56 protein-coding genes, 1 tRNA gene and 2 pseudogenes (1 of these 59 only partly in view) are annotated in these 53,487 nt (G+C 62.5%); 29 read left to right on the top strand and 30 right to left on the bottom strand.

Features of this window, described 5'->3' with window-relative positions; translation table 11 throughout:
• Window positions 1–70 precede the first annotated feature (70 nt).
• The gene (locus tag AC58X1_RS08750) at window positions 71–394 is read left to right on the top strand and encodes a ComEA family DNA-binding protein (RefSeq protein WP_482126558.1); all 324 of its coding nucleotides are present in this window, start codon (window positions 71–73) and stop codon (window positions 392–394) included.
• A 40-nt stretch (window positions 395–434) separates the two neighbouring features.
• On the opposite strand, the gene AC58X1_RS08745 is transcribed toward AC58X1_RS08750, so the two are convergent.
• Window positions 435–602, bottom strand: a complete 168-nt coding sequence (locus tag AC58X1_RS08745; RefSeq protein WP_430327709.1) for a DUF2897 family protein — start codon at window positions 600–602, stop codon at window positions 435–437.
• Window positions 603–782: 180 nt separating this feature from the next.
• Between AC58X1_RS08745 and pyrF the strand changes: the two genes are divergently transcribed.
• The 3 genes from pyrF to AC58X1_RS08730 all read left to right on the top strand — a co-directional run bounded on the left by pyrF (window position 783) and on the right by AC58X1_RS08730 (window position 3,802).
• Complete coding sequence (gene pyrF / locus AC58X1_RS08740) at window positions 783–1,484, top strand: orotidine-5'-phosphate decarboxylase (protein WP_497428692.1); 702 nt, start codon at window positions 783–785, stop codon at window positions 1,482–1,484.
• Between the two features lie 127 nt (window positions 1,485–1,611).
• Window positions 1,612–2,472, top strand: coding sequence for a WaaZ-like lipopolysaccharide core biosynthesis protein (locus tag AC58X1_RS08735; RefSeq protein WP_497428691.1), 861 nt, complete (start codon window positions 1,612–1,614; stop codon window positions 2,470–2,472).
• 436 nt (window positions 2,473–2,908) lie between these two features.
• Entirely contained in the window at window positions 2,909–3,802 is an 894-nt protein-coding gene (locus AC58X1_RS08730) for a WaaS/CpsH family glycosyltransferase (RefSeq protein ID WP_497428690.1), read from the top strand.
• Window positions 3,803–3,860: 58 nt separating this feature from the next.
• On the opposite strand, the gene AC58X1_RS08725 is transcribed toward AC58X1_RS08730, so the two are convergent.
• The 3 genes from AC58X1_RS08725 to AC58X1_RS08715 form a co-directional block, all read right to left on the bottom strand.
• Entirely contained in the window at window positions 3,861–4,862 is a 1,002-nt protein-coding gene (locus tag AC58X1_RS08725; protein WP_497428689.1) for an NADP-dependent oxidoreductase, read from the bottom strand.
• Window positions 4,863–5,026: 164 nt separating this feature from the next.
• On the bottom strand, window positions 5,027–5,875 hold the full coding sequence (locus AC58X1_RS08720; protein ID WP_497428688.1) for a lipopolysaccharide kinase InaA family protein: 849 nt from the start codon (window positions 5,873–5,875) through the stop codon (window positions 5,027–5,029).
• A gap of 48 nt (window positions 5,876–5,923) precedes the next feature.
• Window positions 5,924–7,117: an MFS transporter gene (locus AC58X1_RS08715; RefSeq protein ID WP_497428687.1), complete on the bottom strand. Its 1,194-nt coding sequence runs from the start codon at window positions 7,115–7,117 to the stop codon at window positions 5,924–5,926.
• A 124-nt stretch (window positions 7,118–7,241) separates the two neighbouring features.
• Between AC58X1_RS08715 and AC58X1_RS08710 the strand changes: the two genes are divergently transcribed.
• The 3 genes and pseudogenes from AC58X1_RS08710 to AC58X1_RS08700 all read left to right on the top strand — a co-directional run bounded on the left by AC58X1_RS08710 (window position 7,242) and on the right by AC58X1_RS08700 (window position 10,689).
• Window positions 7,242–8,666, top strand: a complete 1,425-nt coding sequence (locus AC58X1_RS08710; protein ID WP_497428686.1) for an aminotransferase-like domain-containing protein — start codon at window positions 7,242–7,244, stop codon at window positions 8,664–8,666.
• Between the two features lie 85 nt (window positions 8,667–8,751).
• Window positions 8,752–9,828, top strand: a pseudogene (locus AC58X1_RS08705) (HAMP domain-containing protein); the annotation flags it as partial.
• Window positions 9,817–10,689, top strand: coding sequence for a methyl-accepting chemotaxis protein (locus AC58X1_RS08700; RefSeq protein ID WP_497428782.1), 873 nt, complete (start codon window positions 9,817–9,819; stop codon window positions 10,687–10,689). The pseudogene AC58X1_RS08705 and the gene AC58X1_RS08700, both read left to right, overlap by 12 nt.
• Before the next feature lie 186 nt (window positions 10,690–10,875).
• Here the strand turns inward: AC58X1_RS08700 and AC58X1_RS08695 are convergent, their stop codons facing one another.
• On the bottom strand, window positions 10,876–12,066 hold the full coding sequence (locus AC58X1_RS08695) for a benzoate/H(+) symporter BenE family transporter (protein WP_497428685.1): 1,191 nt from the start codon (window positions 12,064–12,066) through the stop codon (window positions 10,876–10,878).
• 142 nt (window positions 12,067–12,208) lie between these two features.
• On the opposite strand from AC58X1_RS08695, the gene AC58X1_RS08690 reads away from it, so the two are divergent.
• On the top strand, window positions 12,209–12,811 hold the full coding sequence (locus AC58X1_RS08690) for a glutathione S-transferase family protein (RefSeq protein WP_497428684.1): 603 nt from the start codon (window positions 12,209–12,211) through the stop codon (window positions 12,809–12,811).
• Between the two features lie 40 nt (window positions 12,812–12,851).
• Here the strand turns inward: AC58X1_RS08690 and AC58X1_RS08685 are convergent, their stop codons facing one another.
• From AC58X1_RS08685 to AC58X1_RS08665, 5 genes are all read right to left on the bottom strand, one after another.
• Complete coding sequence (locus tag AC58X1_RS08685) at window positions 12,852–13,223, bottom strand: glutaredoxin family protein (protein ID WP_150571373.1); 372 nt, start codon at window positions 13,221–13,223, stop codon at window positions 12,852–12,854.
• A gap of 61 nt (window positions 13,224–13,284) precedes the next feature.
• A complete protein-coding gene (gene folE / locus AC58X1_RS08680; RefSeq protein ID WP_101321602.1) occupies window positions 13,285–13,830 on the bottom strand; it encodes a GTP cyclohydrolase I FolE in 546 nt (181 codons plus the stop codon).
• Window positions 13,831–13,900: 70 nt separating this feature from the next.
• A complete protein-coding gene (locus tag AC58X1_RS08675; RefSeq protein ID WP_101321601.1) occupies window positions 13,901–14,461 on the bottom strand; it encodes a Smr/MutS family protein in 561 nt (186 codons plus the stop codon).
• Window positions 14,462–14,649: 188 nt separating this feature from the next.
• Window positions 14,650–14,970 (bottom strand): hypothetical protein, encoded by a 321-nt coding sequence (locus AC58X1_RS08670; RefSeq protein ID WP_101321600.1) that lies wholly within the window; start codon window positions 14,968–14,970, stop codon window positions 14,650–14,652.
• 82 nt (window positions 14,971–15,052) lie between these two features.
• Window positions 15,053–15,643: a cysteine hydrolase family protein gene (locus tag AC58X1_RS08665; RefSeq protein ID WP_101321599.1), complete on the bottom strand. Its 591-nt coding sequence runs from the start codon at window positions 15,641–15,643 to the stop codon at window positions 15,053–15,055.
• A gap of 178 nt (window positions 15,644–15,821) precedes the next feature.
• On the opposite strand from AC58X1_RS08665, the gene prmB reads away from it, so the two are divergent.
• Window positions 15,822–16,730 (top strand): 50S ribosomal protein L3 N(5)-glutamine methyltransferase, encoded by a 909-nt coding sequence (gene prmB / locus AC58X1_RS08660; RefSeq protein WP_101321598.1) that lies wholly within the window; start codon window positions 15,822–15,824, stop codon window positions 16,728–16,730.
• A 134-nt stretch (window positions 16,731–16,864) separates the two neighbouring features.
• On the opposite strand, the gene AC58X1_RS08655 is transcribed toward prmB, so the two are convergent.
• Window positions 16,865–17,650, bottom strand: coding sequence for a hypothetical protein (locus tag AC58X1_RS08655; protein WP_101321597.1), 786 nt, complete (start codon window positions 17,648–17,650; stop codon window positions 16,865–16,867).
• A gap of 90 nt (window positions 17,651–17,740) precedes the next feature.
• On the bottom strand, window positions 17,741–18,700 hold the full coding sequence (locus AC58X1_RS08650; protein ID WP_497428683.1) for an alpha/beta hydrolase: 960 nt from the start codon (window positions 18,698–18,700) through the stop codon (window positions 17,741–17,743).
• Between the two features lie 157 nt (window positions 18,701–18,857).
• Between AC58X1_RS08650 and aroC the strand changes: the two genes are divergently transcribed.
• The 3 genes from aroC (at window position 18,858) to AC58X1_RS08635 (ending at window position 21,703) form a co-directional block, all read left to right on the top strand.
• Complete coding sequence (aroC, locus tag AC58X1_RS08645; RefSeq protein ID WP_101321595.1) at window positions 18,858–19,949, top strand: chorismate synthase; 1,092 nt, start codon at window positions 18,858–18,860, stop codon at window positions 19,947–19,949.
• A gap of 63 nt (window positions 19,950–20,012) precedes the next feature.
• Window positions 20,013–21,167: an MFS transporter gene (locus AC58X1_RS08640; protein WP_497428682.1), complete on the top strand. Its 1,155-nt coding sequence runs from the start codon at window positions 20,013–20,015 to the stop codon at window positions 21,165–21,167.
• Complete coding sequence (locus AC58X1_RS08635; RefSeq protein ID WP_497428681.1) at window positions 21,167–21,703, top strand: oxidase; 537 nt, start codon at window positions 21,167–21,169, stop codon at window positions 21,701–21,703. Before AC58X1_RS08640 ends, AC58X1_RS08635 begins: the two co-directional genes overlap by 1 nt.
• 103 nt (window positions 21,704–21,806) lie before the next feature.
• Here the strand turns inward: AC58X1_RS08635 and AC58X1_RS08630 are convergent, their stop codons facing one another.
• Entirely contained in the window at window positions 21,807–22,079 is a 273-nt protein-coding gene (locus tag AC58X1_RS08630) for a DUF3509 domain-containing protein (RefSeq protein WP_101321592.1), read from the bottom strand.
• 270 nt (window positions 22,080–22,349) lie between these two features.
• Here AC58X1_RS08630 and AC58X1_RS08625 point away from each other — a divergent pair, with 270 nt between their 5' ends.
• Together AC58X1_RS08625 and AC58X1_RS08620 are read left to right on the top strand one after the other, a co-directional pair.
• Window positions 22,350–22,871, top strand: coding sequence for an ankyrin repeat domain-containing protein (locus tag AC58X1_RS08625; protein ID WP_101321591.1), 522 nt, complete (start codon window positions 22,350–22,352; stop codon window positions 22,869–22,871).
• Between the two features lie 59 nt (window positions 22,872–22,930).
• Complete coding sequence (locus AC58X1_RS08620; protein ID WP_101321590.1) at window positions 22,931–23,461, top strand: hypothetical protein; 531 nt, start codon at window positions 22,931–22,933, stop codon at window positions 23,459–23,461.
• A gap of 21 nt (window positions 23,462–23,482) precedes the next feature.
• On the opposite strand, the gene AC58X1_RS08615 is transcribed toward AC58X1_RS08620, so the two are convergent.
• Window positions 23,483–24,433: a ZIP family metal transporter gene (locus tag AC58X1_RS08615; protein WP_101321589.1), complete on the bottom strand. Its 951-nt coding sequence runs from the start codon at window positions 24,431–24,433 to the stop codon at window positions 23,483–23,485.
• Between the two features lie 124 nt (window positions 24,434–24,557).
• Here AC58X1_RS08615 and AC58X1_RS08610 point away from each other — a divergent pair, with 124 nt between their 5' ends.
• From AC58X1_RS08610 to AC58X1_RS08595, 4 genes are all read left to right on the top strand, one after another.
• A complete protein-coding gene (locus tag AC58X1_RS08610; protein WP_101321588.1) occupies window positions 24,558–24,749 on the top strand; it encodes a PLDc N-terminal domain-containing protein in 192 nt (63 codons plus the stop codon).
• Window positions 24,750–24,937: 188 nt separating this feature from the next.
• On the top strand, window positions 24,938–27,013 hold the full coding sequence (locus AC58X1_RS08605) for an LTA synthase family protein (protein ID WP_497428680.1): 2,076 nt from the start codon (window positions 24,938–24,940) through the stop codon (window positions 27,011–27,013).
• Between the two features lie 147 nt (window positions 27,014–27,160).
• Window positions 27,161–27,397: a hypothetical protein gene (locus AC58X1_RS08600; protein WP_101321586.1), complete on the top strand. Its 237-nt coding sequence runs from the start codon at window positions 27,161–27,163 to the stop codon at window positions 27,395–27,397.
• Window positions 27,398–27,590: 193 nt separating this feature from the next.
• Window positions 27,591–27,923, top strand: coding sequence for a ribonuclease E inhibitor RraB (locus AC58X1_RS08595; protein WP_101321585.1), 333 nt, complete (start codon window positions 27,591–27,593; stop codon window positions 27,921–27,923).
• 48 nt (window positions 27,924–27,971) lie between these two features.
• Here AC58X1_RS08595 and AC58X1_RS08590 read toward each other — a convergent pair whose 3' ends face one another.
• Window positions 27,972–28,772, bottom strand: coding sequence for a c-type cytochrome (locus AC58X1_RS08590; protein WP_259072284.1), 801 nt, complete (start codon window positions 28,770–28,772; stop codon window positions 27,972–27,974).
• A gap of 527 nt (window positions 28,773–29,299) precedes the next feature.
• Between AC58X1_RS08590 and AC58X1_RS08585 the strand changes: the two genes are divergently transcribed.
• On the top strand, window positions 29,300–30,037 hold the full coding sequence (locus AC58X1_RS08585) for an amidotransferase (protein WP_401182117.1): 738 nt from the start codon (window positions 29,300–29,302) through the stop codon (window positions 30,035–30,037).
• A gap of 42 nt (window positions 30,038–30,079) precedes the next feature.
• Here the strand turns inward: AC58X1_RS08585 and AC58X1_RS08580 are convergent, their stop codons facing one another.
• Window positions 30,080–31,051, bottom strand: a complete 972-nt coding sequence (locus AC58X1_RS08580; RefSeq protein WP_101321582.1) for a magnesium and cobalt transport protein CorA — start codon at window positions 31,049–31,051, stop codon at window positions 30,080–30,082.
• A 75-nt stretch (window positions 31,052–31,126) separates the two neighbouring features.
• Window positions 31,127–31,816, bottom strand: a complete 690-nt coding sequence (locus AC58X1_RS08575) for a crotonase/enoyl-CoA hydratase family protein (protein WP_150570110.1) — start codon at window positions 31,814–31,816, stop codon at window positions 31,127–31,129.
• Between the two features lie 288 nt (window positions 31,817–32,104).
• On the opposite strand from AC58X1_RS08575, the gene AC58X1_RS08570 reads away from it, so the two are divergent.
• A tRNA-Ser gene (locus AC58X1_RS08570) sits at window positions 32,105–32,194 on the top strand.
• A 116-nt stretch (window positions 32,195–32,310) separates the two neighbouring features.
• On the opposite strand, the gene AC58X1_RS08565 is transcribed toward AC58X1_RS08570, so the two are convergent.
• From AC58X1_RS08565 to AC58X1_RS08555, 3 genes are all read right to left on the bottom strand, one after another.
• The gene (locus tag AC58X1_RS08565) at window positions 32,311–34,437 is read right to left on the bottom strand and encodes a TonB-dependent siderophore receptor (protein WP_497428679.1); all 2,127 of its coding nucleotides are present in this window, start codon (window positions 34,435–34,437) and stop codon (window positions 32,311–32,313) included.
• A 194-nt stretch (window positions 34,438–34,631) separates the two neighbouring features.
• Complete coding sequence (locus AC58X1_RS08560) at window positions 34,632–35,834, bottom strand: MFS transporter (RefSeq protein WP_497428678.1); 1,203 nt, start codon at window positions 35,832–35,834, stop codon at window positions 34,632–34,634.
• Between the two features lie 132 nt (window positions 35,835–35,966).
• On the bottom strand, window positions 35,967–36,716 hold the full coding sequence (locus tag AC58X1_RS08555) for a 3-oxoacyl-ACP reductase family protein (RefSeq protein ID WP_497428677.1): 750 nt from the start codon (window positions 36,714–36,716) through the stop codon (window positions 35,967–35,969).
• 120 nt (window positions 36,717–36,836) lie between these two features.
• Between AC58X1_RS08555 and AC58X1_RS08550 the strand changes: the two genes are divergently transcribed.
• Window positions 36,837–37,775 carry a LysR family transcriptional regulator gene (locus AC58X1_RS08550; protein WP_497428676.1) on the top strand — a complete coding sequence of 313 codons (939 nt, stop codon included), beginning with the start codon at window positions 36,837–36,839 and terminating at the stop codon, window positions 37,773–37,775.
• Here AC58X1_RS08550 and AC58X1_RS08545 read toward each other — a convergent pair.
• Both AC58X1_RS08545 and AC58X1_RS08540 read right to left on the bottom strand, forming a co-directional pair.
• Window positions 37,772–38,257, bottom strand: a complete 486-nt coding sequence (locus AC58X1_RS08545) for a GreA/GreB family elongation factor (RefSeq protein WP_371918883.1) — start codon at window positions 38,255–38,257, stop codon at window positions 37,772–37,774. The genes AC58X1_RS08550 and AC58X1_RS08545 overlap by 4 nt on opposite strands.
• Window positions 38,257–38,643 carry a hypothetical protein gene (locus tag AC58X1_RS08540; RefSeq protein ID WP_150570115.1) on the bottom strand — a complete coding sequence of 129 codons (387 nt, stop codon included), beginning with the start codon at window positions 38,641–38,643 and terminating at the stop codon, window positions 38,257–38,259. The genes AC58X1_RS08545 and AC58X1_RS08540 overlap by 1 nt, the downstream gene beginning before the upstream one ends.
• 130 nt (window positions 38,644–38,773) lie before the next feature.
• On the opposite strand from AC58X1_RS08540, the gene earP reads away from it, so the two are divergent.
• Both earP and efp read left to right on the top strand, forming a co-directional pair.
• Entirely contained in the window at window positions 38,774–39,907 is a 1,134-nt protein-coding gene (gene earP / locus AC58X1_RS08535) for an elongation factor P maturation arginine rhamnosyltransferase EarP (RefSeq protein ID WP_497428675.1), read from the top strand.
• A gap of 48 nt (window positions 39,908–39,955) precedes the next feature.
• Window positions 39,956–40,525, top strand: a complete 570-nt coding sequence (gene efp, locus AC58X1_RS08530; RefSeq protein WP_101321573.1) for an elongation factor P — start codon at window positions 39,956–39,958, stop codon at window positions 40,523–40,525.
• Between the two features lie 63 nt (window positions 40,526–40,588).
• Here efp and AC58X1_RS08525 read toward each other — a convergent pair whose 3' ends face one another.
• The 3 genes from AC58X1_RS08525 to AC58X1_RS08515 all read right to left on the bottom strand — a co-directional run bounded on the left by AC58X1_RS08525 (window position 40,589) and on the right by AC58X1_RS08515 (window position 42,612).
• Window positions 40,589–41,017: an organic hydroperoxide resistance protein gene (locus AC58X1_RS08525; protein WP_150570117.1), complete on the bottom strand. Its 429-nt coding sequence runs from the start codon at window positions 41,015–41,017 to the stop codon at window positions 40,589–40,591.
• Window positions 41,018–41,145: 128 nt separating this feature from the next.
• Complete coding sequence (locus AC58X1_RS08520) at window positions 41,146–41,601, bottom strand: MarR family winged helix-turn-helix transcriptional regulator (RefSeq protein WP_101321569.1); 456 nt, start codon at window positions 41,599–41,601, stop codon at window positions 41,146–41,148.
• Between the two features lie 57 nt (window positions 41,602–41,658).
• A complete protein-coding gene (locus tag AC58X1_RS08515) occupies window positions 41,659–42,612 on the bottom strand; it encodes a LysR family transcriptional regulator (RefSeq protein WP_181106973.1) in 954 nt (317 codons plus the stop codon).
• 112 nt (window positions 42,613–42,724) lie between these two features.
• Here AC58X1_RS08515 and AC58X1_RS08510 point away from each other — a divergent pair, with 112 nt between their 5' ends.
• Window positions 42,725–43,474: a sulfite exporter TauE/SafE family protein gene (locus AC58X1_RS08510; protein ID WP_497428674.1), complete on the top strand. Its 750-nt coding sequence runs from the start codon at window positions 42,725–42,727 to the stop codon at window positions 43,472–43,474.
• Between the two features lie 44 nt (window positions 43,475–43,518).
• On the opposite strand, the gene AC58X1_RS08505 is transcribed toward AC58X1_RS08510, so the two are convergent.
• Window positions 43,519–44,865, bottom strand: a complete 1,347-nt coding sequence (locus AC58X1_RS08505) for a class II 3-deoxy-7-phosphoheptulonate synthase (RefSeq protein ID WP_101321563.1) — start codon at window positions 44,863–44,865, stop codon at window positions 43,519–43,521.
• 119 nt (window positions 44,866–44,984) lie between these two features.
• On the opposite strand from AC58X1_RS08505, the gene AC58X1_RS08500 reads away from it, so the two are divergent.
• Both AC58X1_RS08500 and AC58X1_RS08495 read left to right on the top strand, forming a co-directional pair.
• On the top strand, window positions 44,985–45,740 hold the full coding sequence (locus tag AC58X1_RS08500) for a spermidine synthase (RefSeq protein ID WP_101321561.1): 756 nt from the start codon (window positions 44,985–44,987) through the stop codon (window positions 45,738–45,740).
• Window positions 45,741–46,117: 377 nt separating this feature from the next.
• Complete coding sequence (locus AC58X1_RS08495; RefSeq protein WP_101321559.1) at window positions 46,118–47,812, top strand: DEAD/DEAH box helicase; 1,695 nt, start codon at window positions 46,118–46,120, stop codon at window positions 47,810–47,812.
• A 66-nt stretch (window positions 47,813–47,878) separates the two neighbouring features.
• Here the strand turns inward: AC58X1_RS08495 and AC58X1_RS08490 are convergent, their stop codons facing one another.
• Window positions 47,879–48,646 carry a DODA-type extradiol aromatic ring-opening family dioxygenase gene (locus AC58X1_RS08490; RefSeq protein ID WP_181088669.1) on the bottom strand — a complete coding sequence of 256 codons (768 nt, stop codon included), beginning with the start codon at window positions 48,644–48,646 and terminating at the stop codon, window positions 47,879–47,881.
• Between the two features lie 102 nt (window positions 48,647–48,748).
• Here AC58X1_RS08490 and AC58X1_RS08485 point away from each other — a divergent pair, with 102 nt between their 5' ends.
• Window positions 48,749–49,399, top strand: coding sequence for a thiopurine S-methyltransferase (locus tag AC58X1_RS08485; RefSeq protein ID WP_497428673.1), 651 nt, complete (start codon window positions 48,749–48,751; stop codon window positions 49,397–49,399).
• A gap of 57 nt (window positions 49,400–49,456) precedes the next feature.
• Here AC58X1_RS08485 and htpX read toward each other — a convergent pair whose 3' ends face one another.
• Both htpX and AC58X1_RS08475 read right to left on the bottom strand, forming a co-directional pair.
• Window positions 49,457–50,344, bottom strand: coding sequence for a protease HtpX (gene htpX / locus AC58X1_RS08480; RefSeq protein WP_101321555.1), 888 nt, complete (start codon window positions 50,342–50,344; stop codon window positions 49,457–49,459).
• A 218-nt stretch (window positions 50,345–50,562) separates the two neighbouring features.
• The gene (locus tag AC58X1_RS08475; protein WP_101321553.1) at window positions 50,563–51,774 is read right to left on the bottom strand and encodes a pyridoxal phosphate-dependent aminotransferase; all 1,212 of its coding nucleotides are present in this window, start codon (window positions 51,772–51,774) and stop codon (window positions 50,563–50,565) included.
• A 169-nt stretch (window positions 51,775–51,943) separates the two neighbouring features.
• Here AC58X1_RS08475 and msrB point away from each other — a divergent pair, with 169 nt between their 5' ends.
• On the top strand, window positions 51,944–52,339 hold the full coding sequence (gene msrB, locus AC58X1_RS08470; RefSeq protein ID WP_101321551.1) for a peptide-methionine (R)-S-oxide reductase MsrB: 396 nt from the start codon (window positions 51,944–51,946) through the stop codon (window positions 52,337–52,339).
• A gap of 13 nt (window positions 52,340–52,352) precedes the next feature.
• Window positions 52,353–52,841 (top strand): glutathione peroxidase, encoded by a 489-nt coding sequence (locus tag AC58X1_RS08465; RefSeq protein ID WP_101321549.1) that lies wholly within the window; start codon window positions 52,353–52,355, stop codon window positions 52,839–52,841.
• On the opposite strand, the pseudogene AC58X1_RS08460 reads toward AC58X1_RS08465, so the two are convergent.
• A pseudogene (locus AC58X1_RS08460) lies at window positions 52,831–53,487 on the bottom strand (response regulator); it runs 1,700 nt beyond the window's last position. The gene AC58X1_RS08465 and the pseudogene AC58X1_RS08460 overlap by 11 nt on opposite strands.

Genomic DNA, 53,487 nt, shown 5'->3' with positions numbered 1-53,487 from the left:
CTGTTGATTATCGTTGGTGAGCAGCCAAGGAACGCTGCTAAAAACGCCCAACTCGACAGGAGTGTCCACTATGCGCAATACCCTAATTTCCTATCTTCTGCTCCCGCTGTTCGCAGGTCTCTCATTTTCAGTAACCGCTGCTCTAGAGGATCAGGTTGAACCTGCCCCAATCGTCGCCCCTGCTGCCGGACAGCCCGTTCAGACCAATATCAACACCGCCGACGCTTTGACGCTGCAGCGGGAATTAAACGGTATAGGTCAAGCCAAGGCGCAAGCAATCATCGCTTATCGCGATGCCCACGGGCCGTTTCAATCGGTAGATGAGATTCTGGAAATCAAGGGCATTGGCAGCGCCTTGCTGGAGCGCAACCGCGAAAAACTCACACTGGAATAAAGCGTCATCGATGGCCGGCGTGAAGCCGGCCATCAATCGCTCATAGATCCTTTGACTCCTTGGCATCCATCTCGGCGTTACGCGCATGCACTTTGCGCAGTTGCTCTTCAGTCAATGGCAGCTTCTTCGCGGTATCGCGCAGCATCATCAACCCGCCAACGATCGAGCCAATGGCTACGACCAATATCAACCAGGCATACCAAGGCATCTTGTTCTCCTACGGGCAGTTAAAAGCTTCGCTGGTACCCATTACGAGCTGACCCCACGGCCATTGGTTCCATTGTAGCTCGCCATACGCTGGCCTGGTTCTGCTGATCTGCGGCCTGCAAAGCGCGCCTGACTTGGTTTACAATGCGCGCCGTTCAAGACCTGCCATGAGACCCTGCCAATGCCCGCTTGCCAGACGCCCCTGATCGTCGCCCTGGATTTTCCTACCCGTGAAGCTGCTTTGCAGTTGGCCGACCAACTGGACCCTGCACTGTGCCGGGTAAAAGTAGGCAAGGAGCTGTTCACCAGTAGTGCCTCGGGCATTGTCGAGACGTTGTGCGCGAAGGGTTTCGAGGTCTTTCTTGATCTCAAGTTTCATGACATTCCCAACACCACGGCTATGGCAGTCAAGGCAGCAGCCGAAATGGGTGTGTGGATGGTAAATGTGCACTGCTCGGGCGGCCTGCGCATGATGGCAGCCTGTCGTGAAGTGCTGGACAAGCGCAGCGGAGCGCAACCTCTGTTGATTGGTGTAACCGTGCTGACCAGCATGGAGCGCGAAGACCTTGCAGGCATTGGCTTGGATATCGAGCCGCAGGAGCAGGTCCTGCGACTGGCAGGGTTGGCCGAAAAAGCCGGCATGGATGGCTTGGTCTGCTCGGCGCTGGAGGCCACTGCGCTCAAAGCTGCACATCCGTCGCTGCAATTGGTCACCCCCGGTATTCGTCCAGCCGGTAGCGCACTGGATGATCAACGGCGCATTCTTACTCCACGTCAAGCATTGGATGCGGGGTCGGATTATCTGGTCGTCGGGCGTCCGATCAGTCAGGCTGCCGATCCAGCCCAGGCGCTGGCTGCCGTTGTCGCCGAGATCCGCAGCTGAGTACCTGCCCACTCCGCCCGAGATGTGAGAATAATTTCATGATCTCGAGGGAACTACCAGCGAAGCCTGAACTCAACGCCGATTTTTTTGTCAGAATAGGCTGAAGAACCATATTGAGGCATAAACATTGGCGGTCAGTTCAGACATTACCCAACCTTTGCAGCCAGTCATTGGTAGTTTTGCCGATGTACGCAACATTGCCCAGGGCTCGGTCATAATCATGGCCTCGGGCAGCTCCGCTAAGGACTTTCCGGTAGCGCGTTTTGCTGGTGTGCCGGTGATCACCATGAACGGCGCGATCTCGATGTTTGCCGATACGCCGATCAAGCCTTTTTTCTACATCTGCACTGATACCAGCTTCCCCAAACAGCAGCCTGAGCTTTTCGCCCGGGCGCTGAAAGGCTGCCAACATGTTGCTTTGTGGTCGGAGCAGGTTGCCGAGGTTGCTGGGACCTGCGCTGCAAGGCTGTATCCGCTGAAAAAAGCCCCTGGTTTTTCGGTGATACAGTCCATGGTGCGGGTCCAGTCGGCGTGCGTCCGCCCTCGTTTTGCATTGAGTGCTCGTGCCCGCTCAATCGGTTTCAGCAAAGACCTTGGCGAGGGCTTTTTTGATGCGCGTACCGTGGCGTATGCAGCGCTGCAGCTCGCTTATCATTTGGGCTTCAGCAAAGTGTTTCTTGTGGGTGTTGACTTGAATCAGTCCGCTGGACGCTTCTACGAAACAGCAACAGCCGGGTCTGCCAAGTCTCCATGCGGGCTTGATCAGCACTATGAAGGGCGTGTATTGCCATCGCTCAAGCTGATGGCTAAGCGAGTAGTGGGCGAGCGCTTTGCCGTTTTCAACCTGTCTGCCGCGTCACGCATCCCGGCTTCAGTGATCCCCAAGATCACCGCCGAGCAAGCGCTCTCCATGATTTTGCGCAAGGCTGATGCTAATTCGAGGTCACTCGCAGATGAGCATGCACATCGACAGCTGATGACGGGCTAGCGTCTGGAGGTGCTTCGCTCTCCACTGTACTCGCCGATTGAACAGACCTTGACCGCCAACTCCCCGCGGAATTTACCGGGGATCATGTTGAGCGGGGTTTCTGGTGGCGCTCGATTCGCTTAATCAGCAATGCGTTTTTGTGAAAACAGTATTCGCCGCTTTACTTCCGAGTGTTCGACTTCCGTAGCCAGCGGCGGGCCTGCTGTTTTGAGATGATGGCCAAGGGAGTGGTTTGGGACCGGTTACAGGTCTACAATCTCTCGTTAGCTTCGCCGGAGGCGACCGATCACCCACCAAGCATAGCGGTGGAGGGAGCAGCTGCTTGGATTCACTTGTAATCCAATTACACCAGTACTACCGCCAGCCGTAGCTGCATGAAAAGGAAGTCTGTTTGAGCGTCTATTTTTTGGGTTGGAAGGCCCACTACGAAATTCTCATGATCGAGAACCTAGCGCGCAACAATGATGTGCGTGTGGTGAAGGTCCCTGCTTACGCCAAGAAGATCGTGCGCGCCGTGCGCTCCATCAGCAAGCGTAGCGGCGTGAATCTGCCATTGGACTGGCTGGCCCGCCGGATATGGTCAGGTTGCGCAGCGAAGGCCGATGATCTGCTGGTGTGCAACGAGGGACAGGCTAGGCGCGGCCTCAACCCGCGGGTTATCGCCAACTTTCCCGGCACGCGGGTGCTGTTGGTGCGGGACTTGGTGGACGCTGCGTTCATCGATAACGTGCGCCCTCTGTTTGACCGTATCTATAGTTACGACCCTGTACAGTGCGAGCAGCTGGACATGGCTTTTCTCGATCAGTTTTTCCCCTTCAATGTCGAAACCGCTAGACAGGGCGCTGAGGAACACATCGGCGAGAAGCCGCTGTGCTTTTTCCTCGGCCGAGACAAAGGCCGCGCAGCGCGCCTCAGTGCGGTGGCTGATCAATTGATTGCCGACGGTTGCGATATCGATTTCAGTATTGTCAGAGATCACACCTCCACTCATCCTTGCCGGTATCACACCGACGCGGTGCTGCCTTATGAGCAAAATCTGGCGAAGGCACTCAGCGCGCAAGTGTTGGTGGAAATCAATCAGCCAGGCCAGAGCGGGCTGACCCTGCGCCCACTGGAGGCTGCATTTTTTGACAAAAAGCTGATTACAGACAATCAGCGGGTAAAGACCCTGGAGTTTTATCACCCTGACCGGTTCTACGTACTGGGTGATGAGCAGCGCGACCTCAAGCAGTTCCTCACCAGTCAGGCGCCTCCGGTGCCCGCCGCGGCGCTGCGTAAACACAGCCCCCAGGGGTTGATCGATCGGTTGCTCTGCGAAGCCTGCACCTGATTCGGGCGATGGCCGGGCGCTGCTTCTGCAGCCCTGGCCTGGGTACTAACTGACTGGGTCAGACTTTCAATACGAGCTTGCCGAAGTTCTCGCCGTTGAACAGCTTGAGCAGGGTTTCCGGGAAGGTCTCCAGCCCCTCGACCACATGCTCTTTGCTCTTGAGCTTGCCGCTGGCCATCCAGCCGGCGATTTCTTGTGCGGCCTTGCCATACTCCTTGGCGTGGTCCATCACCACGAAGCCTTCCATCCGCGCACGGTTGACCAGCAACGACAGGTAGTTCGCCGGGCCTTTGACCGCTTCCTTGTTGTTGTACTGGCTGATAGCGCCACAGATGACCACGCGGGCCTTGAAGTTGAGGCGGCTGAGCACGGCATCGAGGATGTCGCCGCCGACGTTGTCGAAGTAAACGTCGACACCTTTTGGACATTCACGCTTGAGACCGGCCAGCACGTCTTCGGCCTTGTAGTCGATGACTCCGTCAAAACCGAGTTCATCCTGCAGGTATTGGCACTTGTCCTTGCCACCGGCGATGCCGACTACACGGCAGCCTTTGAGCTTAGCGATCTGCCCGGCGATGCTGCCAACCGCGCCGGCAGCGCCGGAGATGACTACAGTTTCGCCTTCTTTCGGTTGGCCGACGTCGAGCAGGGCGAAATAGGCGGTCATGCCGGTCATGCCCAGTGCCGACAGGTAACGGGGCAGGGGGGCAAGATTGGGGTCGATCTTGTGCAGGCCCTGCGGCTCGCCGGTGAAGTAGTCCTGGATGCCAAGGGCGCCGCTGACGTGGTCGCCGGGCTTGAAGTCAGGGTGTTTGGAGGCAGTTACCTCGCCGATGCCGAGGGCGCGCATGACCTGGCCAAGGCCCACCGGCGGGATGTAGGACTTGCCTTCGTTCATCCAGCCGCGCATGGCCGGGTCGAGCGAGAGGTACAGGTTGCGAACCTGGATCTGACCCTCGGCAGGCTCGGCGGCAGGCCCTTGCTCAAAGCTGAAGTCTTCGCGGGTGACGGCGCCGACAGGGCGTTTGGCGAGCAGGAAACGGCGGTTGGTCTGGGTCATGGGAGCTCTCACTGAAAAAAGGACACTGCCTTTGATAGAGGTACGGGGAGCTGCTGGCAAGGCTTGTGCGCGGGGCGAATGGCCGGTGATCCACCAGGGTGATGGCCGTCAGTCGCCCTAGTTACGGATAGAAGGTTGGCACAAGCGTGCGGGCTGTCAGCCTTTTAGCAGCCGGCTACTTTCCCCTTAAGGAAGATCTCGCGACGATCCAGGCGCCCGATGTGCTCATGCTTGGCGTATTCATAAACCCGGCGGAAGGCGGCCTTATCAATCTCCGGGGCAAAGTTGCTCAGCGCAATGTCCACCCACGCGTCGTACTTGGCTTCGGTAATGTAACGGTAGATTTCGCGCAGGTAGAGAAAGCCAAACTGGAAGCCGAGGGTTTCACTGGCGAATGCAGTGGGTACGAAGAAGCTGTTTTCCAGGTCGATGGCTACGGGTGCACCTTCCTGGCGGTCGCAGAGCATGACGTTACCGGCCCATAGGTCCATATGGGTGATGCCTTGCTTGTGCAGACTGAACATCAGTTCGGTCGAGGCATCGAGCACGCGGTAGACGCTGCTGGGGTCTTGCTGCAGCACGCTGAGGCCATCGCTGTAGCCCTGCAACAGTCGGGTGATGACGAACAGGTCCTGCACCAGCCCAAGCCGGGAGCGGGTGTAGCCAAAGCCCACCAGCTCGGGCACCGGGGCGCCGCGTTGATGGGCTTTGTAGGTATTGATGATTTCTTCGACGGCCCAGTCATAGGTGCCATCACTGCGCGCCGCGCCGCGCTGCACGCGCCACTTTTTCTTCAGGCTGTCGAGCTGCTCGCGCTTGGCGAACAGCTGGCTGCGCTCACAGTCCAGCGGTGCACTGATGCGCTTGGCGCCGGGCACGCGGGCGCGCTCGACCAGGCGTTCAAGGGCCGTACGGGTGTGCTCTGCCAGTGGCGTCTGGAAGTGCAGCGTGGTCCGGCGATGCTTGAAGGTGTAGGGGTACTCTTTTGGCCAGGTACTTGGGTCCGGTGACACACTGCATCCTTGCTGAATAGATCGGTTTTACAAACATTCACACTATTTTCACATTTCTTTCAGATTTGTCCTATAGGCACTGTGCTCTTTTTTGGATCCAAGACGTTGGCTGTGTTGCCGAGCCAGCGCGACGGCGATAGCGACACTGCCCGCCAGCAATGCCATGCCGAACAGCATCAACGCCATGCGCATGCCCAGCCAGTCGCCGATCAAGCCGGTAACGATCACCGGCAAACTGAAGCCGACATAGGCCAACAAAAAGAACCCAGCAGTGGCGCGGGTCTTTTCTTCGCTGGCCAGTTCATTCACCGCCGCCAGCCCGCCCAGGTAGATAAAGCCGTAACAGGCGCTGCTGGCGGCGACGGCGCCGAGCAGCACCGCCAGCAGCGCGCCGCGTTCTGCGCCCCAGGCCAGCAGCGCATAGCTGCAGGGCAGGATGGCCAGCCCGAGCAGCACCGCCGTGGCACTTGGCAGGCGCTTGGCCAAGGGCTGAAACAGCACACCGCAGCTGATCACGCAGAACGTGGAAAACCCTGACCAGGCGCTCAAATCATGCTGACGCAGTACTGCCGGCAGCAGTCCGGTGACCAGCCCGACGCAGGCCCAGGCGAGCAGAATGGCGCAGCCATACACCAGGCTGCCGGGCGGGTAGCAAGGCAGGCGCAGCATGGCCGCGCGTGCTGCCTGGCGTGGCTCCGGCAGGCGCCAGACCAGTATCAGCGCGAGCGCGGCCAGCAGCAGGTGCAGATAAAAGCTGGCCGGGCTCAGGCTGGGCCCGCGTAGCAGGCACAGGCTGGTCAGCGCAGCGCCCAGGCCGAAGCCCAGTGAGGTGCTGGCAGTGACCCAACTGGCGGCGTTGCTGCTGCGCTCGGCAGGCAGCAGTTCGCTCATGTACACCGTAGCGGTAGCCGAGGCGAGGCCGGTGCCGATACCCAGCAGCAGCCGCGCGACACCAATGCTGTACAGGCTGGGTAGGCTGAGCACGAGTAGGGTGGCAATGATCGACAAGCTCAGCGCGGCGATGATCATCGGCCGCCGGCCAATCCGGTCGGCAAGTCCGCCCAGAGCCAGCAGCACCGGCAGCACGCCCAGCACATAGGCGGAAAACGCCACGGCGGTAGCCGTCGCGCCCAGCCCGGAGAGGTCGGCATAGGTGGTGTAGAGCGGCGCCTGCAGGTTGACTGCAAGGGTGATGATGCACAGGGCGAAGGCGAGCAGGGCGGGGGCGTGGCGGTCGCGCATTGACGCAGGTCCTTGATTGAACGGGTACTGGCTGCAGGCTGCGCTTGCTGTGGGCGCGCAACAAGGCACAGCGGGCAGCCATTTATGCTTAACTGTTCGCATAAAAATCGCGAACAGTTGATCTATGCACCTCACCCTCGATCGCCTCAGCGCCGTGTCGCTGGTTCAGCAACTCACCACCCAGCTGCAAGCGTGGGTCGAGCAGCAACGCCTGCGTCCGGGCGCGCGGCTGCCGTCGATCCGGGCCTTGGCGAAAACCCACGGGGTCAGCGCCGCCTGTGTGATCGAGGCCTACGATCGGCTGGTGGCCAGCGGTTGGCTGGAGGCGCGCCACGGCACCGGCTTTTTCGTCGCCGAGCGCAAGGCCGGGCTGCCTGAGCAGGACGCAGCGCTGTGGGGCGAGACGGTCGATGGTAAGTGGCGGCAGTTCGATGAAGGCCAGGAGGCACTGCTCAAGCTCGGCTGCGGCTGGTTGCCGTCGGCCTGGCGCGCCGCAGATGAACTGGCCCAGGCCATTCGCCAGGTCAGCCGTGGCAACCCGGCCGACCTGTTCGACTACGCGCCGCCGCTCGGCCTGGCCAGCCTGCGCGAGCAGTTGCACAAGCGTCTGGAGCGGCTGGATATCGCCGCAGGCACCGAGCGCATTGTCACCACCCACGGCGCCAGTCAGGCGCTCGACCTGCTGGTGCGCGCGTTGCTGCGTCCGGGCGATACGGTGCTGGTGGAAAACCCGGGGTACTACAACCTGTTCAACCTGCTGCGCAGCCACCAGATAAACATGCTTGCCGTGCCGCGTACCGTCCATGGGCCGGATCTGGACGCGCTGCAGCGCCTGCTGGTCGAGCACCGGCCGCGCTGCCTGTTCATCAACAGCCTGTATCACAACCCGACCGGCACCAGCCTCACGCCCAAGGTCGCCTACCGCCTGTTGGAACTGGCCCGCGAGCATGACCTGCGGATCATCGAAGACGACATCTATGCCGACTTTCAGGAAGGCCCGGCGACACGGCTGGCGACCCTCGACAGTGAGCAGCGAGTAATCTATCTGGCGAGCTTTTCCAAGACCCTGAGCAGTTCGCTGCGGGTCGGCTATGTGGTCGCCGATGCAGCGCTGATCGCGCGCCTGGCCGAGTTGAAGATGGTCAGCGGCATCGGCACTTCCCGGTTTGCCGAGCAGGTGCTGGCGCAGATGCTGGCCAACGGCAGTTATCGCAAGAGCACCCAGCGTCTGCGTGTGCGTCTGGGTCAGCACAGGGCCAGGCTGTTGGCTCAGCTCGAGGCATATGGCTGGCAGGTGTTCGCCGAGCCCAATGGCGGCATGTTCGTCTGGGTGCGGGCGCCCGGGCACGATTTTGCCAGCCTCGAGCGCCTGGCGCTGGCGCATTCGGTGCTGCTCACGCCGGGTGCTGCGTTCGATTATCAGGGGTACAGCAGCGACTGGCTGCGGATCAATGTCGCCTATGCTCAGGACGTGCGCGCCCAGGGGTTCCTGCGCGCGGCGGGTGAGGCCAAAGGCGACCTCGATCATGCTCCGGGCGACATCACATAGCTATTTGACACTATTGTGGCGTCAATCCCTTGTGAGGGAGCTGGCGGCGTTGTCACTCTTGGCCTTCGCAACCGGGGGATGAGCAATGACGGCGAGCAAGCACGGTGTTCTGGCCAACCTGGGCATGGCCCGCAAACTCGGCCTGGGCTTTGCCCTGGTGCTGCTGCTGACCTTGGCGGTGGCGGCGATTGGCGTGGCTTCGCTGTACAGCGTCAGCCAGCGCTTCGACAGCCTGCGGCAGATGACTCAGTTCAACAGCGACCTGCTGCGCCTGCGCCAGCATGAGCAGGGTTTTGCCTTGCGTTCCGACAGCGAGGAGGCCGACAAACTGCGCAGCGGCCTGCAAAATCTTCTTGAGCGAGCCCGCGGCGTGCCCCAGTTGAGCGCCACCGAAGCGGATCTGAGCGCCTATGGCCAGGCGTTCGACGCCTTTGTCGAGGCGGTGCAGGCCAAGGAGCTGGCGCTGGACACGGCCAGTTGGTCGGTCTCAAGCGTGGCCAACAACCTCGACGTGCTCCAGGCCGGCCTGGCTGATGACGGCGCCTACACCCTGAAACAATCCCAGGGCCAGCAAGGCAGCGAGTTCCTCGATCAGTCCACGCAGGTGGCAGCCGTCTCGCGCCTGATGCTGCAGGCGATGGACGAGGCCCGTGTGCGCCTGGAGCAAAGCCGCAAAGGCGAGGAGGTCAACAGTGGCCGCATCGCCCAGACCGTCGAGGCGGCCAGCCTGGTCGAGCAACTCAGAAGCGCAGTTGCCGACAGCGGCTATCAAGGTGTGCTCGCCGAGGTCGCCGGGCATATCGCCAGCTTTGCCGACAAGCTCAATGAATACACCGACCTGCTTGCGCAAGAGCAGGGCATCAAGGCGCAGTTGCAGGCGCGCGCCAACCAGGCCACCAGCGCGGTCGACCAGGCTTACGCCAGCCAGGAGCAGGCCATGCACAGCGAGCTCAAGCGCAACGGCGTGGCGATTGCCATTGCCACCGCGCTGGCGCTGCTGGTCGGCATGCTGGCGGCCTGGTTGATCACCCGGGCGATCGTCGGCCCGTTGCAGCGAGTCATCGGTCGCGCCCAGCGGATTGCCGCGGGTGACCTGGCCGGCGACGCCGAGGTGCCGCGCCGCGATGAGGTCGGCCAACTGCTGCTGGCGATGCAGCAGATGGCGGCGGGCTTGAGTGGCATTGTCAGCGGACTGCAACAGGGTATCGAGCAATTGGCCGGCAGCGCCCAGTCGTTGTCGGCGGTCACCGAACAGACCAATCGTGAAGTTGGCAGCCAGCAGCAGGAGACCGAGCAGGTCGCCACCGCCATGCAGCAGATGAGCGCGACCGTGCACGATGTCGCGCGTAATGCCGAGCAGGCGGCGCAGGCGGCCGAAGTCGCCGACGGCAAGGTCGACTCGGGCCAGCAGGTGGTGCGTCAGAGCCTGCAGCGCATCGAGCAGCTGGCCGTGGCGGCAGAAGCGGCCAGCGCCGGCATCGACAGTTTGAGTGCCGAGATTCATACCATTGGCGATGTGCTTGAAGTGATCAAGAGCGTTGCTGGGCAAACCAACCTGCTGGCGCTGAATGCCGCCATTGAGGCGGCGCGGGCGGGCGAGCAGGGTCGCGGTTTTGCGGTAGTCGCGGATGAGGTGCGGGCGTTGGCCAAGCGTACGCAACAATCCACCGAGCATATTGAGCGCTTGATCGCCAGCCTGCGCGGCAATGCCGAGCAGTCGGTGGCGCAGATCCGTGGCAGTACCGAGCTGGTGCGCCTGGCAGTGGCCGACACCTTGCAGACTGAAAGCGCCCTGGCCAGCATCGCGGTGGCGGTGTCACAGATCCAGCAGATGAACCAGCAGATTGCCGCTGCCGCCGAGCAGCAGAGTTCGGTCAGTGACGAGATCAGCCGCAGCGTCACGCAGATCCGCGGCAGCGCCGATCAGGCCGCGCTGGCGATGCAGGGCAATGCCCGTTCCAGTGTCGAGCTGGCCCAGTTGGGCGATGAGCTCAAGGGGATGGTTGGGCATTTCCGTTTGTAGGTTCTCCTGAATGGCTTGAGATCGTCGGGGCCGCTTTGCGACCCTTCGCGGTAAACCCGCTCCCACAGAGTATTGCATTGCCCGAGAGCGGCAGGGCTCCGCGAACCTTGTGGGAGCGGGCTTGCCCGCCAAGGGCTGCGCAGCAGCCCCAGCATTGCTGACCGGCATTCAAGAAGACAGGCCGTATCAAGCCCTGCGCGGGTTGAGGATCAGCAAGGTAATCACCCCGGCAACAATCCCCCAGAACGCCGAGCCGATCGAGAACAGGCTCAACCCGGAGGCGGTAACCATGAAGGTGATCAACGCCGCCTCGCGCTCGCGTGGCTCGCTCATGGCCACGCTCAGCCCGTTCATGATCGAGCCAAACAACGCCAGTGCTGCAATCGACAGCACCAGCTCCTTGGGCAGGGCGGCAAACAGTGCGGCCAGGGTCGCGCCAAATACACCTGCAATGCCGTAGAAAATCCCGCACCAGACTGCCGCGGTATAGCGCTTGCTCGGGTCTTCATGGGCATGCGGGCCGGTGCAGATTGCCGCACTGATGGCCGCCAGATTGACCCCGTGCGAGCCGAACGGCGCCAGCAGCAGTGAGGCGAAACCGGTGGCGGTGATTAGCGGCGAGGCCGGCACCTGGTATCCGTCGGCGCGCAGCACGGCCACGCCGGGCATGTTCTGCGAGGTCATCGCCACCACAAACAGCGGGATACCGATGCTGATGGTTGCTGCCAGCGAGAAGCTTGGAGTGGTCCACACCGGTGTAGCCAGCTGCAGGTTGAAGTGGCTGAAGTCGAGCAGGCCCAACGCCCCCGACAACGCCGTACCGACCACCAGCGCAGCCAGCACGCAGTAGCGCGGCGACAGGCGCTTGACCAGCAGATAGCTGAAGAACATGCCCAGCACTAGCAGGGTTCGGTGTTGTGCGGCGACGAAGATCTCGCTGCCGATCTTGAACAGGATGCCTGCCAGCAACGCCGAAGCCAGCGATGCCGGGATGCGCCTGACCAGGCGCTCGAAGCTGCCGGTCAGGCCGCAGATCAACACCAGCACGGCGCAGGTGATGTAGGCGCCGATGGCTTCGCCGTAGCTGACGCCGCCGAGGCTGGTGATCAACAGCGCTGCGCCCGGGGTCGACCAGGCCACGGTGATCGGTGTGCGGTAGCGCAGCGACAAACCGATGCTGCAGATCGCCATGCCGATCGACAGCGCCCAGATCCACGAAGAGATCTGCGCGGTGGTCAGCCCGGCCGCCTGGCCGGCCTGGAACATCAGCACCAGCGAGCTGGTATAGCCCGTAAGCATGGCGATGAAGCCGGCGACCACCGCCGAGGGGGAGCTGTCTGCCAAGGGCCGCAGGCGCGCTGAGGTGGCATCGGTCATGGTGCTGTCCTTGTACATGTAAGTATTTTTTGCAGGCTAACGCGGCCAAGCTTGATCCTTGCCATACAGCGACCATTGCTTTTAGCCGTACAGTCGCCAACTATTGGCCCACGGTCGACAACTGCGCAGAGGGGAAGGGGCGATGTACAAGGTTTACGGCGATTACAAATCGGGCAACTGCTACAAGGTCAAGCTGATGCTGAACCTGCTCGGGCATGAATTTGCATGGCACCCGGTGGACATTCTCAAAGGCGAGACCGAAACCCCGGCGTTTCTCGCCAAGAACCCTAACGGCAAGGTGCCGGTGCTCGAGCTTGAAGACGGCACCTGCCTGTGGGAGTCGAACGCGATTCTCAACTTCCTCGCCGATGGCAGCGAGTTCCTGCCGACCGAGCCGCGCCTGCGAACGCAAGTGTTGCAGTGGCAGTTCTTCGAGCAGTACAGCCATGAGCCGTACATCGCCGTGGCGCGGTTCATTCAGTACTACCTGGGCCTGCCGGATGACCGCCTGGAAGAATACAAAGGCTTGCACAAGGGCGGCTACAAGGCGCTCAAGGTGATGAACAAGCAGCTGGAGATGACCCCATACCTGGTCGGCGAGCAGTATTCGATTGCCGATGTGGCGCTGTATGCCTACACCCACGTGGCGCATCAGGGTGGCTTTGACCTGGCTGGCTACCCTGCGGTGCGCGAGTGGCTGGCGCGGGTGGCCGAGCATCCTCGGCATGTGCCGATGGGGGAGTGAGGGCAGCGTAGATCGGGGCTGCGAACCAGCCCCGGCAGCCTCAGACTGTACCGAAGCGCTGATCCAGATAGGCAATGATCGCCTTGGACTCATACATCCAGGTCACTTCCCCGGCTTCTTCGATGCGCAGGCACGGTACTTTGACTCGGCCGCCGCCTTCGAGCAGCGCCTGGCGATGCAGCGGGTCGTTCTTGGCATCACGCAGCGCCACCGGCACGTTCAACCGATGCAGGTTACGGCGGGTCTTCACGCAGAACGGGCAGGCATGAAACTGGTACAAAGCCAGGCCCTTGGCCTGCTGCTCGACCGCAGCCTGGGCAGCGGCATTGCGCTTGCGCTTGGCTGGGCGGCTGATCAAGTCACCGAACACGATAAGCTGGCCGAGGCCGACCCGCAGGGCTTTGACGATCATGGGCAACTCCTGAACAAATAAAAAACCGACCCATCAGGGTCGGTTCGGGATCACCAGCCGATCACTTGATCAGGCTGAGAAACTCGCTGCGAGTCGCGGCATTGGCGCGGAACTCACCGAGCATCACCGAAGTGATCATGCTCGAATTCTGCTTTTCGACGCCGCGCATCATCATGCACATGTGCTTGGCCTCGATAACCACGGCCACGCCGGCAGCGCCAGTGACCTTCTCGATCGCCTCGGCGATCTGGCGGCTGAGGTTTTCCTGGATCTGCAGGCGGCGGGCGTACATGTCGACGATCCGCGCGACCTTGGACAGGCCGATCACTTTACCCTTGGGCAGGTAGGCTACATGCGCCTTGCCAATGAACGGCAGCATGTGGTGTTCACACATCGAATACAGCTCGATGTCCCGCACCAACACCATCTCGCTGTTGTCGGAAGTGAACAGCGCGCCGTTGGTGACCTCTTCCAGGGTCTGTTGATAACCGCGGCAAAGGTACTGCATGGCCTTTGCGGCCCGCTTTGGCGTGTCGAGCAGGCCTTCGCGGGAGACGTCCTCGCCAATCTGGCTGAGGATCTCGGTGTAGTTCTGTTCCAGGGACATGGATCTACCTGTGGGAGTAAACGCAAATACGCAAGGGTACGGCGGCAACGACGGCGCTGCAAGCGCGGCGTTATTCGTCGCGGCCGTCGAGCATGGTTCGTTTCAGAATCACGTATACCGCGCCAGTGCCGCCGTGGCGCGCCTGGCATGAGGTGAAGCCGAGTACCTGGGGGTGTTGGCGCAGCCAGGTATTGACGTGACTCTTGATCATCGGCCGCTTGCCGTCCAGGCGCGCCGCCTTGCCGTGGGTCACACGCACGCAGCGCACTTCCAGCTTGGTGGCTTCGGCGAGAAACGCCCAGAGGATCTCGCGGGCTTTCTCGACGCTCATGCCGTGCAGGTCGATGCTGCCTTCAAAGGCGATCTGGCCGAGCTTGAGCTTGCGCAGCTGGCTTTCCTGCACGCCATCGCGGCGCCATGACAGCTCGTCTTCGGCGGCTACGTCGATGACGAACTGGTCAGACATGCCGTCAACCACCAGCGGCTGATCACTGCGTACCGTGGCGGACTGGCGCAGGCCGGCCAGCTGCTTGCGGTCAGGCTTGGCTTTGCCGACCTCGGCGCGGTCATGCTTGATCGGCTTTACGCCGCGCACTTCGGCATGGAACAGGGAAAAGTCATCGTCTTGCATGCAGGCCTCCACGTGGGCCGGGGAGTTTACGCGAGTCTGCGGATCAGCGGGAGGCAGCTGGGGCCAGCTTTGCTGGCCTTTCGCGACACGAGGCCGCTCCTACAGGGGCCGCGTCCCCCCAGCCTGACGCGGTCGCTGTAGGAGCGGCCTCGTGTCGCGAAAGGGGCGCAAAGCGGCCCCGAGGAACGTCAGTCGTGTTTCTTCATCAAGTGCGGGGCAATGTTCAGCTCACGGCCACGGCGCAACCTGATCCGGCTGCGCCGCCACAACCAAACACCCAGCCACAGCAACAACACGCCGCCACCCAGCACGGTCGCTGCCAGCGGCCGGTTGGCATTCAAATCCGCCAGCGCTGCATAGTTGCCCAGCAAACCGGCAAACCCGGCCATCATCAACAGGATGCCCAAGGTCGCGATCAGCACAGACAGGCCAGCGCCCAACCGCGCCGTCCAGTTGCGCGGCGGGCGCGAGCGCAGGCGCTTGGCGTCGAAACTGTCAGAAAGCTTCATTGCGGATTTCCTCTGCGCTATCGGCCATTCGACCCACCTGCAGTCACCCGGTTCCGCCCGCCCGGCAGGCGCCTAACGGTGCTCAGACCAGGCTGGCAGTCGGTGCAACACAGGCAAAGTTGTCGGCCATCACGGCCATTTCGCCCTGGTGAATCTGTGCCGCTGGAATGACAGTGTCCTTGAACGCCAGATCGCGCGTGGCGGAGGCATCTTCGACCAGCGTGCAACGATAACCATAGTCCTTGGCGCGGCGCACCGTGGTGCTGACGCTGGAATGGCTCATGAAGCCGCACACGATCAGGTCCAGATGGCCCTTGTTCTGCAGGGTTTCGTGCAGCGAGGTGTTCTTGAAGGCATTGGGCATGCGCTTTTCGATGACGATCTCGTCACCGCGTGGCTCCAGGCCTTCGATGAACTCGCCGCGCGGGCCTTGTGGATCGAACAGGCCGCCAACGGTGCCCAGGTGGCGCACATGGATGATCGGCCGGCCAGCCTTGCGCGCCGCGTCGAGCAACCTGGCGATGTTGGCCACGGCCTCGTCCATGCCCGACAGTTGCAGGGGACCACTGAGGTACTCCTTCTGCGCATCGATGATGATCAGGCTGGCGTTGCCCAGCTTGGCCGGCGGATAGTCGCGGCCGCTGAGGCGGAACATCGTGGTTGGAACAGACATCAAGGGCTCCTTGAGCAGGGCTTTTGTCGGGCTATTGTCCCCTGCTTGGCGACCAATGGGAATGGTTGACATCGCAAGCGATGCAATTACTGGCATCTGTCCCACCGGCAGGGCGTTGGTGGAACATTTCAGCGGGTGGGCCTGTTAGACTTTCAGGCTGTCTGAAAAGGAGTCCCCCGTGATCACTTCACGCCTGCGCACTCTGCGCGACCATATTCGCTGGGCGGTCAGCCGCTTCCACGAGAACGAGCTGTTCTTCGGCCACGGTGCCGACAATGCCTGGGACGAAGCCCGCCTGCTGGTGCTGGGCTCGGTGCATCTGCCGTGGGAAATCGCCGACAGCTACCTCGACTGCCGCCTGGAAGACGATGAGCGCGTGCGCCTGCTGCACCTGCTCAAGCGCCGCATCGAAGACCGTGTGCCGACCGCTTACCTGCTCGGCGAAGCGTGGTTCTGTGGTATGTCGTTCATTGTCGATGAGCGCGTGCTGGTGCCGCGTTCGCCGATTGGCGAGCTGCTGGAAAAGCGCTTCGAGCCATGGCTGGCGCAGGAGCCTGCGCGCATTCTCGACCTGTGCACCGGCTCTGGCTGCATTGGTATCGTCGCGGCTGACGTATTCCCCGAGGCCGAGGTGGTGCTGGCCGACCTGTCCTTCGACGCTCTCGAAGTGGCCAACCAGAACATCGAACGGCATGGCCTCGATCAGCGCGTATTCACCGTGCAGGGCGATGGTTTCGCCGGTCTGCCGGGGCAGCGCTTCGACCTGATCCTGTCCAACCCGCCGTATGTCGATGCCGAAGACTTCGCCGACATGCCGGCTGAATATCACCACGAGCCTGAGTTGGGCCTGGCCTGCGGCAACGATGGCCTGGACCTGGTGCGGCGCATGCTCGCCGAAGCGGCCGAGCACCTGACCGACAAGGGTTTGCTGATTGTCGAAGTGGGCAACAGCCAGGTTCACGTCGAGGCGCTGTACCCCGAGGTCGACTTCACCTGGCTTGAGTTCGAGCGGGGCGGCCATGGCGTGTTCATGCTGACTGCCGAGCAGTGCCGTCAGCACCAGGAGCTGTTCCAGGCGCGGGTCTGATTTGATTGTTTTGGGGCCGCTTTGCGGCCCTTCGCGGGCAAGCCCACTCCCACAGGATTTTGCAGCGCCGCCGTAACCTGTGGGAGCGGGCTTGCCCGCGAAGGGCTGGAAAACGCCCCCGCCTGGCTAGCCGATCAGCGTGTAGCGATCCAGATCAGCAGGCCTGCCTGGAACACCGCAAAGGCCACCAGGCAGGTGATGGTGAAGCGCAGCCCGCCGTCTTCGCGACGGTACTTGGCCACGCGTTCATCCCGCTCGCGGATCTGAGCTTCTTTCTCCAGCAAGGTCTGCTCGGCCTGTTGCAGCATGCCGGCCGATTCGAGGATGTCCACCCGCTGGACTTTCTCGGTGTTCCAGCCGCCCTTGAGCTGGCTGACGGCAAGCGCGGGCGTGCGCCCTTTGAGCAGTTGCCCTTCTACGTACTCGACTTCAACACCGACGCAGCGCAGCACATTGTCGCGGCGCAGGCGGGTGTCTTCGTTGAGTGCGTCCTTGTTTGGCAGTGCCACCGTCTCGATCTGGTAGTGCGACCAGTTGGCCTGCAGCCACTGCACCGCCTGGGCGAACAGAAACCGGCCCAGGCCGCGGTTGAGCGGCTCCATCTGCAGCCCGTTTTCGCTGCCAATCGAGACCCGTTGCAGCTGGTGATCGACGCGGATGTCGAGCTGATTCTGCTCTTTGCGCACCTTTTGTCCCGGCAGGGTGATCTGCATGCGCAGCAGGCTGTGCTCTTTGCTGTGGCGCTCGGCATAGCCAAACTGCACAAAACGCAGCGGTCGCGGGCCGGTGTGGCGGTCGGTGGGCAATGGCGCCAGGCGCAGCAACTGGAAGTGCTCGGCGGCCAGATCCGCCCAAGGCAGCGGGGCGCTCTCCGGGGCTTGCGGCTCTGCGGTCGCTTCGGCGGCTGGGGCATCGGTCATCACGGTCGTCCTCGAATCGGGGTCGGCCAGTCAAACGCGGGCCAATGCCTGCTTATCGGCAGGCGCAGGCAAGACCTGAGGGCGATCTACTCAGGCTGGTGGCAATTGCCGGATAAAAGCGACGATCCGCTGGCCAAGCTCGCGCGCCAGTGGCAGCTCTGGATTCTGGTAGGTTTCCCGCTGGCCACTGATGTCCCGCGGGCTGATGCGCAGGGTGTGGTTCATGCCATCGATCAACACCAGTTGCGCATCGGGCTTGGCCGCCTTGAGCAGCTCGGCGTCGGCCACATCCACCTGCACGTCGTTGCGGCCCTGGATGATCAGCGCCGGCACCTTGAGTTGGGCGAACGCTGCGGCCGGGTCCTGACGCAGCAGCGAGGTCAAGTACGGCTGCACGGTCGGGCGGAATACCTGGCGCAGTGGCACCGGTACGTTGAGGCTGGTCTGCCCGGCCTGCAGGCTGTCGAGCAATGCGGTGCCCTGGGCCAGTTGCGCCGGCGCCAGGCGCTGGGCCAGTTGTTCGCGGATGACTTCGGCTACCCGACGACCGCTGCCGGACAGGCTGATCACGGCGCTGGCGCCGGCTTGTTCAGCGGCCAGCGTGGCAATCAGCGCGCCCTCGCTATGGCCGAGCAGAATCAGCGGGCCGAAGCGCGGGTCGGCCTTGAGCTTGTGCGCCCAGGCCACGGTATCGGCCACATATGCCTCGACGCTGAGGTTGCGTTCGTCTGGAGTCGCCGGCTGGCTGGCGGCCACGCCACGCTTGTCGAAGCGCACGCTGGCGATGTGTTCGCCGGCCAGCAGCAAGGCCAGCCGCTTGAGGTTGTCGATGCGCCCGCCCGCCGGGTTGTTGCCATCGCGGTCGGTCGGCCCGGAGCCGGCAATGATCAGCACCACCGGCGGCGGGGTGTCCTGTTGTGGCAACAGCAGGCTGCCGTACAGCACGCCATGGCCAGTATCGAGTTCGATCGGGCGTTGCAGAACGGTCGGGGCGGCGGCATTGGCGAGGGTGCTGCACAGCAGCACGAGCAGGGCGGTGAGGCGCAGCATGGGCAGGGCTTCGTAGTGAGTTGACGGTTTGACCCAGCGCTCTGACGAAGGTTCTGGCGGCTGCAGGCAACAAATCAGCCCGCAGACTCGTCGCAAGGCGGCTGCTTTCCGTATACTGCCCGCTGCACCCCATTCAGGCTGATTTCGCGGAGCGTCCATGTCCGGCAATACCTACGGCAAGCTGTTCACTGTTACCACCGCTGGCGAAAGCCATGGCCCGGCGTTGGTCGCCATTGTCGATGGGTGTCCGCCAGGTCTGGAAATTTCCCAGGCCGACCTGCAGCGCGACCTCGACCGGCGCAAGCCTGGCACCAGCCGTCACACCACCCAGCGCCAGGAGCCGGACGAAGTCGAAATCCTCTCCGGCGTGTTCGAAGGGCGCACCACCGGCTGCTCGATCGGCCTGCTGATCCGCAACACTGACCAGAAGTCCAAGGACTACTCGGCGATCAAGGACCTGTTCCGCCCGGCCCACGCTGACTACACCTATCACCACAAATACGGTGAGCGTGATTACCGTGGTGGCGGGCGCAGCTCGGCCCGCGAAACGGCCATGCGTGTAGCGGCAGGTGCCATCGCCAAGAAATACCTGGCCGGCCTTGGCATCACCGTGCGTGGCTACATGAGCCAGCTCGGCCCGATCGAAATCCCGTTCAAGACCTGGGACAGCGTCGAAGACAACGCCTTCTTCAGCCCCGACCCGGACAAGGTACCGGAGCTCGAGGCCTACATGGACCAGCTGCGCCGCGACCAGGACTCGGTCGGGGCCAAGATCACCGTGGTTGCCGAAGGCGTCATGCCTGGCCTGGGCGAGCCGATCTTCGATCGCCTCGATGCCGAACTTGCCCACGCGCTGATGAGCATCAACGCGGTCAAAGGCGTGGAAATCGGCGCCGGCTTTGCCAGCGTCGCCCAGCGCGGCACCGAGCACCGTGACGAGCTGACCCCGCAAGGCTTCCTCAGCAACAATGCCGGCGGCATTCTCGGCGGGATCTCCTCGGGCCAGCCGATTGTCGCCCACCTGGCCTTGAAGCCGACCTCGAGCATCACCACCCCAGGCCAGTCGATCGATATCCATGGCAATCCGGTGGAGGTCATCACCAAGGGTCGCCATGACCCGTGCGTTGGCATCCGCGCCACGCCGATCGCCGAGGCGATGATGGCCCTGGTGCTGATGGACCATCTGCTGCGCCACCGCGCGCAAAACGCCAATGTGCAGGTAACGACGCCGGTCCTGCGCCAGCTGTAAATTTCGCTCGCCACGGGCGGCCTGCGTGCGGGCCGCCAACGGCAGTACATGACGACCCCGCCCATGCCGCCCATCCCGTACTGGCGCCTGTCCAGTTTCTACCTCTGTTACTTCGCATTGCTCGGCTCTACTGCGCCGTTTCTGGCGCTGTATTTCGATCATCTGGGATTTTCTCCGGCGCGGATCGGCGAGTTGGTCGCGATCCCCATGCTGATGCGCTGCGTGGCGCCCAACCTGTGGGGTTGGCTGGGTGATCGCAGCGGTCAGCGGCTGTTGATCGTGCGCCTCGGCGCGCTGGCGACCCTGGCCAGTTTCTCGTTGATCTTCTTCGGCAAGAGCTACGCCTGGCTGGCGCTGGTGATGGCCCTGCATGCGTTCTTCTGGCACGCGGTACTGCCGCAGTTCGAGGTGATTACGCTGGCCCACCTACATGGCCAGACCTCGCGCTACAGCCAGGTGCGGCTGTGGGGCTCGATCGGCTTTATTCTGGCGGTGGTGGGACTGGGCCAGTTGTTCGAATGGCTGAGCCTGGATATCTACCCGCTGGCGCTGGTGGCGATCATGGCCGGGATTTTCGGCGCCAGCCTGTGGGTGCCTAACGCCCAGCCGGTGGAGAACGCCGAACGCAGCAGGGCAGGGGGCTTCGGCCGCCAGCTGCTGGCGCCAGGGGTGATTGCCTTTTATCTGTGCGTGGCGTTGATGCAGCTCAGCCACGGCCCTTACTACACCTTCCTCACCCTGCACCTGGAGCATCTGGGTTACAGCCGCGGCAGCATCGGTTTGCTGTGGGCACTCGGGGTTGTTGCGGAAGTGTTGATGTTCATGGCCATGAGCCGGTTGTTCGCGCGTTTCTCGGTGCGCCAGGTGCTGCTGGTCAGCTTTGTTCTGGCGGGCATGCGCTGGCTGCTGTTAGGTAACCTGGCCGACCATGCTGGCGTGCTGATCGTTTCGCAGTTGCTCCACGCGGCCACCTTCGGCTGCTTCCATGCCGCCTCTATCGCCTTCGTCCAGGCCAGCTTCGGCGCCCGCCAGCAAGGCCAGGGCCAGGCGCTGTATGCGGCGCTGTCCGGCACTGGCGGCGCGCTTGGCGCGTTGTATGCGGGCTACAGCTGGAACCTGTTGGGCCCCAACTTCACCTTTGGTATGGCCAGCGTCGCAGCCTTTGCCGCAGCCGGTATCATTGCCACTCGAATGACCGATAGCAGGAACAGCCCCTGATGAGCATCCTCAGTGTTTTCCACCCGACCAGCCCCGGCCAGCCGAACAAGGTTCTGACCCACCACGACGACATCGCCGCCACCTTGGCAGAGCACGGCGTGCATTTTGCCCGGCAACCTGCAGATGTAGGTATTCGTCCGGGTACGCCGGATGATCAGGTGCTCGATGCCTGGCGTGAGCCGCTCGATCAGTTGCTGACCGCCAACGGTTTCAGCGCGGTCAGTCTGCTCAATCAGGAAGGTGCCATCGAGTCGCAGATCGACCTGCGCGACGAGCATGTGCACAGCAGCGACGAGCTGTTCGCCGTGATCAGCGGACGTGCTCAAATGGCTCTGCGTCTAGGCGAATTTGTTTTTGCGGTGGTATGTGAGAAGGGCGATGTGTTGCACGTGCCGGCACAGACGCGACGCTGGATTGATCTGGGTAACTCGCCGTTTTGCCTGGCGGCGCGATTGTTCCGCGATCAGCAAGGCGTGCAAGCACAATTCACCGGGGATCCGGCAGCAAGGGAATTTTTGGGGATGGACGAACTCTGAAGGGTAGTGCTGGCGAGGATTGCGCCCTCGCCAGCGCTGCAAGGCTGCTCCTGTAAGGCCTGAACAGGCTGTGCAGGACCAGCTTCGCGCAGGTGCTTTTTGCTTAACGATAAGTCGGCAGTGCAAAGCGCTGCTGGCTTTGCAGCATGTTGATCATCGGCAGTTCGCTGGCTTGTTCAGCCAGGTCGCGGCGGATAGCGCTGATGGCCCACGACAGCTGCTCGGCACTGTGCATTTGACCGTAGGTCAGTACACGGCGGGTAACTTTGCCATCGGCAGCACGCAGGGTCAGCAGGATACCGCCGTCAGGGCGTGGCTGAGTGTTGACCGAGTAGGCGGAAAAGACCGAGGCGAATTTTTGCTGAATAAGGTCCATATCAACTCCTGGCTGAATGTGTGTGCAGACGTTGAGTTGATGGTTGCAGTGACCGTGCCAGCTTTTGCCATGTAAAAAAACCCTTTAAAATCAGCAGCTTGAGCCTATTATTGATTTTGCGCCTCGTGCAGTGTGCAAGGTCATGCAATTTGCACAGTGCATTTTGCAAGGTCATAGCCGCAGCCTCTTGCCCCCATAGAATCTGAACCTTTGACCCACTGGCAGTGCCTCACCAACACTTGGGCCATCCATTTTGCCAGGAGGTTACAGATGTCCGACCAACAGCCCGCCACCATGAATGACGATGAAGCAGCCGCATTTGCCGACGAGGTGTTCGACCGCGCCCGCCGTGGCGACGCCGACATGTTAGGGCGCCTGCTCGACAGCGGCCTGCCGGTCAACCTGCGTAATCACAAGGGCGATACCCTGCTGATGCTTGCCAGCTATCACGGCCATCATCAGGCCGTGCGCGTGCTGCTCGAGCATGGCGCCGATCCGTTGATTGCCAACGACAACGGCCAGTTGCCGATTGCTGGCGCGGCGTTCAAGGGTGACCTGCCGATGATCGAGCTGCTGATCGAGCATGGGGTACCGGTGGATGCCGCCGCTGCCGACGGGCGTACGGCGTTGATGCTGGCGGCAATGTTCAACCGCAGCGAAATTCTCGAGTTCCTGCTGGCTAAGGGCGCAGACCCGGTACGCCAGGATGTGCGCGGTGCCAACGCCCTGGCAGCAGCGCAGACCATGGGGGCGGCCGACACCGCAGCACGCTTGCAGGCGCTCGCCGGCTAACCCTCAGGGGGCGTTTGCGGCTATCCTTGGTGACATTTTTCACCTTGCAGAGCCCCCACATGAAAGACCAACTGCGCGAATTCATCAGCCTCATCGGTGCCGGCTGCATGCCCGATGACGAGATCGAGCGCATTGCCGACGAGGCCGCTCAGGCCTACGCCGACCCCGCCGCATTCCTTGCTGCCAACCCAGACATCAACTACGACGACAGCTACCCGATGCCGCTGGGCGAGTGGATCGTGCTCGGCAGCTTGCCGGAGACGGTGGTGTTCATCGGTGACAGCTATCAGGAGCTGTTCCAGGCGATCAGCGAGTCGTTCGACAGCAGCGTCGCCCTCAACCTCAAGCCCAAGCAACTGGCCAAGACCGAGGCGCTGACTGCGCTCAACCGCATTCAGGTGCAGATGGCTGCCTTGAACAAGGAAGCCGGCGGCTATGTACTGCTCAACTTCAGCCAGTTACTGGACGAGGAGCTGCAGATGGTCATGGTTGGCCAGCATGACCTGGCGCGGGTGCTGGAGCTGGGCCAGCAACTGAATATCAAGGTCGAGCCGGCACTGGAAGCCTTGAAGGTCGCCGTCCACGTCTGAGCCGGGGACCGCGCGCCGGGGTTAGCCCAGCGCGGTATCGAGAAACATCATCACCGCAAAGCCGCCCATCAAGCCCAGCGTTGCCGAAGTCTGGTGGCCATTGCGGTGGGTTTCGGGGATCACTTCGTGGGACACCACAAAGATCATCGCGCCAGCCGCCAGGCCCATGCTGATCGGGTAGGCCAGGGCAAAGCCGGTAGAGATGCCCAGACCGATCACCGCGCCTAGCGGTTCCATCAAGCCCGAGCCGACGGCAACCAGCGCCGCTTTGAAGTTCGACAGCCCGGTCGCGCGCAGGGCCAGGGCGACTGCCAGGCCCTCGGGAATATCCTGAATGGCAATCGCGCTGGTCAGCGGCAGGCCGACAGCCATGTCGCCATTGGTGAAACTGACGCCGATGGCCATGCCCTCGGGCAGGTTGTGCAGGGTGATTGCCAGCACAAACAGCCACACCCGATTTATCCGCTCGGCCTCCGGCCCTTGCCGGCCGACGGTTTCGTGCTCATGCGGGGTGAAGCGGTCCAGGCCGAGCATCAGCAACACGCCCAGGCCCATGCCGACCACCACGGTCAGTGCTGCTGCTGCGCCGTTGCCGGTAATTTCCCGGGCTGCTTCCAGCCCCGGCAGAATCAACGAGAACGAACTGGCCGCGAGCATCATGCCGGCGGCAAAGCCGAGCATCACATCCTGGCTACGAGAGCTGACATCGCGCAGCACCACCGCCAATACCGCGCCCAGCGCCGTCGCGCCAAAGCCGGCGAGGCCACCTAGGACGGCCAGGTGCAGGTTCTCCGAGTGATCGCCATTGACCGCATTCCACATGCTGGCGCCGAGCAAGCCGAGGATGGCCAGCAAGGCCACCCCCAGGCCGAAGCTCAGCCACGGCGACGCCTGCGCATGCTGGCGCAGACTACTGAACAGGCGGGAAACGGTCGGGCTGTCGACGGCGCTGTCGGTGTGAGCGGGGGGCATGCGAACCTCTGGGCAATGGATGAAGCAGTCTAAGCAGTGACCGCGCCTGCTCGCCAAGGATTCCCTTCTATCGACGTGATAGGCGACTATGCTCACCGGACATGACTTTATGGGGAGTACCTGCATGGGATCGACATTCAACGGCCTGATCGGCCTGATCATTCTTGCCCTGGACATCTGGGCGATCATCAATGTGGTCAAAAGCGGCGGGTCTACGGGCAGTAAATTGCTCTGGATCCTGCTGATTCTGGTGCTGCCGGTAGTGGGCCTGATCATCTGGGCCATCGCCGGGCCGCGCGGCAACGTGCGCGTCTGACCCTTGGCGGCAGTCAGCCCCGTGTCAGCGCGGGGCTGACTGCGCAGTCGCTGCTTCGTGACACAATTTTCACACTGGATTAACCAGAATCCGCGCCGCACAATGCCGCGTTTGCCCTATCGCCACGACCGCTGGCAGGGCTTATGGGCGCTGTCGCCTTCCCGCAAACTCCTAGGATCTCCCCATTCATGGCTAACACGGATGCCTTGAAACAACGGGCCGTGCCGGTTCGTTCCGCGCCAACCCTGCAATCGCACCTGGCCTACACCTTGCTCTGCGGCCTGGTCATCATGCTGATGCTCAGCCTGGTACGCCTTGGCCTGCTGGCCTACAACAGCGACATGATCGGCGATACGCCGTATTCCACAGTTGCCGAGGGCTTCCTCAATGGCCTGCGCTTCGACCTGCGGGTGGTGGTGTACCTGAGCATCCCGCTGCTGCTGGCGATCCTCAGCCCGGCGGCGATGGCAGCGCGTGGTGTATTCCGCGTGTGGCTGACGATCGCCTCGAGCGTGGTCATGTTCCTTGGCCTGATGGAGCTGGACTTCTATCGCGAGTTCCACCAGCGCCTCAACGGACTGGTGTTCCAGTACGTCAAGGAAGACCCGAAAACCGTCCTGAGCATGCTCTGGTACGGCTTCCCGGTGGTGCGCTATCTGCTCGCCTGGGTGATCGGCACCTGGCTGCTGAGCCTGTTGTTCAAAGGCATCGATCGGCTGACCCGGCCTGCCAGCGGCGCGCTGCACGGCAACCCGCGCCCGCCTGTGGCCTGGTATTACCGCCTGGCCGTATTCATGGTGATCCTGCTGATTGCCGTGATTGCCGCCCGTGGCACCCTGCGCCAAGGCCCGCCGATGCGCTGGGGCGACGCCTTCACCACCGACTCCAACTTCATCAACCAGCTGGGCCTCAATGGCACCCTGACCCTGATCGACGCTGCCAAGAGCCGCTTCGGCGAAGATCGCGCCAATGTCTGGAAGCCGGTGCTCGATCAGCAAGTGGCACAGCAAACTGTGCGTGACCTGCTGCTGACGCCGCACGACACCCTGGTCGATGCCGACGAAGCTGCGATCCGTCGTGATTTCGTACCGCCAGCCGAGCGCACCCTGCCGATCAAGAACGTCGTGGTGATCCTGATGGAGAGCTTTGCCGGTCACTCGGTGGGCGCGCTGGGCAGCCCCAACAACATCACGCCGTACTTCGACAAGCTGGCCAAGGAGGGTCTGCTGTTCGACCGCTTCTTCTCCAACGGCACCCATACCCATCAGGGCATGTTTGCCACCATGGCGTGCTTCCCCAACCTGCCGGGCTTCGAATACCTGATGCAGACCCCTGAGGGCGGCCACAAACTGTCCGGCCTGCCGGCGCTGCTCAGTGCCCGCGACTACGACGATGTGTACGTCTACAACGGCGACTTTGCCTGGGACAACCAGTCCGGTTTCTTCGGCAACCAGGGCATGACCACCTTTATCGGCCGTAACGACTTCGTCAATCCGGTGTTCTCCGATCCGACCTGGGGTGTGTCCGACCAGGACATGTTCGACCGTGGTGCCGAAGAGCTGGCAAAAAACTACGGCAAGAAACCGTTCTACGCCTTGCTGCAGACGCTTTCCAACCACACGCCGTACGCGCTGCCCAAAGACCTGCCGGTTGAGCCTGTGACCGGCCAGGGCCGTCTCGACGAGCACCTGACCGCCATGCGTTACTCCGACTGGGCGCTGGGCCAGTTCTTCGAGAAGGCGCGTAAAGAGCCGTACTTCAAGGAGACCCTGTTCGTCATCGTTGGCGACCACGGCTTTGGTAACCATCAACAGGTCACCGAGCTCGATCTGGGCCGCTTCAACGTGCCGCTGCTGTTGATCGGTCCGGGCATCCAGGAGAAGTTCGGCGCGGTCGACCACACCGTCGGCACCCAGGTCGACATCGTGCCGACCATCATGGGCCGCCTGGGTGGTCAGACCCGTCATCAGTGCTGGGGCCGTGACCTGCTCAACCTGCCGGAAGGCGACCAGGGCATGGGCATGATCAAGCCATCTGGCAGCGAGCAGATCGTCGGCTTGGTCAAGGGCGACCGGATTTTGATCGAGTCCAAGGACATGACGCCGCGCATGTATCGCTACCAGCTGGGCAGCGAGTTCAAGGCCGAACTGATCGAAAGCCCGGATCAGCCCGAACTGCTGAAAAACCTCGAAGCCTACATCCAGACCGCTACCAAGAGCCTGCTCGACAACACCGCAGGCGTGGTCCACGGCACGCCCAAATAGGGCGCGCTGAGGCACCGTGAAGGGCTCGCCGGGTAACCGGCGGGCCCTTTTTCATGTGCGCCTGGCGAGCGCGCTGAACAACTTCTGCAGCCAGTGGTCAAGCTAGAACGGATGTCAGTCAATTCCGTATCCACCGAGGGTTATTCGATGAAAGAGTGGGAAGTCATCTTTGCCGACCAGAAAGGTGAACCGACGACGCTGCTGCTTACCGGCGATCAGCGTCCCAGTGATGAAGAGGCGGCACGCGCAATACGCACCAAGCTTTTTCCGCTTTTGAATGAACTGGATTTGAATGACTTCCAGGACCGTAGCGACGCGCCGACGGCACGCTGGCTCAAGGAGCAGAACGGCGTAACCATCAGCGACATCCGCGAACTGCCTTGAGCAGCCCCTCTGGCGTAGTGCTGCGATAAGCACTACGCTAGTCTCACGCATCGGCCTCTTCTGCGGGCCGACGCGGTTTTCTTCGCGTCTTGCATCAGCTCGATCAGCTCGGCTTGTTTGCGGCCCTTACCGGCGCCGGCAGGTGCGTAGTGCACGGAAAGTCTATCCATTGCATTATTCAGGAGGACGATTCATGAGCAGCCAGAACGACGACATCAGCAGCAATGTCCTGCGCCAGATGAAAGCTGGCGGTTTTGACTTCACCCAGATCCACCCCATCGAGTTCTATGCGGTATTTCCAGATGAAAGCGGCGCCCGCCAGGCGGCCGGGCGGTTTCGTGGCGAGTCGTTGAATGCTCAGGTACGAGAACGTGATGATGGCGGCTGGAACCTTGAGTTGAGCAAGATCATGTATGCAACCTACCGCGGCATCGGTGCCTTCGAAGAGGCCTTCGAGGGGGTGGTTTCACCCCTCGGTGGCGAAGTCGAAGGCTGGGGCGTCAAGCACGAGCGGCAAACCGCTTAAGTGCCATGGCCATTCGCGAGTGCGCTCGCGAATGGCTCTACCTGCGGCTCACCCTTTGCGCTTGCTCATGTGCGTCAGGTAAGCCAGCAGCGCGTCCAGTTCCTGTTCACTCAATACACTTTCGGCAAAGCCAGGCATTTTTGCCTGCGACCACTGGCGCAAGCTTTGTGGGTCGCGAATGTATTTGCGCAAAAACGCCGGCTGGAAGTACTCGGTAGGATTGTAGGGGCGATTCAGGTCCGGGCCGAACTGCGCATCACCGGCGCCATTGAGGCGGTGGCAGGCCATGCAGTTCTGTTGATACAGGGCAAAGCCCTGGCGTACCGGGTCGTCACTGGGCAGGCCGGCTTCGGGCAGCAGTGCCGGGAAGCGTTGCTCGACCGCTGCCAGGCGGCGAATGGTGGCGATCTGGAAGGGCCATTGCTCCGGGCGGATGGCACTGGCCTTAGGGTTGCTCCAGACCAGATAGAACGGCCCGGCGCTCGGCTGGTCTTTACCCAGTGCGGGCCATGGCTTGGCGCTGTCCTCTACCGCCAGCCACGCCTGCGCGGGGCCATTGGCCAACAGCGGCGCAGCGGGCATCTCGGCAGCAAAGCCATCCAGCGCAATGGCCTGCAGGTGTTCGCCTGGCTGCACGCCCTCGAGCAACACAGCCAAGGGCACTACACGGTAATGCATGGGCCGCTTGTAGGCGACGTCTGCCGGGATGTCGATATCACGTGCCTGCGGATGGGCAAGCAGCTCAGCAGTTTGCCAATGGCGCGTGCGCTCACCCAGCTCAAGGTTCAGCTGCGCCGCAGCCACGGGCAGGCTGAGCAGCAGTGCCAGCAGGGCGAAGGTGATGCGCATAGGTAATCTCCAACCGGTGAGATCGGCAGATTACCTATGCAGTGTCTGAAATAGCCACACAAGCTGTCAGCCAAACAGCCGAGAAAGGTTCGGCAAGATCAGCAGCAAGGTGGTAGCGAACAATATGAGTCCGGCTTGGCGTACTTTTGATTGTCTGAACATGGCGGACCGCCTTCTTGTTGTTATTCCTGAATAGCCGTTGGCTTCCCTTTGCCGGGTCGGGTCGATCACAGCGGCGTGGCTACACGCCGGTTCTGCTGGCCTCCTGCTTTTGGGTATACATCCAACAGTAGGGTGTAGGTTATGCATGTTTGAGAACCCTTTGTTCTAAGTGCGGGCTTTGTCATTCAAGTTTCATTTAAGGCCACTTGCCAGCAGCCCGATATGTCTGGGCTAGACCGCTGCGCGATGGGGGTTACCAAGGGTGACACCCCTTACCGTTCGTCAGTACAGCCTACTTGCTTGTACGTGTCTTTCGCGGCAGTCTCTACAGCCAAACCCTCCTTGTGTCGTTCAGGACTATCGCTATGTCGTTACGCATCTGCATCCTTGAAACCGACGTCCTGCGGCCAGAGCTGACGGCGCAGTACCAGGGTTACGGCAGGATGTTCGAGCAGCTGTTCTTGCGTCAGTCGGTCAACCAGGCCGAGTTTCGTGTGTACAACGTGATGAACGGCGACTATCCCCCCGAGGACGAGCGCTTCGATGCGTATCTGGTGACCGGCAGCAAGGCCGACTCATTCGGCGATGATCCGTGGATCCAGACCCTCAAGGCGTACCTGCTCAAGCTGTACGAGCGTGGCGACAAGTTGCTCGGTGTGTGCTTTGGCCACCAACTGCTGGCGCTGGTGCTCGGCGGCAAGGCCGAACGTGCCGACCGTGGCTGGGGCGTGGGCGTGCACCGCTACACCCTGGCTGCGCATGCGCCATGGATGGACCCGCAGGTAACCGAGTTGACCCTGCTGATCAGCCACCAGGATCAGGTCACTCAGCTGCCCAAAGGCGCCACGGTGATTGCTTCAAGCGATTTCTGCCCGAACGCTGCCTACCATGTGGGCGATCAGGTGCTGTGCTTCCAGGGCCACCCTGAGTTTGTCCATGATTACTCGCGGGCACTGCTCGATGCCCGCCAGGAGCATTTGGGGGACGAGGTTTACCAGCGCGCCATTGCCAGCCTCAAGCTGGAGCACCAAGGCGATCTGGTTGGCGAGTGGATGCTGCGCTTTGTTGCGCACGCACCGAGCGCCAAGGAAAGCGCCGCCTGAGGCAGTTGTCAGGAGCCGCCAGCGCGGCTCCTGCTTATCCCGCTACAGCCAACCCGAGCGCTTGAAACTGGCGAACAGCCCGGTGCAGCCGAGGCCGATCACGCTCAGCACGGCAAAGTAGCCGTAGTGCCAGCTTAGCTCGGGCATATTCTGGAAATTCATCCCGTAGATCCCGGCAATCGCCGTCGGGAACGCCAGGATCGCTGCCCACGCGGCGAACTTGCGCTGGGTAATGCTCTGGCGTGACGACTCCAGCAGCATGCCGATCTCGATGGTCTGGCTGGCGATATCGCGAATGCTCACCAGGTCTTCCATCTGCCGGGTGACGTGGATCTGCACGTCGCGAAAATACGGGCGCATGTTTTTGTCGATGAAGGGGAAGCTCAGCCGCTGCAGCTCTTCGCTGATTTCCACCATCGGCGCCACGTAGCGGCGCAGGCGCAGGATGTCGCGGCGCAGGCTGTGCAGGCGGCGGATGTCGTCTTCCATCAGCGAACTGCTGAGCACGCTCTGCTCCAGCTCCTCGATCTCGCCGTGGATCGCTTCGCTGACTGGCTGGTAATTCTCGGTGACGAAGTCGAGCAGGGCATACAGCACGAAGTCTTCACCGTGATCGAGCAGCAACGGTCGGGCTTCGCAGCGCTGGCGCACCAGCGCGTAGGATTTGGAGTGGCCGTTGCGGCAGGTGATGATGTAGCCGTTGCCGGCAAAGATGTGCGTTTCGATGAATTCCAGCTTGCCGTCCTGCCGCACCGGCGAATAGGTGACGATGAACAGCGCATCGCCGAAGGTTTCCAGCTTGGGCCGGCTGTGTTTCTCCAGCGCGTCCTCGATGGCCAGCTCATGCAGGTTGAACTGGCACTGCAGGCTGGCCAGCTCTTCGGCGCTGGGCGCTTCCAGGCCGATCCAGACGAAGTGGCCGGGCTTTTTCGCCCACTCACTGCCCTCGTCGATGCTGATGTTGGTGACCTTTCTTCCGGCGCTGTACACCGCCGCTGCGACGACTCGACCCATGGCTGTCCGCTTGTTCGGTTGACTATGTCGGACAGCTTGGTCGGTCTGCGCCGCGCAGGCAACCTCAGCGCGGGCTCAGAGGGCAAAGTCCTGGTCGAGGATGATCGCTTCGTCGAGCGCATCAAGCAGGTCCTTGCGCACTTTCAGCTTGGTTTTCTTGTGCGCATTCATGTTCAGTTTTTTCAGCGTATGGGCTGCGCTGGTGGCGGCTTCAAGCAATTGCTCGGCGGGTACCACCGCATCGAGGAAGCCAGCTTCGCGGGCCGCCTGCGGGTCGAACATCTCGGCGTTGATCACCGAGCGGTGGAAGGCCGAGCGGCGCAGGCGGTCGCGGGCCAGTTCGATGCCGGCGTGGTGCATGGTCATGCCGATGGCGACTTCGTTGAGGCCGATCTTGTACGGCCCTTCGACGCCGATGCGGTAGTCGGCCGACAACAGCAGGAACGCCCCCTTGGCCACGGCATGGCCGGGGCAGGCGACGATCACCGGGAATGGGTGCGCGAGCAGGCGGCGGGCCAGGGTCGAGCCTGCGGTGACCAGCGAGACCGCCTGCTGTGGGCCCGAGGTCATTACCTTGAGGTCGTAGCCGCCGGAGAGAATGCCGGGCTGACCGGTGATGATCACCACAGCGCGCTCCACTACCGCACGATCAAGGGCGGCGTTGAATTCGGTGATCAGGTCTGGCGAGATGGCGTTGACCTTGCCGTTGTTCAGGGTCAACGTGGCGATGCCGTCTTCGGCGTGGTAAGTGATCAGCTCGTTCATGGCAGAGTCCTTTAAGTGGCGTGGCGATGACGTTACCCAGCGCAGCTGCGCAGGTAAAGCAGCAAGGCTGACCGGCCAGTCAGCTGCGGCCATCGCGGCCACGGGTTGCGGCCGTGGCCGCCGTTGCGCGGGAAAAGCGCCGGGTACAATGGCAGCTTTGCCATCGGCCCCTGCAGCGATCCTCGGGTTTGCTTAAGCGCATGAAAATTCTGAAAAAAGCGCTTGCCAATACCCGACTCTTCGACTAAATTAGCGCGCCTCGACAGGCTGAATAGCTTGAAGAGAAACGGTGAAGTGTCCGAGTGGTCGAAGGAGCACGCCTGGAAAGTGTGTATACGAGAAATCGTATCAAGGGTTCAAATCCCTTCTTCACCGCCACATTCTACGAGAAGCCCTCGAACTGAAAAGTTCGGGGGCTTTTTGTTTTGGGCGCGGTTTGGCGGGCTGTACTTCACCTGCACGCGGTTGATGACCGCGTGCAGGTAGACGCTGGGTTAAAAACTCACCGAAGCCGACAACCGAGCCGTACGCGGGGCGCCCTGGAACAGATAGTTGTCGCCCAGATAATCACCGGTGTCGCGCCAGTAACGTTTGTCGAACAGGTTGTCGACGGTCAGGCGCAGTACCGTGTCATAGCCGCCGATGGCTGTGCGGTAGCGGCTGCCGAGATCGAACACGGTGTAGCCGCCGACTTCGACGTTACCGGCCTGGCTGGCGTACTTGCTGGCGCTGTAACGGGCGCCGCCGAGCAGGGCCAGGCCGGGCACCGGTAGGGTGTATTCGGCGTGCAGCGCGGCGCGCACCTTCGGCACGTTGATCGCCTGGTGGCCTTCGTAAGCGTCGGTGCCGCTGTCTTCGACCCGCGCGCGAATAGCTGCGACGCTGGCTTGGAGTTGCAACTTCGAGGTGGCCCAACCGCTGGCGCCGAGCTCCAGGCCGGTGTTTTTTTGCTGGCCTTGCTGGACGTAGGTAAAGCCACCGACCTCAGGGCGAGCGTACTGGTAGGCCTGGCGGATCTGGAACAGCGCAGCGCTGAAGCTCATGCCTTGCCAGTCATGCTTGATGCCCAGTTCCAGTTGCCTTGAGAGCGTCGGGGCGAGGATTTGGCCGAGGTTGCTGGTGAACCACGGTGCCGTGCCCCCGGCCGAAAGGCCTTTGGAGTAGCTGGCGTAGACGGTGGTGTCAGGCTGCGGCTTGTAGATCAGCGCAGCATTTGGCAGCAGTTGATACTGCTGCGTGTGGCGGCCCGCAATGCCAGTCTCGTCCCAAGTCTTCTCATCCAGGCGCACTTCGCGGGCACCGAGCACGGTTTGCCACTGCTCGTTGAAGGTGATGCGGTCGCTGAAGAACACACCGTATTGGCGGCTGTCGAGGCGGCGCTCGCTGGCGCCAACGGCCTTGCTCGACGGTTCCAGTGGCGGCGCTCCGGTATCGATATTGCCGCTGCCGAGCCATTCGTTGTAGTACGGGCGTTGGTCGAGGGTACGGCGTTGCGCACTGGCACCTACGGTCAATTCGTGGCCGAGGCCCAGGGCATCGAAGCGACCATTGAGCATTGCCTGCGCCTCATCGGTACGACGGGTGTCGTCCGGGCTGCGGTAGTCATAGATGTCGTAATCGCCATTGCCGGCAAAGAACGCGCCTTCGCTCGAACCCCAGGCAAACGCACTGTAATCGTCGATCACCACCTTGCTGCGCGAAGCACTCAGCGTGCCGCTCCAGTCATCATTGAAGCGGTACTCGAAGCGCCCGCCAAGGTTCAGCGAATCGTTCTGCACGGGCTTGGCCCATTGCTGATAAGCAAGCCGATCACTCGGATCGACCCCATGCGGCACTGCGCTGCCACCAAGCAGCTGATAACCCGGCACTGAGCGCTGCTCGCGGTGCTGATACTCGGCGTCCAGCTGCAAGGTGGCGTTGCTGCTGATCTGCCAGTCAAACGCCAACGAGGCAAAATCACGCTTGCCGTCGGCGTGGTCGACATACGAGCGAATGTCCTCGTGGGCGAGGTTGGCGCGCAGGCCGAACTGGCGCTCGCTGCCGAACCAGCCGCCAACGTCAGTGGCCAGATAGCGCTCGCCGTGTTCGTTGGTCGAGACGCTGACGCTGCGCACATCGGCGGCGCGTTTGGTCACGTAATTGATCAGGCCGCCCGGCTCGGAGACGCCACTCTGCAAACCCGACAAGCCCTTGAGCAGTTCCACCTGCTGCTTGTTCTCCAGTGCGACGTTCTGCTCGCCGGCGATGGTCTGGCCGTTGATCTTGTAGCTGCTGGCAGCATTGAGCTCGAAGCCGCGCACGTTGAAGTTTTCGTAGTAGCCAATCGGCGCATAGCTTTCGCCCACCGAGGCATCGCTTTGCAGCACTTCGCTGAGCTTGCGCACCTGGCGGTCTTCCAGCAGTTGCTGGCTGAACACGCTGATCGAGGCCGGGGTGTCGAGCAGCGCCGCTGGCTGCCAGCCGCCGACCTGCGCCTGGCGCACCTGATAACCGTCGCTGGCGGAAACATCGGTCACCTGCAACGGCGCCAGGGTCACGCCGTCAGCGAGGGCCTGCCCGCTGTGCAGAGCAAGGCCAAGGCTGAGCAGGCTCAGGGGCAGGCGAGGGCGAAGCGAGGTCATGCAGGGCTCCTGGAAAAACGCGCGCGCGGCACCGCTGCGCCGAGGGCAGGCGGGGCGTGGCAGCGGCAGCGGGCAGCCTGCTGGTATTGCGCCAGGCAGGCGAAAAAGGGGCGCCATGGTAGCAGGCGCAGCAGCGCCGGGCGCCCCTATTTCAGAGGCGCCCGTTCAGAGAAACGATTGAGCTGGCAGATAATTCAGCTCGCGGCAGCCGACGGGCGCGGCGGCTGCAGCTTGCGCCTGCGCTCGGCCAGAACCCACACCAGCAAGGCCAGCGTGCCGATCAGGATCCCGGCGACGACGATGGCTTTCCAGCCGCTGTACTCGAACAACTGCGTCCCCAGCAGTGAGCCCAGCGCGCCGCCGATGAAGTAGCAGGTGATGTAGCCGGCATTGAGCCGGGTGCGGGCCTCGGGACGCAGGCTGATCACGGCGTTCTGGTTGCTGACATGTACCAGTTGTACCGCCAGATCAAGCAGCAACACACCGATCAGCAGGGCCACCAGCGACTGTTCGGCAAAACCCAGTGGCAGCCACGACAGCACCAGCGCACTCAGGCCCACGGTAGTGCCGAGGGCACCCTTGCCGCGGTCGGCCAGGCGCCCGGCCCAGTTCGCTGCCAGGGCACCGGCAGCCCCGGCCAGGCCAAACAGGCCGATGGCCGCCTCGCCATAGTGGTAGGGCTCGCGCACCAGCAAAAACGCCAGTGGGGTCCAGAACAACGCAAACAGGCTGAACGCCAACAGCCCCAGCAACGAGCGCAGGCGCAGCACCGGCTCTTCGGCGAACAGGCGAAAGACCGAGCCAATCAGTGCCGGGTATTTCAGCCCAGCGTGGCTCTTGTGCTGCGGCAGGCTGCGGTATAGCGCGATGGCGCTGATCGCCATCAACACTGCCGCCAGCACATAGATGCTGCGCCAGCCGCCCAGCTCGGCCATGAAGCCCGCAGCGGTGCGCGCCAGCAGGATCCCCAGCAGCAGCCCGCTCATCAAGGTGCCGACCGCGCGGCCGCGTTGTTCGGGGGCGGCCAGGCTGGCGGCCATCGGCACCAGAATCTGCGCCACCACCGAAAACAATCCGGTCAGCGTGGTGCCGACCAGCAACCAGGCCAGGTTCGGAGCGCAGGCACTGATGACCAGACCGACCGTGGCGATGGCAATCATGCACACGATCAGCCGCCGTTGCTCGAACATGTCGCCCAGCGGCGCTAGCAGCAGCAGGCCGGCGCCGTAACTGAGCTGCGCAGCGATGACGATGGTGCCGGCGCTGACCGTACTCAGGCCAAACTGTTCGGCGATGCTGTGCAGCAAAGGTTGCGCGTAATAGTTGCTGGCAACGGCCAGGCCGGTGGCGGTCGCCATCAGCAGGATGAGGGCGCGACTCAAGGTCGGGGAGGGCATGGCAGATCCTTTGCTGGCAGTAAAAAGTACATCGAGTATTGGGGCTGCGTTGGCCCCATCCCAATTCAATTGCTGCATGGTAGCGATTACCAGGCGACCCCGTCGCGCTGTCTGGCGCAACGGGGCAGGTACTCAGGCCGAAAAGCCGCCATCCACGGTCAGGCTGGCGCCGGTGATGTAGTCCGCTTCGGGGCCGGCCAGATAAGCGACAAAGCTGGCGATTTCCTCGGCGTGGCCATAACGGCCGACGGCCATCAACGGGATCAGGCTGTCGGCAAAGTCGCCATCGGCTGGGTTCATGTCGGTATCCACTGGCCCTGGCTGCACGTTGTTGACGGTCACGCCCTGCGGGCCGAGGTCGCGTGCCAGGCCTTTGGTCAGGCCAACCAGCGCTGACTTGCTCATGGCATACGGGGCGCCGCCGGCAAACGGCATGCGCTCGGCATTGGTGCTGCCGATATTGATGATTCGCCCGCCCTGGCCCAGGTGCGGCGCTGCAGCCTGACTGGCTACGAACACGCTGCGCACGTTGACCGCGAGCATGCGGTCGAACTCGGCCAGATCGAACTCGGCGACGGGTGCAACGGCGAGCACGCCGGCGTTGTTGACCAGGATATCCAGCCGGCCGAAAGTCTCCACGGTGTCCTGTACCGCTTGCTGGACGGCGCTGGCATCGGCGCTGTCTGCGCGCAGCGCCAAGGCCTTGCCGCCGGCGCTATTTATCTCTTCGGCCAAGGCCTGGGCAGGCCCGGCGGAGCTGACGTAGGTGAAGGCCACCTGTGCGCCTTGCAGCGCCAGGCGGCGCACGATGGCTGCACCGATGCCACGCGAACCGCCTTGGACCAAAGCGACTTTGCCGGTGAGGGTGAGGGAACTGGACATGGGCGAACTCCTGCTAGTGGGCAAGGCGAAAGGCCTTGGCATGGGCGCAGTATCCGCTGCCGATTAGCTACTGATAAGATGCTAATCACGATCAGCAGAGTAAACCATGGGTTGCTAATCATGGCCATCGAGTCATTCAGTACGCTGGAATGCTTTATCCGCAGCGCCGAGGTTGGCAGCTTCGCCGAAGCGGCTCGGCGGCTGCGCCTGACTCCGGCCGCAGTGGGCAAGAACGTTGCCCAACTGGAGTCGCGCCTGGGTGTGCGGCTGTTTCAGCGCAGCACCCGCAAGCTGACCCTGACCGAAGCCGGCCAACGCTTTTTAAGCGAGGTCAAGGACAGCTTCGGCACTATCCAGTCGGCAATGGCCAACCTGGCCAGCGCGCAGGGGCAGCCGGCGGGGCAGTTGCGGGTGAGCATGGGCACGGTGTTCGGCCGCCTGTACGTGCTGCCGCTGCTGGGTGAGTTCTTGCAGCGCTTCCCGGCGATCACGCCGGATTGGCACTTCGACAACCGCCAGGTCGACCTGATCGGCCAGGGCTTCGATGCGGCCATCGGCGGCGGCTTCGAGCTGCCGCCGGGGGTGGTGGCGCGGCGGTTGACTCCAGCGCATCGGGTGCTGGTCGCGGCGCCTGGGTTTATTCAAGGGCGCGCCGCGATCAATCAGCCGGAAGATCTGATCGAGTTGCCCGGCATTCTTATCCGCTCGCCGCAGACCGGCCGCGTGCGGGCCTGGCCATTGACCAGTCGCGGGCGTGAGCAACGACCGCTGCAGTTGCGTCAGGCCATGACCATGAGCGACTCCGATGCTGCCTGCGCGGTGGCCCAGCAAAGCCTGGGGATTGCCTTGGTCAGCCTGCCGTTTGCTGTGCCGTACCTGCGCGCTGGCCTGCTGCAACGGGTGCTACCGGACTGGTACGTGGACGATGGCAACATCAGCGTTTACTACGCTGGGCACAAGCTGCTGCCGGGTAAGACCCGCGCGTTCATCGACTTTGTCGTCGAGCAGTTTGCCGAGCAGGGCCTGGCCAGCGCCTTTGATGCGCTGGAGCTGCTTTAGACGACAGCAACCACGGCGGACACCTGGGCCACGCCTGCCACCACCAGGCTCACTTCATCGTCCAGCCGCTTGCCGATCAACACTTGCCCCAGTGGTGAGCGCGGGGTGATCACGGTCACCTGCTGCGGCCCGTGGCCAATCTTCAGGCCGGCGCCCTCCGGGCCAATGAACACCCGACGCTGATCGCCTTGTTCGTCTTCGAGGGTGACCAGGCTGCTGATCTGAATGCCGCGTGCGGGGTCATAGTCACGCAGCACCAACTGTTGATAGGTCAGCAGCGCCTGGCGGATCTCGGCAGCGCGACGGGCCTGGCCGGTTGCCAGGTAAGAAGCCTCGAGGCCGAGGGTGTCGTACTTGTTCTCGGCCTTGTTCTCTTCGGCGGTGGCGGCTTCATAGGCGATCTGCGCGGCCCGCCGCAGTGCCTCGACGTCGGCTTCGAGGGCAGTGACGATGGCGCTGAGGACTTCATTCTTGTTCAGCATCAGTAACAGAACTCGAGTACGTTGGCCTGGCTCTTGTCGGTCGGCGCGGTGCGATTCTGCTGCAGCCAGAACTGGCACTTGGGCTTGTTCAGGTTACGCGGGTTGCCCTGCGCGGCTGCGGCGGCCTGCTCGGCTTCCTGGTTGTGCAGAATGTCCTTGTAGCGCTCGAACATCTGCGCCTGGGCATCGCCGGCTGCGGCCGGTGCCGGCGCTACGATTGCCGGTGCCAGCACCTGAGCGACCGGCTGTACCTGTTCGGGCCACAACCGCGCCGCCAGCCACAGGCTCACGGCAATCGCGACGGCGCCAAGCCACAGGCCGAAGGCAATACACAGCACCAGTTGCACGGGCTTGAGGGTAATCTTCAGTTCACGGCGGCGGTACATGGCGGCCTCCTGGCAGGGCGGGGTGGCGAGCATTGTCGCATGGCCGCCGACAAATATTCAGCGCGGTGCTTTTGTCGGCAGGCGTTTATCCGCAAAATCGCGGGTTTTACCGCGCAGCATGGGAGCGGCGATGAAAGCCAGCTGGGATATCTTTTGCACCGTTGTGGATAACTACGGTGATATCGGCGTGACCTGGCGCCTGGCCCGGCAACTGGTGGCCGAACATAGCCTGGCTGTTCGCTTGTGGGTCGACGACCTGAACGCCTTCGTGCCACTGTGCCCAGCCGCTGACGCCAACGCCGAGCAGCAGTGGCACGAGGGGGTCGACGTGCGCCATTGGCCGGCGGCATGGCCGGCCACTACACCAGCCGAGGTGGTGATCGGTGCTTTTGCCTGCCAACTGCCCCCGGCCTACATCGAAGCGATGAGCGCGCAAGCGACGCCGCCGTTGTGGCTGAACCTCGAGTACCTGAGCGCCGAAGACTGGGTCGAGGGTTGCCACGGTTTGCCGTCGCCCCAGCCCAGCGGCCTGCGTAAGGTGTTTTTCTTCCCGGGTTTCACCGCCAGGACCGGCGGCCTGCTGCGCGAGGCCGGTTTGCTGGGGAGCCGCGACAGCCTGCAGTCAGCGCCAAAGCAACGGGCAGAGTTTTTGGCAGGGCTGGGCGTGCAGGTCGCATCCGGCAGCCGGCTGCTGTCGCTGTTCGCTTATGAGAACCGCCAGTTGGGCAGTTGGCTGCAGGCGCTGGCGGCAGGGGCGCAAGCGACTCACCTGCTGGTGCCACAGGGGCGAATTCTGGCGGACCTGGCGGCCTGGCTCGAGGTTGCCACGCTGGCGCCGGGTGCGCTGCATCAACGCGGCGCGCTGACTGTGCAGGTGGTGCCATTCGTCAGTCAGGGTGATTACGACAAGCTGCTGTGGGCCTGCGACTTCAATGCCGTGCGCGGTGAAGATTCGTTCGTGCGTGCGCAGTGGGCCGGTGTGCCGATGCTGTGGCATATCTACGTCCAGGACGAGAATGCCCACTGGGAAAAACTCGAAGCGTTCCTGGCGCTCTATCGCCAGGGTCTGTCAGACCCGGCCAGCGTGGCGCTGACCGCATTGTGGCGGGCATGGAACATCGACGGCGACATGGGCCAGGCCTGGCAAGCGCTGCAGCCACACTGGGACGAACTGCAAACCCATGCCCGCGAATGGGCTGTCGCGCAAGCCGCTCAGCCGGACCTCGCCACAGCGCTAGTACACTTTTGCCGAAATTCGCTATGATACGCGGCCTCGATTTTTATAAATCCATCCAGATTCGGATATTTCGCAATGAAAACTGGTAAAGAAATCAAACCCGGTACCGTTCTGCGCATCGATAACGATCCGTGGCTGGTTCAGAAAGCTGAGTTCACCAAGTCGGGCCGTAACAGCGCGATCATGAAGACCAAGCTGAAAAACCTGCTGACCGGCTACAAGACTGAAACCGTATACGGTGCAGACGACAAGCTGGACGACGTGATCCTCGATCGCAAAGAAGCGACCCTGTCGTTCATCAGCGGTGACTCGTACACCTTCATGGACACCAGCGACTACACCATGTACGAGCTGAACGCCGAAGACATCGAGGCCGTTCTGCCGTACATCGAAGAAGGCATGGAAGACGTCTGCGAAGCGGTGTTCTTCGAAGACCGTCTGGTTTCGGTTGAACTGCCGACCACCATCAGCCGTAAAGTTGTCTACACCGAGAACTCGGCGCGTGGCGACACTTCGGGCAAGGTCATGAAGCCTGCCAAACTGTCCAACGGTACTGAAGTTCAGGTTGCTGACTTCATCGAAATCGACGAAATGATCGATATCGACACCCGTGACGGTAGCTTCAAAGGCCGTTCGAAGAAGTAATCACTTCTGCCGAACGCAAAAAAAACCCGGCGCTGGCCGGGTTTTTTTATGCCTGAAGATTACTCAGACGTTCACATGCAAGCGTACATCGACGTTGCCGCGGGTGGCATTGGAGTACGGGCAGACCTGGTGTGCCTTGTCGACCAGCTCCTGCGCTGCGGCTTGTTCCAGGCCGGGCAGGTTGATCTCCAGGTCGATGTCCAGGCCAAAGCCACCGGGAATCTGGCCAATGCCGACCTTGGCGGTGATCGTGGTGTCTGCTGGCAACGGTTGCTTGGCCTGGCCCGCGACAAACTTCAGGGCACCGATGAAGCAGGCCGAGTAGCCGGCAGCGAACAGCTGCTCGGGATTGCTGCCTTCGCCGCCGGCGCCGCCGAGCTCTTTCGGCGTGCTCAATTTGACTTCGAGCTTGCCGTCGTCCGAGCGGGATTTGCCATCACGACCACCGGTGGAAGTGGCTTGGGCAATGTACAGCGGAGTGACCTTTTGCATGACTAGCCTCGCGTAATGTGCTGCGCGCCGTGGCGCTGGTTGGTGTGGGATTTAAATTAGCGCGCAATTAGTTAGTGCGCAAGATAAATAGCTGACCGTTTGTCGGAGCGGCTGTCACAGCCTAGTTGCTATACGGCTTTTTGCAGGCTGGCGCGCAGGTCCAACAGCTCGGCCTGCAACTGCTGGAGCCGCTCCAGGCTGCGCCCGCTGGCCTGCAGAATGCACTGCGGCACGCGCTTGGCATCCTCATGCAGGGCATGGCCCTTGTCGGTCAGTTGCACCAGTACCACCCGTTCATCCTCGCGGCTGCGGGTGCGCTTGAGCAGGCCCTCGCTTTCCAGGCGTTTGAGCAGCGGGGTCAGCGAGCCAGGGTCGGTCAGCAGGCGATTGCTGATTTCACCTACGGTCAGGCCGTCCTGCTCCCACAACACCAGCATCGCCAGGTATTGCGGATAGGTCAGGCCCAGCGCCTGCAGCAAGGGCTTGTAAACCTTGGTCATCAGCAACGAGGTCGAGTGCAGGGCAAAACAGACCTGGTTGTTCAGCAGCAGCTCGTCGCAAGGGGCTTTAGTGTCGGCGTTCATGCAGGTCCTTGAATTCTTCAGATTTAAAATCTAGCACGCTGATAACTGGCGCGGTCACTACCAGCGTAATTCGCTGCGCAGGGCAAGATCCCACGGCGGCAACGGACTGAACCGGCTCTTGAGGAATTCGAGCAGCAAGCGACTGCGAGAGTTCGTTTCATGTTCCAGGCGTAATGCATAGATACCGCTGGTCTCGGCTGCAGGCAGGCCGTTTTGACAGAATAACGGCACCAGGTCGCCGCGCAGCAGGTGCTCGCTGATCAGCCAGGTTGGCAGGTGTGCCACGCCCAAACCGGCCAGGGCGCCGCACAGCAGGGTCTCGGCGTTGTTGGCCGACATGCGCATGCGGCTGGGCCGATACAGGCGCAGTTGGCCGTCGACGTTGAAGCGCCAGGCAAACGGTGGCGCCAGGCCGTCCCAGTCGAGGCCGTCGTGCTCTGGCAGTTCGCTGGGGCAGTTTGGCAGGCCACGGTTGGTCAGATACGCCGGGCTGGCACAGGCCACGCGGACCATATAGGCCAGTGGCGTAGCAACCAGGCGGGTGTCTGCCAAGGGGCCGGCGCGCAACACCAGATCGACCTCGCCCAGGTGGCTGCCGTGCAGGTCGACGAAGCTGTCGATCAGGCGCAGGCGTACGTCCAGCCCGGGATACGCCGCGAGAAAGTCGGCAATCGCCGGGGCCAGGTGCAGGCGGCCGAAGGCGGCCGGGGCGTCGATGCGGATCAGCCCCTCAGGGGCGTTGCTCAGCGACACCGCTTCGGCGCGGGCCAGGCGCAGCTCTTCGATGATGCGCCGCGCGCGTTCGGCAAAGGCCTTGCCGGCGGGCGTCACGCGTACGGCGTGGGTGCTGCGCACGAACAGCCGGCTGCCCACCGCTGCCTCGAGACTGTCGATGCGCCGAGCCACGGCAGATGGGGTCAGGGGATGGCGCCTGGACGCTGCGGAAAAACTGCCGGTGTCGAGCACGTCGAGGAACAGGCTCAGCTGTTCGGTAAGGGCATCGGGGTTCATTAAGACTCTGCTTGTGCGAGATACGCAAAGCCATTGTGCGCTGCTGTGCGTTTCCCTACCAGCCCGCAATGGTTAGCATGTACACATTGTGTAACAGGCAGATGAGGCCCTGATGACCGAGTGGTTGCTGTATATCGTACTGGGCGCTGCATTGGGCACGGTGGGCGGGTTGTTCGGCATCGGTGGCGGCTTGATCGCGATACCGGCATTGGGCGTGCTGTTCGGTCTGGACCAACAACTCGCGCAAGGCACCGCGCTGGTGATGGTGGTGCCGAATGTGCTGCTGGCGCTGTGGCGCTACAACCAGCGCAACCGCATCGAACTGCGCTACGCCTTGCCGTTGTCGCTGTGCAGTCTGTTGTTCGCCTGGCTGGGCTCGATCTGGGCGGTCGGCATCGATGCCCATTCGATGCGCCTGGGCTTTGTCGGCTTTTTGCTGGCGTTGGTGGTGTGGAACCTGGCGCGGATGTTCATGCGCACCGCACCGGCCAGCAGCCAGTTGCGTTATCCGTGGCCGTGGCTGGGTGTGCTCGGCTGTTTTGCCGGGACCATGGGCGGGCTGTTCGGGGTTGGCGGCGCGGTGGTTGCCACACCGGTACTGACCAGTGTGTTCGGCACCACTCAGGTAGTCGCCCAGGGCCTGTCGCTGGCATTGGCGGCACCGAGCACCTCGGTGACTTTGCTCACCTACGGCCTGCACCACAGTGTTGACTGGCAGATGGGCGCTGCCCTGGCCGTGGGCGGGCTGCTCAGCATCAGTTGGGGCGTGAAGCTCGCGCACGCCTTGCCCGAGCGCGTGCTGCGCATGATGTTCTGTGGCTTTTTGGTGGTGTGCGCCGTGCTGCTGGCTTACGAGCTGTAAGCCGGTCGCGCAGTCACTGGCTGGCAGTGACTGCGCGGAGCAGGTCAGCGACGGACCTGCTTGAGGGTTTCGGCGATGAGGAATGCCAACTCCAGCGACTGGTCGGCATTCAGCCGCGGGTCGCAGTGGGTGTGGTAGCGATCGGACAAGCCGTCTTCGGTGATCGGTCGCGCACCGCCAATGCACTCGGTGACGTTCTGCCCGGTCATCTCGATGTGAATGCCGCCAGCGTACGAGCCTTCGGCCTGATGAACCTGGAAGAAGTGCTTCACCTCATCGAGGATCTGCGCAAAGTCGCGGGTCTTGTAGCCGCTGCTGGCCTTGATCGTGTTGGCGTGCATCGGGTCGCAGCTCCACAGCACCTGGCGGCCTTCGCGCTCTACCGTACGGATCAGCCCCGGCAGGTGTGTGCCGACCTTGCCTGCGCCCATGCGCACGATCAGGTTCAGACGGCCTGGATCGTTGCTCGGGTTGAGCACATCGATCAGCCGAATCAACTCCTCAGGGTCCATGCTCGGGCCAACCTTGACCCCGATCGGGTTGTGCACACCGCGCAGAAACTCGACATGCGCGCCATCGAGCTGGCGCGTGCGGTCGCCGATCCACAGCATGTGCGCTGAGCAGTCATAGAAATCGCCGGTCAGGCTGTCGCTGCGTACAAACGCCTGTTCGTAGTTCAGCAGCAGCGCTTCGTGGGCGGTGAAGAAACTGGTTTCGCGCAGCTGCGGCGCGCTGTCCAGGCCACAGGCGCGCATGAACGCCAGGGTCTCGTCGATACGGTCGGCGAGCTGGTGGTACTTGTCGGCAAGGGCTGAGTTGGCGATGAAGTCGAGGTTCCACTTGTGCACCTGATGCAGGTCGGCAAAACCGCCCTGGGCGAACGCGCGCAACAGGTTGAGGCTGGCGGTGGACTGGTGATACGCCTGCAGCAAGCGCTCGGGGTCGGGGATGCGGCTGGGTGCGTCGAAGCCAATGCCGTTGACGATGTCGCCGCGATACGCTGGCAAGGTCACCTGGCCGATGGTCTCGTCACCGGCCGAACGCGGCTTGGCGAACTGCCCGGCCATGCGCCCGACCTTGACCACCGGGCAACCGGCCGCAAAGGTCATGACGATGGCCATCTGCAGCAGCACCTTGAAGGTGTCGCGGATCTTCGCGGCGGAAAACTCGGCAAAGCTCTCGGCGCAATCGCCGCCCTGCAGCAGAAACGCCCGGCCCTGGGTGACCTCGGCGAATTGCCGGCGCAGCTCACGCGCTTCACCGGCGAACACCAGCGGCGGATAACTGGCGAGGGTCTGCTCGACCTTGGCCAGGTGCGCGGCATCGGGGTAGCTCGGCTGCTGCTGGATGGGCAGGGCACGCCAGCTTTCGGGGCTCCAGGGTTGGTTCATCACGGGCTCGTTATGGCTGTTATGGGCAATGGCTCATGGTATCAGGTGGCGGCGTGCTTGTTGCACCGCAGGCATTGACGGACAATGACGCTTTTGTGCGCGGTGCAGCGGGAGTGGTAATGACTAACGAGCGGGAAGAGCGGCTGCTGGCTCGGGTCGAGGATGCCTATGGCATCGTCAGCGTTTACGAGGTCGAGGATTATCGTTTTCTCGAATTCGGTGAGGCCATCGAGCAAAGCTGCGTGTTTACCGCTGACCCTAGCTGGCTTGAATACGACTACACCCGGGCGATGCTGATCGGCGCGCTGTGCCATGAGCTGCCCGAGAGCGCGCTGTTTCTCGGCCTGGGTGCGGGTACGCTGACCCAGGCGTGCCTGAAGTTCCTGCCGTTGGATGACGTCGAAGCCATCGAGCTGCGCCCGGATGTACCGCGGCTGGCCATGGAATACCTCGGTCTGGACGATGACCCGCGGCTGTATGTGCGCATTGGTGATGCGGTCGAGTTGCTGCCGACGGCCGAGAAGGCTGACCTGATCTTTGTCGACCTGTATACCGACCATGGGCCGGGAGTGGCGCATCTGGCCTGGAATTTCCTCGAGCAGTGTCAGCAGCAGCTAAACCCAGGCGGTTGGCTGGTGATCAACCAGTGGGCCGGCGATGACGGCAAGCCGCTGGGTGCGGCGCTGCTGCGTGGGCTCTACCACCGGCATTATTGGGAGTTGCCGGTGAAGGAGGGCAATGTCGTGGTGCTGGTGCCAGCCGAATTCGATCAGGAATTGCAGATCGACGAGTTGCGCGCGCGGGCCGAGGCGCTGGCGCCGCAGTTGGGGTATAGCCTTGAGTACCTGATCAAGGCTATTCGCCCGGCGACCTGAGGCCTTCGGGGCGCATGCTCCCCGAATTGCCTGCACACTACAATTCTTCATCCTGCCACCCGCAAAAGCCGAACCGATTCAGCCATAATCCCTGGCCAGCTACCCACCCCACCACGGTCGAGAAAAAAATTTCACCGTAATCAAGGATTTCGGGTATAGTACGCGCCGGTCTTTTAGCGGGCCGCAAAATCAGGTGGTGCAAATCCTCCGAGTCCAGCTTCGGCTGCACGTCCGCTAGTCGGACCTTCTCAAGTATTTCTTTTTCAATCGTTTTCGCAAATCCCCGCCGCCAAAACTGCCTGGGTGACCTTTGGGTCTTTCAAGGCATGTGCAGTTTTGGAGCATGGGTCTTTGCGGATGCACATAGAGGCAGACCCATGACCCAGGAAACCGGCGGATTCGCCGCTCTCGGACTTAACCCGAACATTGTTGCTGCTGTAATGGCCACCGGCTACGAAGAGCCGTCCGCCATTCAGCATCAGTCGATCCCGATCATCCTCGACGGTCATGACATGATCGGCCAGGCGCAGACCGGCACCGGTAAAACCGCTGCCTTCGCTCTGCCGATCCTGAATCGCATCGATGTGAGCAAGCGCGAACCGCAAGCCCTGATCCTGGCGCCAACCCGTGAGTTGGCGCTGCAAGTTGCTACCGCATTCGAAACCTACGCCAAACAAACGCCGGGTATCAATGTAGTCGCTGTGTACGGTGGCGCCCCGATGGGCCCACAGCTGCGTGCCATTCGCAATGGTGCTCAGATCGTCGTAGCGACCCCAGGCCGTCTGTGCGACCACCTGCGTCGCGACGAGAAAGTCCTGTCGACTGTTCAGCACCTGGTGCTGGACGAAGCCGACGAGATGCTCAAGCTGGGCTTCATGGACGACCTCGAAGTCATCTTCGAGGCCCTGCCGCCGACTCGCCAGACCGTGCTGTTCTCTGCGACCCTGCCGTCGTCGATCCGCAGCATCGCCGAGCGTCATCTGCGCGAGCCGAAACACGTCAAGATCCAGAGCAAGACTCAGACCGTCACCGCGATTGATCAGGCTCACCTGATGGTTCACGCCGACCAGAAGATCGCTGCCGTACTGCGCCTGCTGGAAGTCGAAGAGTTCGATGCCCTGATCGCCTTCGTGCGTACCAAGCAAGCCACCCTGGATCTCGCTGCCGCCCTTGAAGCCAAAGGCTACAAGGCTGCCGCGCTGAACGGCGACATCGCCCAGAACCAGCGTGAGCGCGTCATCGAGTCGCTCAAGGATGGCCGCCTGGACATCGTCGTCGCTACCGACGTCGCTGCCCGTGGTCTGGACGTACCGCGCATCACCCACGTGTTCAACGTGGACATGCCGTACGACCCAGAGTCCTACGTTCACCGTATCGGCCGTACTGGCCGTGCCGGTCGCGAAGGCCGTGCACTGCTGCTGGTGACTCCACGTGAGCGCCGCATGCTGCAGGTTATCGAGCGTGTGACCGGTCAGAAAGTTGCTGAAGCCCGTCTGCCTGGCCCACAAGCTGTTCTCGATGCGCGCATCAAGAAGCTGACCGCAAGCCTGGCGCCACTGGTAGCCGAAGCAGAAACCACCCACGGCGACCTGTTCGACCGCCTGACCGCTTCGCTGGAATGCACCCCGCGTGCTCTGGCTTCGGCCCTGCTGAGCAAAGCCACCAACGGTCAGCCGCTGGACCTGGCTTCGGTTGAGCGCGAGCAGCCGCTGGTACCAACCGGTGCCCCGCGTGGCGAGCGTACCGAGCGTAGCGACCGCCCTGATCGTGGCGAGCGCAGCAGCAGCGACCGTGGCGACCGTGAGCGCCGTGCGCCAATGCCACTGGCCGAAGGCCGTGTGCGTTGCCGTACCGCTCTGGGTGCTCGTGACGGCATCGCCGCCAAGAACCTGCTCGGCGCGATCCTCAACGAAGGCGGCTTGGCCCGCGATGCTATCGGCCGTATCCAGGTGCGCGACAGCTTCAGCCTGGTCGAGCTGCCAGAAGATGGTCTGGAGCGTCTGCTGACCAAGCTCAAGGACACCCGCGTAGCCGGTAAGCAGCTCAAGCTGCGCCGCTATCGCGAGGATTGATCCTGGCGCACTAAAAAAAATCCCCGATTGATTCGGGGATTTTTTTTGCCTGAAAAACGCCCAGGCTCAATCGAAGCGATAGATGTCCATGCCCAGCGCGCCGAGGGTGAAGCCTTGATGGACCACGCCAAGGCGCGCCCCTGCACCCATCGCGAAAAACAACGGCAGCAGGTGCTCATCGCTCGGGTGGTTGCGTACCGCGTGCGGTGCCTGGCGCCGGTAGTCAAGCAGGGCAGGGCGGTCATCCGCCTCCAGCCTGGCCACGATCCAGTCGCGAAACGCCAGCGCCCAGGGCTCTACAGCATCTGGCCCAGCGTGCCAGTCCAGCTCGCCGAGGTTATGGGTGATGCTGCCTGAGCCGATCAGCAGGATGCCGTCTGCGCGCAACGCGGCCAGTGCCTGGCCGACGCGCAGTTGCAGCTCAGGCCCGGCGTGGCTGGGCAGCGACACCTGTACTACGGGAATATCGGCCTCGCGGTACATCAGCGACAGCGGTACCCAGGCGCCATGGTCGAACGGACGCTGGTCATCAAGCCGCGCTGGCAGGCCGGCAGCACTCAGTTGCTGGCTGATCTGACTGGCCAGCTCGGGCGCACCCGGTGCCGGGTATTCAACGGCATACAGCGCTGGCGGGAAGCCACCGAAGTCGTGCCAGGTCGCTGGCTGCGGGTTGCTCATGACCAGCAGCTCGCGGCTCTCCCAATGGGCCGAGACCAGTACGATGGCTTTAGGTCGCGGCAGCTCGCGGGCCAGCCTGGCCAGGGCCGGCCCGCTGGCCCCAGGTTGCAGGGCCAGCATTGGAGAGCCGTGGGAAATAAACAGGCTGGGCAACATGGCGGTGGTCCTGAAGGCTAAGATGAGGCCATCTTCGAGCAGATTCAGATCGACTTCCAATATAAGTTTTTGCAGTGACTGATCGAAAAACCAGGAGGAAGCATGCAGGCTGCGTTTTGGCACAAGAAGTGGGCAGACAACCAGATCGGTTTTCACCAGAGCCAGGTAAATCCCTATTTGCAGGCGCATTGGCCGGCCCTGCAACTGGCGCCTGGTAGCCGGGTGCTGGTGCCGCTGTGTGGCAAGAGCCTGGATCTGCTCTGGCTCGCCGGGCAGGGCCATCAGGTGCGTGGAGTAGAGCTGTCCGCTCAGGCAATCGAGGCGTTTTTTGCCGGCAACGGGCTGCAGCCAGAGGTGTCCCGTCAGGGCCAGTTCGAGGTCTGGCACAGCGGGGAAATCGAGCTTTGGTGTGGCGATATCTTCGACTTGCAGGCGGCTGACCTGGCCGAGTGCGCCGGGCTGTATGACCGTGCGGCGCTAATTGCCTTGCCGCAGGAAATGCGTAGCAGCTATCTGCAGTTGCTTGGCAACGGCTTGCCAGCTGGCGCCCAAGGCTTGCTGGTGACCCTTGAGTACGATCAGGCACGTATCGACGGTCCGCCGTTTTCGGTGGCTGAGCGTGAAGTGCGGGAAGGCTATGCAGGTTGGCAGGTTGATGCGCTGGGGACTCAGCAGATCATTGCCGAAAGCCCTAAGTACAGTCAGGCCGGCGTGAGCAGCTTGTTGGAGCGGGTGTATCAATTGCAGCGCTGAAGCGGTCCGAGATGTAACGTGCCAGGCCGCTGCATTTGGCAGCGGCCCGGCGGGTTATCAACCGCGTTGGCGCAGCGCTTCGATACGCTCTTCCAGCGGCGGGTGGCTCATCAGCAGACCAGCCAGGCCCTGCTTGAGGCCGCCATTGATGCCGAAGGCCTTCAGCGTGTCGGGCATATGCACCGGCATGCCTTGCTCGACGCGCAGGCGCTGCAGGGCAGCGATCATGGCGCCGGTGCCGGCCAGGCGAGCGCCGGCTTCGTCGGCGCGGTACTCGCGGCGGCGCGAGAACCACATGACGATCATGCTCGCCAGAATGCCCAGGATCAGCTCGGCAACGATGGTCGCGACGTAGTAGGCGATACCGCGGCCTTCTTCGTTCTTGAAGATCACCTTGTCGACAAAGTTGCCGATGATCCGCGCAAAGAACATGACGAAGGTGTTTACCACGCCCTGCACCAGCGCCAGGGTGACCATGTCACCGTTGGCGACGTGGCCGATTTCGTGGGCCAGCACCGCGCGGACTTCATCGGGCGAGAAGCGCTCGAGCAAGCCTTGCGACACGGCGACCAAGGCGTCGTTGCGGTTCCAGCCGGTGGCAAAGGCATTGGCCTCGTAAGCCGGGAAGATACCCACCTCGGGCATCTTGATGCCGGCTTCGCGGGATAGCTCTTCGACCGTCTGCAACAGCCATTGCTCATGGCGGGTGCGGGGCTGGGTGATGATCTGCGTGCCGGTGCTCATCTTCGCCATCCACTTGGAGATGAACAGCGAGATCAGCGAGCCGGCGAAGCCGAACACGGCGCAGAAGACCAGCAACTGGCCGAGGTCGAGGTCAACCCCATTGGCGGCCATGAACCCATTGAAGCCGAACAGGCTCAGGGTAATGCTTGCAACCAGCACCACCGCGAGGTTGGTGGCTACAAACAACAGAATGCGCATCATGGTTGTTACGTTCTCCTGACGGATGAAAATTTTGCTGACTGCGGGGTATATAAGGGGGCTGTCGCGCTGATTCAACCGGGCGACTATTTCAAACTGTGTAGCGCGGAGTATGGCAGAGGAATTTCGCCCAGCTGTAGGCGAGAGCGTTGCAGGATGTAAGGGGAATTCCGCACCCGTAGACGGGACCGCAGCGCGGCCCCGTCATGCTCAAGGCTGGATCACTGCTGATAGGTGCGCAGGAAGTTGCCGATGCGGCCGATGGCCTGCTCCAGGTCATCCACGCGCGGCAGCGTAACCACCCGGAAGTGGTCCGGCCACGGCCAGTTGAACGCAGTGCCCTGGACGATCAGCAGCTTCTCGGAGAGCAGCAGGTCGAGGGCAAACTTCTCGTCGTTGAGGATCGGGCAGACCTTCGGGTCGATCCGCGGGAACGCATACAGCGCGCCCATCGGCTTGACGCAGCTGACACCCGGGATGTCGTTGAGCAGCTCATAGGTCCGGTTGCGCTGCTCGAGCAGGCGGCCTGGCGGCAGGATCAGGTCATTGATGCTCTGGTAACCACCCAGGGCGGTCTGGATCGCATGCTGGGCCGGCACGTTGGCGCACAGGCGCATGTTGGCCAGCATGTCGATGCCTTCGATGTAGCTCTGGGCGTTGTGCTTGGGCCCGGAGATGATCAGCCAGCCGGAGCGGAAGCCCGCCACCCGGTACGACTTGGACAGGCCGTTGAAGGTCAGGCAGAGCAGGTCCGGGGCGAGCGCGGCGGTGCTGATGTGCACGGCTTCGTCGTAGAGGATCTTGTCGTAGATCTCGTCGGAGAACACCACCAGGTTGTGCTGGCGAGCCAGTTCGAGCATGCCCAGCAGCATCTCTTTGGAGTACACCGCGCCGGTAGGGTTGTTCGGGTTGATGATCACCAGCGCCTTGGTATTGGGGGTGATCTTGGCCTTGATGTCGGCCAGGTCCGGGAACCAGTCGGCCTGCTCGTCGCACAGGTAATGCACCGGGTTGCCGCCGGCCAGGCTTACTGCGGCGGTCCACAGCGGGTAGTCCGGTGCCGGGATGAGCACTTCGTCGCCATTGTTGAGCAACGCCTGCATCGACATCACGATCAGCTCGGAGACGCCGTTGCCAAGGTAGATGTCCTCGATGGTGACGCCTTCGATCTCTTTTTGCTGGCAGTACTGCATGACTGCCTTGCGCGCGCTGAACAGGCCTTTGGAGTCGCTGTAGCCCTGGGCGGTCGGCAGATTGCGGATCACGTCCTGGAGGATTTCATCCGGCGCCTCGAAGCCAAACGGCGCCGGGTTGCCGATGTTCAGCTTGAGGATGCGGTGGCCTTCCTCTTCCAGGCGTTTGGCGTGCTTGAGCACAGGGCCGCGAATGTCGTAGCAGACATTGGCCAGCTTGTTCGATTTGCTGAACTGCATGATGTGATCCCGATTGAGAAGTCGCGGACGCGTCGCCGTCGAAAGGTTTGTAAGGGCGCGGCGCGGGTGCCAGACTTGGAGCCTTGCGCACGAAGCCAACTAATATACGTGCCACCCGCGCCGTGGAAAAGCCGGTGCGAGGTGAAATTCAGCCTGCCGAGGTGACAACATGCAAAAGATCGACAAAACCCTGGATGAATGGCGCGCCATGCTCGACCCCGAGCAGTATCAGGTGTGTCGCCTGAAAGGCACCGAGCGCCCGTTCAGCGGCAAGTACAACAGCCACAAGGCCGACGGTGTGTACACCTGCATCTGTTGCAACGCTGACCTGTTCGACTCGACCACCAAGTTCGATTCCGGCTGTGGCTGGCCAAGCTTCTATGCGCCGATTGCCGACAGCGCGATGATCGAAATCCGTGACACGACTCACGGCATGATCCGTACCGAAGTCACCTGCGCCCAGTGCGATGCGCACCTGGGTCATGTGTTCCCTGACGGCCCGCCGCCGACCGGGCTGCGCTACTGCATCAACTCGGTGTGTCTGGACTTCAAGCCGCGTGACTGACCGGAGAGCGACCATGGACGATTCTTTGCTGAACATCCCCTGCGTGACCTTGAGCGGCGAGCACAAGCTGCTCGGCGACTTCGCCGGCAAGGCGCTGCTGGTGGTGAACACCGCCAGCCAGTGCGGCTTCACCCCGCAGTATCAGGGCCTGGAACAGCTATGGCGCGACTATCGCGGGCAGGGCCTGGTGGTGCTGGGCTTTCCCTGCAATCAGTTCGGCAAGCAGGAGCCCGGCGATGCCCGCGAAATCGCCTCGTTCTGCGAAGCACGCTTTGGCGTCAGTTTCCCGTTGATGCGCAAGATCGACGTCAACGGCCCAGGCACTCATCCGCTGTTCGTCGAGCTGAAAAAACGCGCGCCGGGCCTGCTTGGCACCGAGAAGGTCAAGTGGAACTTCACCAAGTTCCTGCTCGACCCGGTCAGCGGCAAGGTCACCCGCTTTGCTCCGACCACCAAGCCGCAGGCGTTACAGGCTGCGGTGGAGAAACTGCTCAACCCTTGAGCGGCACCCAGTGTTCGATCAGTGCGAGCAGGTCTTCGCGGCGAAACGGCTTGGCCAGGTAGTCATCCATGCCGGCGGCGCGGCAGCGCTCGCGCTCTTCCGGCATGGCATTGGCGGTCAGGGCGACGATGGGTAATTGTTGCCAACGTCCGCTCTGGCGAATCCGCCGGCTGGCTTCGTAACCGTCCATGACCGGCATGTTGCAGTCCATCAGGACCATGTCGACGGTTTCCCGTTCGAGCATTTCCAGGGCCTCGGCGCCTTGGCTGGCGACCAGCACCTGGCAGCCGAGCTTGCCCAGCATGCCCTTGGCCACTAGTTGATTGACCGGATTGTCTTCGACCAGCAGCACTCGTGCGCGGTGCTGCAGGGCGTTGGGCGAAGCCTGCACGGGAGCGGTGTGGGCCTGTTCGCCCTGGAGCATCCGCCGCAGCGTCTGGTAGAGCGCGTTGCGCGCCAACGGCCGAGCCAGCTGCACCAGCGGAGCCAGCTCGCCGGCGCGCTCGGAGGGGAGGAAGTTGCCGTAGGCTGTGACCAGCAGAATCGGCGCAGCGAATTGCGGGCGCAGCGCGAGCAGTTGCTCGAGGTCATCGGTGATCAACAGCTCGAATGCGCCTGGCTGCAGCGTGCTGGCGCTTTCGTGCTG

The sequence above is a fragment of the Pseudomonas sp. PGPR N4 genome (genome assembly GCF_059693665.1).
The sequence above is the reverse complement of the archived record's forward strand: the minus strand, read 5'-3'. Positions and strand labels throughout refer to the sequence as shown.

Bases quoted from the DNA above. Each gene is read 5' to 3' on its own strand.
- AC58X1_RS08750 (WP_482126558.1), top strand. From the start codon at position 71: ATGCGCAATACCCTAATTTCCTATCTTCTGCTCCCGCTGTTCGCAGGT.
- AC58X1_RS08745 (WP_430327709.1), bottom strand. From the start codon at position 602: ATGCCTTGGTATGCCTGGTTGATATTGGTCGTAGCCATTGGCTCGATC.
- pyrF (WP_497428692.1), top strand. From the start codon at position 783: ATGCCCGCTTGCCAGACGCCCCTGATCGTCGCCCTGGATTTTCCTACC.
- AC58X1_RS08730 (WP_497428690.1), top strand. From the start codon at position 2,909: ATGATCGAGAACCTAGCGCGCAACAATGATGTGCGTGTGGTGAAGGTC.
- AC58X1_RS08725 (WP_497428689.1), bottom strand. From the start codon at position 4,862: ATGACCCAGACCAACCGCCGTTTCCTGCTCGCCAAACGCCCTGTCGGC.
- AC58X1_RS08715 (WP_497428687.1), bottom strand. From the start codon at position 7,117: ATGCGCGACCGCCACGCCCCCGCCCTGCTCGCCTTCGCCCTGTGCATC.
- AC58X1_RS08710 (WP_497428686.1), top strand. From the start codon at position 7,242: ATGCACCTCACCCTCGATCGCCTCAGCGCCGTGTCGCTGGTTCAGCAA.
- AC58X1_RS08700 (WP_497428782.1), top strand. From the start codon at position 9,817: ATGCAGCAGATGGCGGCGGGCTTGAGTGGCATTGTCAGCGGACTGCAA.
- AC58X1_RS08695 (WP_497428685.1), bottom strand. From the start codon at position 12,066: ATGACCGATGCCACCTCAGCGCGCCTGCGGCCCTTGGCAGACAGCTCC.
- AC58X1_RS08690 (WP_497428684.1), top strand. From the start codon at position 12,209: ATGTACAAGGTTTACGGCGATTACAAATCGGGCAACTGCTACAAGGTC.
- AC58X1_RS08685 (WP_150571373.1), bottom strand. From the start codon at position 13,223: ATGATCGTCAAAGCCCTGCGGGTCGGCCTCGGCCAGCTTATCGTGTTC.
- folE (WP_101321602.1), bottom strand. From the start codon at position 13,830: ATGTCCCTGGAACAGAACTACACCGAGATCCTCAGCCAGATTGGCGAG.
- AC58X1_RS08675 (WP_101321601.1), bottom strand. From the start codon at position 14,461: ATGCAAGACGATGACTTTTCCCTGTTCCATGCCGAAGTGCGCGGCGTA.
- AC58X1_RS08670 (WP_101321600.1), bottom strand. From the start codon at position 14,970: ATGAAGCTTTCTGACAGTTTCGACGCCAAGCGCCTGCGCTCGCGCCCG.
- AC58X1_RS08665 (WP_101321599.1), bottom strand. From the start codon at position 15,643: ATGTCTGTTCCAACCACGATGTTCCGCCTCAGCGGCCGCGACTATCCG.
- AC58X1_RS08655 (WP_101321597.1), bottom strand. From the start codon at position 17,650: ATGACCGATGCCCCAGCCGCCGAAGCGACCGCAGAGCCGCAAGCCCCG.
- AC58X1_RS08650 (WP_497428683.1), bottom strand. From the start codon at position 18,700: ATGCTGCGCCTCACCGCCCTGCTCGTGCTGCTGTGCAGCACCCTCGCC.
- aroC (WP_101321595.1), top strand. From the start codon at position 18,858: ATGTCCGGCAATACCTACGGCAAGCTGTTCACTGTTACCACCGCTGGC.
- AC58X1_RS08640 (WP_497428682.1), top strand. From the start codon at position 20,013: ATGCCGCCCATCCCGTACTGGCGCCTGTCCAGTTTCTACCTCTGTTAC.
- AC58X1_RS08635 (WP_497428681.1), top strand. From the start codon at position 21,167: ATGAGCATCCTCAGTGTTTTCCACCCGACCAGCCCCGGCCAGCCGAAC.
- AC58X1_RS08630 (WP_101321592.1), bottom strand. From the start codon at position 22,079: ATGGACCTTATTCAGCAAAAATTCGCCTCGGTCTTTTCCGCCTACTCG.
- AC58X1_RS08625 (WP_101321591.1), top strand. From the start codon at position 22,350: ATGTCCGACCAACAGCCCGCCACCATGAATGACGATGAAGCAGCCGCA.
- AC58X1_RS08620 (WP_101321590.1), top strand. From the start codon at position 22,931: ATGAAAGACCAACTGCGCGAATTCATCAGCCTCATCGGTGCCGGCTGC.
- AC58X1_RS08615 (WP_101321589.1), bottom strand. From the start codon at position 24,433: ATGCCCCCCGCTCACACCGACAGCGCCGTCGACAGCCCGACCGTTTCC.
- AC58X1_RS08610 (WP_101321588.1), top strand. From the start codon at position 24,558: ATGGGATCGACATTCAACGGCCTGATCGGCCTGATCATTCTTGCCCTG.
- AC58X1_RS08605 (WP_497428680.1), top strand. From the start codon at position 24,938: ATGGCTAACACGGATGCCTTGAAACAACGGGCCGTGCCGGTTCGTTCC.
- AC58X1_RS08600 (WP_101321586.1), top strand. From the start codon at position 27,161: ATGAAAGAGTGGGAAGTCATCTTTGCCGACCAGAAAGGTGAACCGACG.
- AC58X1_RS08595 (WP_101321585.1), top strand. From the start codon at position 27,591: ATGAGCAGCCAGAACGACGACATCAGCAGCAATGTCCTGCGCCAGATG.
- AC58X1_RS08590 (WP_259072284.1), bottom strand. From the start codon at position 28,772: ATGCGCATCACCTTCGCCCTGCTGGCACTGCTGCTCAGCCTGCCCGTG.
- AC58X1_RS08585 (WP_401182117.1), top strand. From the start codon at position 29,300: ATGTCGTTACGCATCTGCATCCTTGAAACCGACGTCCTGCGGCCAGAG.
- AC58X1_RS08580 (WP_101321582.1), bottom strand. From the start codon at position 31,051: ATGGGTCGAGTCGTCGCAGCGGCGGTGTACAGCGCCGGAAGAAAGGTC.
- AC58X1_RS08575 (WP_150570110.1), bottom strand. From the start codon at position 31,816: ATGAACGAGCTGATCACTTACCACGCCGAAGACGGCATCGCCACGTTG.
- AC58X1_RS08565 (WP_497428679.1), bottom strand. From the start codon at position 34,437: ATGACCTCGCTTCGCCCTCGCCTGCCCCTGAGCCTGCTCAGCCTTGGC.
- AC58X1_RS08560 (WP_497428678.1), bottom strand. From the start codon at position 35,834: ATGCCCTCCCCGACCTTGAGTCGCGCCCTCATCCTGCTGATGGCGACC.
- AC58X1_RS08555 (WP_497428677.1), bottom strand. From the start codon at position 36,716: ATGTCCAGTTCCCTCACCCTCACCGGCAAAGTCGCTTTGGTCCAAGGC.
- AC58X1_RS08550 (WP_497428676.1), top strand. From the start codon at position 36,837: ATGGCCATCGAGTCATTCAGTACGCTGGAATGCTTTATCCGCAGCGCC.
- AC58X1_RS08545 (WP_371918883.1), bottom strand. From the start codon at position 38,257: ATGCTGAACAAGAATGAAGTCCTCAGCGCCATCGTCACTGCCCTCGAA.
- AC58X1_RS08540 (WP_150570115.1), bottom strand. From the start codon at position 38,643: ATGTACCGCCGCCGTGAACTGAAGATTACCCTCAAGCCCGTGCAACTG.
- earP (WP_497428675.1), top strand. From the start codon at position 38,774: ATGAAAGCCAGCTGGGATATCTTTTGCACCGTTGTGGATAACTACGGT.
- efp (WP_101321573.1), top strand. From the start codon at position 39,956: ATGAAAACTGGTAAAGAAATCAAACCCGGTACCGTTCTGCGCATCGAT.
- AC58X1_RS08525 (WP_150570117.1), bottom strand. From the start codon at position 41,017: ATGCAAAAGGTCACTCCGCTGTACATTGCCCAAGCCACTTCCACCGGT.
- AC58X1_RS08520 (WP_101321569.1), bottom strand. From the start codon at position 41,601: ATGAACGCCGACACTAAAGCCCCTTGCGACGAGCTGCTGCTGAACAAC.
- AC58X1_RS08515 (WP_181106973.1), bottom strand. From the start codon at position 42,612: ATGAACCCCGATGCCCTTACCGAACAGCTGAGCCTGTTCCTCGACGTG.
- AC58X1_RS08510 (WP_497428674.1), top strand. From the start codon at position 42,725: ATGACCGAGTGGTTGCTGTATATCGTACTGGGCGCTGCATTGGGCACG.
- AC58X1_RS08505 (WP_101321563.1), bottom strand. From the start codon at position 44,865: ATGAACCAACCCTGGAGCCCCGAAAGCTGGCGTGCCCTGCCCATCCAG.
- AC58X1_RS08500 (WP_101321561.1), top strand. From the start codon at position 44,985: ATGACTAACGAGCGGGAAGAGCGGCTGCTGGCTCGGGTCGAGGATGCC.
- AC58X1_RS08495 (WP_101321559.1), top strand. From the start codon at position 46,118: ATGACCCAGGAAACCGGCGGATTCGCCGCTCTCGGACTTAACCCGAAC.
- AC58X1_RS08490 (WP_181088669.1), bottom strand. From the start codon at position 48,646: ATGTTGCCCAGCCTGTTTATTTCCCACGGCTCTCCAATGCTGGCCCTG.
- AC58X1_RS08485 (WP_497428673.1), top strand. From the start codon at position 48,749: ATGCAGGCTGCGTTTTGGCACAAGAAGTGGGCAGACAACCAGATCGGT.
- htpX (WP_101321555.1), bottom strand. From the start codon at position 50,344: ATGATGCGCATTCTGTTGTTTGTAGCCACCAACCTCGCGGTGGTGCTG.
- AC58X1_RS08475 (WP_101321553.1), bottom strand. From the start codon at position 51,774: ATGCAGTTCAGCAAATCGAACAAGCTGGCCAATGTCTGCTACGACATT.
- msrB (WP_101321551.1), top strand. From the start codon at position 51,944: ATGCAAAAGATCGACAAAACCCTGGATGAATGGCGCGCCATGCTCGAC.
- AC58X1_RS08465 (WP_101321549.1), top strand. From the start codon at position 52,353: ATGGACGATTCTTTGCTGAACATCCCCTGCGTGACCTTGAGCGGCGAG.